The following is a 55951-nucleotide window of genomic DNA, read 5'->3' on the forward strand; positions in this document are numbered from 1 at the left end:
CGCGGCGTTCTCGCTCAAGGCCATCTTCGTCAAGCTCGCCTATGCCGCCTACCCGGTCGACGCGGTCACGCTGCTGCTGCTGCGCATGTCCATCGCGCTGCCGGCCTTCGTCTGGCTGGCCACCGCCGGCAGTCCGGCGGCGAAGCGGCAGCCGCTGACGCGGCGGCAATGGGGCGGGCTGATCGCGCTGGGCCTGCTCGGCTACTACCTGTCCAGCCTGTTCGACTTCATCGGCCTCATGACCATCTCGGCCGGGCTGGAACGGCTGATCCTGTTCACCTACCCGACCGTGGTGCTGCTGCTCGAGGCGAGCTGGCGCAAGCGGCCGGTGCCGCGCGGCGTCTGGCTCGGCATGGCGCTGACCTACCTCGGCCTGGTCGCCGCCTTCGGCCACGACCTGCGCCACCAGGGCGAGCTGGCCGCGGTGCTGGTCGGCGCCGGCTGGGTCTTCCTCAGCAGCCTCACCTACTCGGGCTACTACCTCGGCACCGCGGCGCTGATCGGCCGGGTCGGCTCGGCCCGGCTGGCCGGCATCGCCGGCGGCGCGGCCGCGCTGTTCGTGATCGCCCACTTCGCGCTCACCCACCCGTTCACCGCGCTGGCCGCGCTGCCGGCCGCGGTGTGGGCTGGTCGGCCGCCATGGCCATCGTCTCGACCGTGCTGCCGATCTGGCTGGCGGCGCGCGCCGTGGAGCGGCTCGGCGCCGGCCACACCGCCGCGATCGGCGCGCTGGGCCCGGCGCTGACCATCGTGTTCGGCTGGATCATCCTGGGCGAGGCCTTCTCGCTGATGCAGCTGGCCGGCATGGCGCTGGTGATCGGCGGCGTGTGGTGGGTGGGGCGCAGCAAGGCGGGCTGACGGAAAATCGCCCGGAAAGCGCGGCCCGATGCGGTCCCGGCCGCGAACGCGCGCGGAACCTGGGCTAGAATCATGCCAACCAGATTTTCCGCGGCGCCGACGTGACCCCAGATCAATATTGCGAAGACAAGGCCGCCCAGAGCGGCTCCAGCTTCTACTACAGCTTCCGCTTCCTTCCGCTGGAGACGCGCCGCGCCATCACCGCGCTGTACGCCTTCTGCCGCGAGGTCGACGACGTGGTCGACGAGACCCACGACGACAACGTCGCCCGCACCACGCTCAACTGGTGGCGCCAGGAAGTCGCCAACCTCTACGCCGGCCAGCCGCAGCACCCGGTCACCCGCGCGCTGCAGCCGCACGTGGCGCGGCTGGCGCTGCCGCAGCAGCAGCTGCTGCAGGTGATCGACGGCATGGAGATGGACCTGACCCAGGCGCGCTACAACCGCTTCGACGATCTCAAGCAGTACTGCTACCTGGTCGCCTCGGTGGTCGGCCTCTTGTCGGCGCGCATCTTCGGCGTCAGCGACGACAAGACCTACGTCTACGCCGAGAAGCTCGGCCTCGCCTTCCAGCTGACCAACATCATCCGCGACGTCGGCGAGGACGCGCGGCGCGGCCGCATCTACCTGCCGGTCGAGGAGCTGCAGCGCTTCGACGTGCCGGCCGCCGACATCCTGGCCTACCGCGAGACCGACAATTTCCGCAAGCTGATGGCCTTCCAGATCGAGCGCGCCGAGGCGCTCTACCGCGAGGCGCTGGAGGCGCTGCCGCGCGCCGACCGCCGGCCGCAGCGGGCCGGCCTGGTGATGGCCGCGATCTACCGCGCCACGCTCGACGAGATCAAGCGCGACGGGCCGCAAAAGGTGCTGAACCAGCGCCTGAGCCTGACGCCGATCCGTAAGCTCTGGCTGGCCTGGAAAACCTGGTGGCTTGCGTGAGGGCTACTTATAGTGGCCGCGGTGCGGGAACGACGGTCCGTGCAGGTTCCCGGCAAAGCCGGGAACTTAGCTTCGGTGATTCCCAACCGTGGGCCCTCACCCTGATTCACCCCAACTCCCCCGCCCTCGCCGCCGCGAGGGAGCCTCGCTGCGCTCGTTCGCATGTCGCTCGACCCTATGTGCATGCGCCGCCTGAGTCTTGCCGGCCTTTGGTACGGCCATCGCTAGCCCGCCCATGGACAAGCTGCCCTTCTCGCCCTGGTACCTGGTCTTCTCCGCGCTGGTGATCGTCGCCATCCTGGTGGCGGGCTGGTTCGAGATGCGCCACGCCGACCGCATCGCGGTGCGGCGGCGCAAGATGCGCGAGGCGCTCGAGCAGTTCCGCATCGTGCGCAGCTATGCGCGCGAGGATGCCGACCCGGAGCTGTTCCTCTACAGCGCCGACAATTCCAAGCGCCTGGTCGAGCTCGACAACCAGATCATCAAGTACGGCCACGGCTCGTCGAGCTGGCTCTACTTCATGCCCGAGCGGCGGCTGTTCTTCATCCTCGAGCTGGTCGCCATCGAGCCCGCGGGCGAGCTGCACTTCATCACCAACCTGCATCCGATCAAGCCGGAGCGCGCGCGCAAGGTGCTGACGCGCTACCCCGAGCTGTACAAAGAAATTTTCCGTGAAGAGATCTGAGCGCGTCGCCGTGATCGGCGCCGGCTATGCCGGCATGGCCGCCGCGACCACGCTGGCCGCGGCCGGCGTGGCGGTCGAAGTGTTCGAGGCCGGCCCGCTGCCCGGCGGCCGCGCCCGCCGCGTCGAACTCGACGGCCTGGCGCTGGACAACGGCCAGCACATGGCGATCGGCGCCTACCGCGCCCTGCTCGGCCTGGTCGCGCAGGTCGGCCTCCGCGAAACGGACGCCTTCGTCCGCCTGCCGCTCGAGCTCGACGTGCAAGCCGGCCCGGCACGCGCCTTCCGGCTGGCCTGCCCGCGCCTGCCGGCGCCCCTGCACACGCTGGCCGGCCTGCTGCGCGCCGAGGGCCTCGACTGGCCGGCGCGCTGGGCCGCGATCCGCATCATGGCCGCGGCGCGGCTGAGCGGCTGGACGCTGGCGCAGGACTGCAGCGTGGCCGACTGGCTGGCCGCCCATCGCCAGCCCGAGGTGCTGGTGCGCTGCCTGTGGGAGCCGCTGACGCTGGCCGCGCTCAATACCCCGATCGCCACGGCCAGCGCCCAGGTGCTGCTCAACGTGCTGCGCGACAGCATGGGCGCCGACCGCGCCGCCGGCGACTTCCTGCTGCCGCGGCTCGACCTGTCGGCGCTGTTCCCCGAGGCCGCCGCAACCTATCTGCAGGCACGCGGCGGCCGGCTGCACTGCGGCGCGCTGGTGAAGCGGCTGGCGCGCGAGGCCGGCGGCTGGCGGCTGGACCGCAGCGATGCAACCTTCGACGCCGTCGTCGTCGCCCTGCCGCCGCACCGGCTGGCGATGCTGGCCGAGCAGGCGCCGGCGCTGGCCGTACCGGCCGCGCTGATCGCCGATTGGCAGTGGCAGCCGATCTATACCGTCTACCTGCGCTATCCGGCCGGCACCCGGCTACCCAAGCCGATGCTGGGCCTGGTCGGCACCACCGCGCAGTGGCTGTTCGACCGCGGCGCGCTGTGCGGCCAGGACGGCCTGATCGCCGCCGTGGTCAGCGCCGAAGGGCCGCACGAGGCCTGGAGCCAGGCCGAGCTGGCCAGACGGGTCGCCGGCGAGATCGCCCGCGCGCTGCCGCAGCTGCCGGCGCCCGAGTGGCACAAGGTGATCGCCGAGAAGCGCGCCACCTTCGCCTGCGTGCCCGGCCTGGCGCGGCCGGCCAACGCCACCACCGACCGCACGCTCTGGCTGGCCGGCGACTACACTGCCGGCCCCTACCCCGCCACGCTCGAAGGCGCGGTCCGCAGCGGCCGCGCAGCGGCCGAGGGCGTGCTGGCCGGCACGGGGTCGTAGGAGCGGCTTCAGCCGCGAACGGGCATTCGTGTCGCGGCCGCCCTTCGCGGCCGACGCCGCTCCGACCGCGGGCTCGGCCCTGCAGGCTCCCCGGCAGAGACGCCGTTCGTCGCCTATACCGTCAGCTGACGTTACCACGACCGGATGTAGCTCCATGACCAGCCTCAGCCTCAAAGCCCGCCTGATCGCCATCGCCGTGTTCACCCTGATCGGCATGATGGTGCTGACCCTGATCCTGCTGCTGGCCCAGCGCGCCAGCCTGATCGACGCCCGCAAGCTGCAGTTGCAGTACCAGGTGAAGACGGTGGCGGCCCAGTTCGCCCAGCTCGAGCGCGAGGCCGCAGCCGGCAAGATCAGCCGCGAAGAGGCGCAGCGGCTGGCGCGCGAGACGGTCAACCACACCAGCTTCGGCGAAGGCGACAACTACTTCGTGTTCGACCGCAACATGATCGAGCTGGCCACCTCGATCACCCAGTTCATCGGTTCCGATCTCAACAAGGTCACCACCCCGAGCGGCCTCAACCTCGGCCGCGCCTGGACGAGCGCGCTGGCCTCGGGCCAGGGCTACCTGGATTACGCCTTCCCGCGCAAGCAGGGCGAGACGCCGGCGCCCAAGATCGGCTACGGCGAGCTGTTCGAGCCCTGGGGCTGGTACATCGCCACCGGCGTCTATGTCGACGACATCGAGAACCAGTTCTGGCGCAGCGTGCTGCAGGCGCTGCTGGGCCTCGCCGTGGTGATCGGCGTGATCGGCGGCGCCATGCTGGCGATGGGCGGCCGCATCCTGCGCCAGCTCGGCGGCGAGCCCGACTATGCGGCGCGCACCGTGCGCGAGATCGCCCAGGGCAACCTGACCGTGCCGGTCGCGGTCCGCGCCGGCGACCGCAGCAGCCTGTTGGCCAGCATCGCCGCCATGCAGGCCGACCTGCGCAACACCATCCACGACATCCACGGCAAGTCCGACACCGTGCGCGACGAGGCCGAACGCATCCGCCACGATGCCGGCCACGTCGCCGCGGGCTCGAGCCAGCAGTCGGACGCCGCCGCCTCGATGGCGGCCGCGATCGAGCAGCTCACCGTCAGCGTCAGCCACATCAGCCAGAGCGCGGCCGAGGCGCTGGCGCTGACCGAGGCGACCCGGCACGAGTCGCAGGCCGCCAACGCGGTGATCGAGCGCGCCGGCGACGAGATGGGCAAGATCGCCGAGGGCGTCGACGCCACCTCGCGCAGCCTGACCGAGCTGGACCGCCATGTCGCCGACATCTCGCGCGTGCTCGGCGTGATCAAGGACATCGCCGAGCAGACCAACCTGCTGGCGCTGAACGCCGCCATCGAGGCGGCGCGCGCCGGCGAGACCGGCCGTGGCTTCGCGGTGGTGGCCGACGAGGTACGCAAGCTGGCCGAGCGCACCGCGCAGTCGACGCGCGAGATCGCCGCCATGACCGACGGCATGCAGGCCAGCGCGCGCACCGCGATCGCCACCATGGAGACCGCGGTCAGCCGCGTCGGCGCCGGCGTCGAGCTGGCGCAGTCGTCGAGCCAGGCGATGCGCACCATCGAGCAGAACGCGCTGCGGGTGGTGACGGTGAACCAGGAGATCTCCAACGCGCTGCGCGAGCAGAGCCAGGCCAGCAACCAGATCGCCGGCCGGGTCGAGGTGATCGCCAACATGTCGGAAGAGAACGCGCAGTCGGTGCGCAAGGTGACCGACGCGACCCGCTCGATGGCCGAGCTGGCCAATGCGATGCAGGCGGCGGTGGCTCGGTTCCGGACCTAGCTGTCTGGATTGGCTGTGGTGTGTGGACGACGGCCGATGCAGGCACCCGGGAAACCCGGGTGCTCAGCGTCGGCTCGGGCTGACACAGCGGTCCGCCCTGTTTCAACCCGACTCCCCCGCCCTCGCCGCCGCGAGGGAGCCTCGCTGACGCTCGTCAGTGAATCTGCGAACCGACAGCTAGGCATATCGCTTCGCTGATGCCGGATCAGGTGCCGACGTTCGGCCGAGATCAGCATTTAAAGGGACTTACATAAGTCCCTAAGCGCGCTGAGAGTCGATTAGCCCCTCTCCCGTGCACGGGAGAGGTACCCGTTTCTGCCATGCAGAAACGGGGAGGGTGAGGGCTGGTTCTACGAAGAAACTTCCTTATCCGACCCTCCGTGCCACCTCCTCCCAAGACCGGGCAACCTGGATGCCGATCGCAGGAGCGGCTTCAGCCGCGAATGGCCGCCGTGCCCGTGCCGCCGATTCGCGGCTGAAGCCGCTCCTACGTGAACCCCTCCAGGCCGACGCCGCCTAGTCGGTCGTCAGCCCGGCCCGCTCCACCGCCTCATGGCGGTACTGCTCTTCCATCACCAGTTGCGCCAGTTCGCGCTTGAGCGCGTTGAACTCGGCCGAGCTCGAATCGCGCGGGCGCGGCATGTCGACCGCCACGTCGCGCTTGATGGTGCCGGGCCGGTAGGTCAGCACCACGATGCGGTCGGCCAGGTAGATCGATTCCTCGATCGAGTGGGTGACGAACAGGATGGTCTTGCCGAACTCGTCCCAGATGCGCAAGAGCTCGTCCTGCAGGCTGCGCCGGGTCAGCGCGTCGAGCGCGCCGAACGGCTCGTCCATCAGCATGATCGGCGAATCGAGCGCCAGCACGCGGGCGATCGCCACCCGCTGGCGCATGCCGCCCGACAGGTCCTTCGGGTAGCGGTCGCGGAATTCCTTGAGTTTGAGCTTCTCCAGCAGCGAGGCCACCTTGGCCTCGATCTCGGCCGCCGGCGCCTTCTTCACCTTGAGGCCGAAGGCGATGTTCTGCGCCACCGTCATCCACGGGAACAGCGCGTATTCCTGGAACACCATGCCGCGCTCGGGGCCCGGCTCGGTCACCCGCTTGCCCTGCACCACGATCTCGCCGGCGCTGGGCAGCGAGAAGCCGGCCACCGCGTTGAGCAGCGTCGACTTGCCGCAGCCCGAAGGACCCAGCAGGCAGACGAACTGGCCGGCCGGGATCTCGAGGTCGATGTCGCGCAAGGCGATCACGTCGTCGCCGGGCGTCTTGAAGACCTTCTGCACGTTCTTGATGCTGATCTGGCTCATGGTCGGCCCCTCACGATTCGATACCGCGGTGCCAGCGCAGCAGGTGGTTGTTGAGCCGGCTCATCGCCGTGTCGATCGCCAGCCCGATCAGGCCGATCGAAAACATGCCGGCGATGATCTTGTCGGACCAGAAGTACTCGCGCGCCTCGAGGATGCGGAAGCCCAGGCCGTTGTTGACCGCGATCATCTCCGACACGATCACCACGATGAAGGCGGTGCCCATGCCGATGCGCGCGCCCGACAGGATGTAGGGCGTGGCGGCCGGCAGCATCACCCGGGTGAACATGGTCGCCTGGTCGACGCCGAGATTGCGGGCGGCGCGGATGTAGATCGAATCGACCTGGCGGACGCCGGCGATGGTGTTCATCAGGATCGGGAAGAAGGCCCCGATGCTGATGAGGAAGATCGCCGGCGGGTTGCCCAGGCCGAACCACAGGATCGACAGCGGGATGTAGGCGATCGGCGGGATCGGCCGCAGCACCTGGATCAGCGGGTTGAACACCGCATAGACCCGCTTGCTGGCGCCCATCAGGAGGCCCAGCGGCAGCGCCAGGCCGCCGCCGATGGCGAAGCCGACCAGCACCCGGTAGAGGCTGCCGATCGAATCGGCGATCAGCTCGCCCGAGAAGATCCACTTGAGGTAGCTGCCCTGGTTCGGGTCGTAGGGCAGCAGCGGCGTGGCGTACTCGTACCACTTCTGCAGCACCGCCCAGGGCGAGGGCAGGATGTGCGGGTTGATCCAGGCCAGGCTCGCCGCCAGCTGCCACAGCAGCACGGCGGCGAGCGGGACCACGGCGCCGACGAGGCCGGCGCCCAGTTTCTTCAGGTTCATGTGCGTGGTCCCGTCGCGCTTACTTCATGCCCAACGACTTCTTGGCGTTGGTGAGCAGGTCGAGCTTGACCCAATCCTTGGCCACCGGCGGCTTGGCCATCTTGCCCACGCCGTACTTGACCATCAGGTCGGTGGTGATCTGGATGTGCTCGGTGCTCAGCTCGTAGGCGTAGGGGCTGTTGCCGATCGCGTCCTGGAAGTCGTCGGCGGTGATCTGGTTCTTGAACATGGTGAAGCGCACGTAGTTCTCGGCCAGCTTGGGGTCGTCCATGAAGGTCTTGGTCGCCTGCACGAAGCACTTGATGAACTTCTCGGCCAGCGGCTTGTTGGCGTACAGCTTCTCGGTCATCACCAGGGTGCGGATCGGCTCGCCCATCGGCGTGTCGTAGGGCTTCATCAGCTCGTCGCCCCAGCCCTTGTTCAGCGCCTGCGAGGCCTGCGGCTCGCTCTGCGCCATCGCGTCGATCTGCTTCTGCATCAGCGCCTGGTTGAGGTCGGCGAAGGGCATGTAGACGATCTGCACATCCTTGCCCGGCTGGTCGGACCAGGTCAGGTTGAACTTGGCCAGCTCGGCCAGCAGCAACAGTTCCTGCGCGCCGCCGCGGGCGACGCCGACCTTCTTGCCCTTCATCTGGGCGATCGACTTGATGCCCGAATCCTTGCCCACCACGATGCGCGCGCCGCCGCGGGCGAAGCCGGCCACCGCCACGATCGGCACGCCGGCGGCGCGGCCGGCGATCGCGGCATCGGCCGCGCTGGCCGCCACGTCGACCTCGCCGGCGATGATGGCCGGCATGATGTCGAGCCCCTTGGCGAACATCCGCTCCTCGACCTTGATGCCGCACTTGGGCCCCATCTCCTTGAGGTAGGACACCGCGCCGTAATGGGCGAAGCGCAGGTTGCCGAGCCGGATCACGTCGTCGTCGGCGCGCACGCAGGTCATGGACAGCGCGGCAGCGGCGGCCGCGAGGGTGGCGAGCAGTTTCATCGGGGGTGTCTCCTTGGTTGTTCGTATCGGGCCGGCCCGGGACGGCGCGGTGGCCAATCCATCTTATGCAATAGGCTTGCCAGGCGACACGAAGAATCCGAAAACTGCGCACAAGCACCTGATCCATAAACGAAAAACGCAGCCCCTGGGCTGCGTCTCATCGATCGGTGCGCGTTGCGGCGCGGCGGGAATCCGCACGGGCGCCGACCGGCGCTGGCGGAATTCCGCCGCGGCGGAGCGGGGCTACTCGGCGTCCGCCTGGCGCGCCGGCGCGGTATCGGCGAAGGCCGGCAGCGCCGCCAGGTGGGCGTCGATCGCGGCGATGCGCGGATAGGCGGCCAGGTCGACCTTGAAGCGGCGCGCGTTGAACACCTGCGGCACCAGGCAGACGTCGGCCAGCGTCACCGCGTCGCCGTAGCAATGGCGCGCGCTGCCCAGCCGCTCCAGCTCGGCCTCGATCGAGGCGAAGCCGACCTCGATCCAGTGGCGGTACCAGGCGTCGGCCTCGTCCTGGCCATGGCCCAGCGTGCCCTTGAGGTATTGCAGCACGCGCAGGTTGTTGATCGGGTGGATGTCGCAGGCCACCGCCAGCGCCAGCGCGCGCACCCGGGCGCGGCCGAGCGCATCGGCCGGCAGCAGCGCCGGCTCGGGATGGCGTTCGTCGAGGTATTCGCAGATGGCCAGCGACTGGGTCAGCGTCGCGCCGTCGTCGACCAGCGCCGGCACCAGGCCGGCCGGGTTCAGCGCACGGTAGTCGGCGCCGTGCTGCTGGCCGCCGTCGCGCAGCAGGTGGATCGGCACGGCGTCGTAGTCGAGGCCCTTGTGGGCCAGCACGATGCGCACGCGCCAGGCGGCGGAAGAGCGGAAGTAGGTGTAGAGGGTGCGGTTCATGGGGTTCGGGCCATGGAGTGGAATCGGTTGGGGATCAGTGGGCGTAGAGCCGGTACAGCCGCTCGAGTTCGCCTCGCTCCTGCAGCGCGCGCACCGCGGCGTCGAGCCGGTCGAACACCGCCTGCGGCACGTGGCGGCCGACCACCAGGTGCTGCGGCTCGACCGCGAACACCGTCGGCAGCAGCTTCACCCGGTCGGTCGCACCTTGCTCGCGGATCAGCTGCAGCAGCAAAAGTTCGTTGTGGTAGAAGAAGCGCCCGCGGCCGCCGAGCAGCTTGCGCAGGTTGATCGCGTTGTCGCTGGCGCCGTCGTCGAGCCGCACGCCGTGGCGCGACAGCAGCTCGACGAAGGACAGCCCGCTGGTGACGATGACCGGATCGGCGCGAGACAGCCGGGCCAGCGCATCGAGGTCGGCCACCGCCGCGTTGTCGCCGGCCACCACCGCCACACGGTGGCGGATCGGGTACAGCGGCGTCTCGACGAAGCGCAACGTCTTCTCGCGCCGCGGCAGGTGCACCAAAGCACAGAACACGTCGAGCTGGCCGGCCTCGAGCCGCCGCTCGACCTGCGGCACCGACAGACGCCGGGCCAGGCCGCTGAAGCGCAGCGCGCCGTCCTGCCGCTCGATGGCGGCCAGGATGTCCGGGCACAGGCCGGTCGGCGTCTCGCCCCGGTAGATGTACTTGGGGGCCACGCTGTCCTGGCCCGAGCTGCGCAGCACCACCTCATCCGCCATGGCGCAGCCGAACAGGCCGAGCGCCAGCCATGCGATCCATCTCATCCCTGCCCCGCTACGATCGTTACGACGCTACAGCGTAGCTGAGGAGAGCCAGATGAAATAGGTTACGCGGGAGATCGAGGTGCAGCGCGGGCGACCGGCAAAGCCGGACGCTATCGATTCACGAGAACTCGACCGATGGGCTCTCCCCTGATCGATTCCTACTCCCCCGCCCTCGCCGCCGCGAGGGAGCCTCGCTAGCGCTCGCTCGCATATCTTTCCATCCCAAACGCAACACACGTGCTGCCACAGGCGCAGCCCCGGCGAATTGCACGCAAGGTCGAAAACACAGCAAACGAGCGTCAGCGAGGCTCCCTCGCGGCGGCGAGGGCGGGGGAGTCGGGTGGAATCAGGACGAGCCGCTGCCCGAGCCCTCACGAACCTGGAGCGCCCGGCTCCGCCGGGCGCCTGCAACCAAGGCCGGCGCTCAGCGAAAGCCGATCAAACCTCTAGGCGAGCACCACGGTCTGCTCGATCGAACCGAAGATCGACTTGCCGTCGCTGTCCCACATGTCGATCTTCACGGTGTCGCCGGCCTTGAGGAAAGGCGTGGACGGCTTGCCCTGCTCGATGGTCTCGATCATGCGCACCTCGGCCAGGCAGCACGAACCGCGGGCGCGGTCCTTGTTGGAGATGGTGCCCGAGCCGACGATCGAACCGGCGCCGAGCCGGCGCGTCTGCGCCAGGTGGGCGATCAGGTCGGCGTGGCTGAAGGTCATCTCCTCGCCGGCGTTCGGCTCGCCGAACCATTCGCCGTTCAACCAGACGCGCAGCGGCAGGTGCAGGCGGTCGCCGTGCCAGTGGCCTTCGAGCTCGTCCGGCGTCACCGCCACCGGCGAGAAGGCACTGGCCGGCTTGGACAGCACGAAGCCGAAGCCCTTGGCCAGCTCGGTCGGGATCAGGTTGCGCAGGCTGACGTCGTTGACCAGCATCACCAGCCGCACGTGCTTGGCGGCGTCGGCGGCGCTGGTGCCGATGGCGACGTCGTCGGTGATCACCGCCACCTCGGCCTCGAGGTCGGTGCCCCAGGCCTCGTCGCGGATGGTGATCGGGTCGCGCGCGCCCAGGAGGTCGTCCGAACCGCCCTGGTACATCAGCGGATCGCTGTAGAACGACGGCGGCATCTCGGCGTTGCGCGCCTTGCGCACCAGCTCGACGTGGTTGAGGTAGGCCGAGCCGTCGACCCACTGGTAGGCGCGCGGCAGCGGCGCGGCGCATTCGGCCGGGTCGAAGGGCTTGGCGTCGTGGTCGCGGCGGCCGGCGTTCAGATCGTCGCTGACCTGGCGCAGGTGCAGCGCGGTATTGGCCCAGTCGTCGAGCGCGGCCTGCAGGGTGGCGGCGATCTCGGGCACTTCGACATAGCGGGCCAGATCGCGGCTGACCACCACCAGGCGGCCGTCGCGGCCGTGTTTGAGGCTGGCGAGTTTCATTGGGGTGTCCTGTGAGGCGTTAAGCGTCAGTGAAATGTAGGGTTGGTCGGCTTGGGGCCCGGTGAAACGTGAAAAGTGAAACGTGAGAACCCCATCCCCACCCCGGCCCTCCCCTTGAAGGGGAGGGAGTCGGCCGTGCCTGACTGGACGATCGCAGAACGTCGAGCCATCGCCGCACAGCCCCTTCCCCTTCAAGGGGAGGCTGAAGCGGCCGGCGTAGGCTGGGGGATGGGGTTACGTTTCACATTTCACGTTTCACCTTTCACGGCCTTCAAGCTTCGCTGCCATCGTGCATCCAGCGCGCATGCTGCGGCGCGCGCTTGGTTTCGGCCCACTCGTTGAGCATGGCCCATTTCACTTCGTCGAGCATCTTCGCCATCTTCGGCGTGCCGGTGTTCACGCACAGCTCCAGCCGGTGGCCGTTGGGATCGAAGAAGTAGATCGACTTGAAGATGGTGTGGTCGGTCGGCCCGATCACCTGGATGCCGTCGGCCTCCAGCCGCGCCTTGGCATCCAGCATCTGCTCCATCGAGCCCGCTTCCAGCGCCAGGTGCTGGGTCCAGGTCGGCGTGTTCTCGTCGCGGCCCATCGGCGGCCGCGTCGGCAGCTCGAAGAAGGCCAGCACGTTGCCGTTGCCGGCGTCGAGGAACACGTGCATGTACGGGTCCGGCTCGCCGGTCGAGGGCACCTTGTCCTCGGCGATGGCCAGGATGAAGCGCATGTCGAGGTACTTGCCGTACCACTCGACCGTCTGCTTGGCGTCCTTGCAACGGTAGGCGACGTGATGAATCCGTTTGATTTCGACCATGGGGTCCTCCTGTCTGCGACAGGTTACGAGTAAACCGGGTTCGAGGAACCCGTAGGAGCGGCTTTAGCCGCGAACGGCCGTCGCGGCCACGGCACCGATTCGCGGCTCAAGCCGCTCCTACGGGTGCCGTGCATCACTTGTCACGCCTTACGCCGCTTCCTTCTCGGCCGGGATCACGCCGCGGCGCACCTGATCGAGTTCGATCGATTCGAACAGCGCGCGGAAGTTGCCCTCGCCGAAGCCCTCGTCGCCCTTGCGCTGGATGATCTCGAAGAAGATCGGCCCGATGCAGGTCTCGGTGAAGATCTGCAGCAGGAGGCCGCCGCCGGGCGCGCCGTCGAGCAGGATGTTGTTCTTGTGCAGGCGGGCGACGTCCTCGCCGTGGCCCGGCAGGCGCTTGTCGAGCAGCTCGTAGTAGGTGTCCGGCGTCGACAGGAACTTCACACCGCGCAGCTTCAGCTTCTCGACCGTCTCGTAGATGTTGTCGGTGGTCAGCGCGATGTGCTGGATGCCCTCGCCCTTGTAGGCGCGCAGGTATTCCTCGATCTGGCTCTTGTCGTCGCTCGACTCGTTGATCGGGATGCGGATCTTGGCGCAGGGGCTGGTCAGCGCGCGGCTCTTGAGGCCGGTCAGCTTGCCCTCGATGTCGAAGTAGCGGATCTCGCGGAAGTTGAACAGCGTCTCGTAGAACGAGGCCCACTTGTCCATCGCGCCGCGGTGCACGTTGTGCGTCAGGTGGTCGATCACCTTGAGGCCGCAGTCGTTGCGCTTGAGCGCTTCCTCGGCGCCCTCGATCGGCACGAAGTCCATGTCGTAGATCGAGGCCTTGCTGTTGCCCTCGTAGCGGTCGACGAGATACAGCAGCGAATCGCCGATGCCCTTGATGGCGGGGATGTTGATCTCCATCGCGTTGGGCCGGCTCTCGACGCCCCAGGCGCCGAGCTCGAGCGCGCGCTCATAGGCCTTGGCGGCGTCCTTGACGCGGAAGGCCATGGCGCAGGCCGACGGGCCGTGCTGGGCGGCGAAGCGCGCGGCGAAGCTGTGCGGCTCGGCGTTGACGATGAAGTTGATGTCGCCCTGGCGGTACAGCGTGCAGTCCTTGGAGCGGTGGCGGGCGACGGCGGTGAAGCCCACCAGCTCGAACAGCTCGCCCAGCGCCTTGGTATCAGGTCCGGTGTACTCGACGAACTCGAAGCCGTCGGTGCCCATCGGGTTGATCGCGTCGGTCATTGCTCTCTCCATGATGATGTTAGGGGTGAGGGGTGAGGCGTGAGGGGTGAGGTGTAACCCCATCCCCACCCCCGGCCCTCCCCTTGAAGGGAGGGAGTCGTGTTGTGGCTTGTATGACGATCACTGCCAATCGGTTTGGCGCTTCCTGCCCTCCCCCTTCAAGGGGAGGCTGGGTGGGGGATGGGGTTACACCTCACCCCTCACTCCTCACGCCTCACAGCAATCCGTGCCCTTGCGCCCAGGCGTAGAAGCTCTCTTCGAGCTGGTCGAAGCTGTCGATCACGAACAGCTCCTCCTGCATGTGCCAGATGTCGTACGGCTTGTTGGCGATCACTTCGAGGTCGAACGGCAGCTTCTTCGGGCCGTCGGACAGGCTGTAGAGCACTTCCTTGGGCGAGGACAGGATGCCGGCGCCGTAGATGCGCAGACCGGCCGGATTGCGGATCAGGCCGTATTCGACGGTGAACCAGTAGATGCGCGGCAGCCAGTCGCGCGCGGCCGGGTCGATCTCGGGATTCTCGAAGGCGGCCACGCCGGCGCGGCCGAATTCCTCGAAGAAGGTGCAGAAGCGCGGATTGACCAGCAGCGGCGAATGGCCGAGCAGGTCGTGGAACATGTCCGGGCTCGGCGTGTATTCGATCTCGTCGGGCCGGCGGATGAAGTCGGTCGACGGGAAGATACGCTCGCTCAAGAGCTTGAAGAACTCGTAGTTCGGCACCAGGCCGTCGACCCGCATGATGGTCCAGCCGGTCTGCCGCTCGATGGTATCGCTGATGTCGGCCAGCCGCGGGATGTGGTCGGGCGGGAAACCGACGGCGTCGAGCCCGGCCAGGAACTCGTCGCAGGCCCGGCCCGGCAGCACCTTCTGCTGGTTGGCATACAGCTGCGCCCAGGTGTGGTGCTCGATGTCGGTATAGGCCGGGACCTCGACCTCGTGGATATTGCGGTAATCGGGGATGCAGTCCTGCATGCCGCGAGGGGCGACGGCGCTGTCCATCTCGAATGTCTCCATGTCGTGCCGGACCGCATTGGCAGCCCCGTCGGCAGTGCGATGCGGGGCGGCGATCCAGGCTGATTCTGATGCCGCAAGGATACGAATTAGTCCACGCAATGTGCTTGCAAATTCCGTGCGCGAGCAGCGCAGCATTGGCATAAAATGCCAAATATCCATCAAAGTGCGCACGAAAATGATCGAGCTGGACAAGACCGACCTCAAACTGCTCGCCGCGCTGCAGGCCAACGGCCGGCTGACCAACCTCGAGCTGGCCGAAATGATCAACCTGTCGCCCTCGCCCACGCTGCGCCGGCTCAAGCGGCTGGAGCAGGAAGGCGTGGTCGCCGGCTATGTCGCCCTGCTCGACCCGGCCCGCATCGGCCTCGGGCTCGAGGCCTTCGTGCGGGTGATGCTGGACAAGCGCGAACGCCAGTTCGCCGCCTTCGCCCAGGCGGTGCAGCAGTGGCCCGAGGTGGTCAGCTGCCATGCGATGGCGGGCGAGATGGACTATCTATTGCGCGTGGTGTTCGAAGATCTGGCGCACTTCTCGCGCTTCGTGATGGATACCTTGCTGCAGCATCCGGGGGTGGTCGACGTGAAGTCGAGCTTCGTGCTGGAGGCGATCAAGCAGACGACGGCGCTGCCGCTCGATCATCTGGCGCGCTCGCGCGGATGAACGGAACGGCCGAACCGGGATCGGAGCCGACATGAGCCATGCACCTGCGCTTTCCGCCAGCTTCGTCATCTATGCGAAAGATGTCGCAAGAGTGGCGGCGTTCTACGAACTCACGCTCGCCTTGCCGCTGCTGGAGACAGGGCCGGGATTCATCCTGCTGGGCAGCGGCGCCATCGAGCTCGCGGTGGTCCAGATTCCCGATGCGATCGCAACCGAGATCGACATCTCGACGCCGCCCTACCTTAGGGAAGAAACGCCGCTGAAGTTCTCGTTCCTGGTGCGCGATCTCGAGCAGGTTCAGCGCCTGGCCATGGCCGCGGGCGGCGGCACCCAGCCGCTCGGCGCGGCCTGGCATTGGCGCGGCCAGTTGCATCTCGACGGACACGATCCCGAGGGAAACATCGTTCAATTCCGGCAGATCGCCGGCTGACTTCCGAAGACTCATGAAAATCACCCTTCGCCCGGTCACCAAAGAAAATTTCGACGCAATCGCCTGCCTGAATCTGCTCGATCATCAACGCGACTATGTCGCGAGCAATTCCTATTCGATCGCGGAAGCCAGCTTCAACCCGTTCCTGACGACCCGCGCCGTTTACGCCGGTGAATTGCCCGTCGGCTTCATGATGTATCTCAATCCGGAACAGGATGACGAAGAAGCGGGCGCGTACGGCATCTGGCGATTCATGATCGATTCGGCGCACCAGGGCAAAGGCTATGGCCGCCAGGCGCTCGCTGCCTTGCTGGACGAGATTCGGGCGAACGCCGATGTGCGTAGTATTTACATCTCGTACATACCGGGAAATGAACTCGCCAAGCGCTTTTATGCGAGCTTTGGGTTTCGGGAGGTGGGGATCGATGAGGAGGGGGAGATGGTGGCGGTGCTGTCTTGCCAATCGAATGATTCGGTCTTTGCGAACTAGCTTAGCTAGCTAAAGCAGTGGGCACGCTTTATCGTGCCCACGCTGTTGCATCCGCGATAGCGGGAAGATCGATTCGGATCGTCAATACGAATCGGCCGTTTGCATCCTCTGTCGATCACGCTGGTGAGCCGAAGTGAAAACATCCAGCACGGCTCCGGACAGGATGGCCGCTGCGCTTAGCAAACCTGCGCGCAAATCCGGATCGAGCGGCTGGCCGCCTTCTTCGTGGCTGGCGGCATCATCCTGCGCTTCGCGATCGAAACAAAGCAGACGCGAAATGGCACTGAGTCCTTGCGCGGCTTGGTAGCAAGCCGTGGCATCCAGCCAGCTCAAGCGAGCTTCGTGCTGGAATTGCGTGTAGAGCGGTGCGGGGGATAGAGCGTAGACGAGTGTGATGCGGAACGGCGCGTTTCTTGAGCAGCCATGATGGCCTCCTAGCGGTTTCGTTCAAGTCGCACCCCGTGTTCAAGCGGGGTGGCCGGGTACTTGAACACCGCCGCTAGACGGCCCGCAGTTTTCCCCTTACGGGTCTTGTATGGCTGCGCGCTACCCGGCCATGAAAGAAATCATGGACGCAAAAAATCCCCGGTGTCGGATGCTTGGGGAGACCGCTAGCGGAAGGTGTGTTCAGCACCTAGACAGGAATCTATCCGTTTACCCAGGCAAGGTCAATTACCCGGGAAGCCTATAGGCTATAATTAAGCAAAAAATCCTTAAGGCACTCTCAGTGGGCTTCGCGCCGTACCGCCTAACTGACCCGCCTGGCAATTTTCGACACATTAAATATCCGGGTCAGCTACCATAAACCGACGCATTTCCTTTGGCTTAAAGACTTCTTGAATTTGGTTGCTATCCTCAAGCAATCCGATGGCATCCATCCATGTCAGAATTGGACAGTACCGATATTTATAAAAATCAACAACCATTTCACTTCCCCCGCTGCAGCATACCGACCCAAAGTCCAAGCCAGTGCTTCCAGCTCCAAACCAATAGTTGTAAGTTCTCCGTGAACAGCCTGTCGTTGCCGACCCATGTTTTCATCGATTACAACCCAACGGCCATAGCCAGCGACATCAGGAGAAGGGCGAGGATTATTTAAGGCCCAAGTACCTAAAGCAGAGATGATTTCAAACATCGACTTAAGAGCCGACTCAGGCTTATGCTGTTCTGTAGACGTAGTAGGGGCCAAGGCCAGTAGCCCATCGATTCTCGATGAGATATTTGATAGTACACGTTGAATCTCTTCGAAATTCGCTTGCTCACGAACAAGATCAAGCTGCCTGGATTGCAGAATGACAGTAATTATTACACCGATAAAGGCCAGAAAAGAAAAAAGGGGATTTAGAAGTCCACCAACATAGTCACCAAGCCCCCCCAATCGCCTGGATCACCAGAGAGCCTGAACCATTGACCAGGGCCAAAGTTACAAGCATAGAGGCCAAAGACAATTAATGCAGCCAACGCACCAACCCACATTAGCCGCATAAGACCCAGGCCTATATCATTTGTAATAGACATCTTCATTTGCATTTTCCTATTTCTCAGGCATTACGTTACAAACACAAATCACTCGCCGGATCCGACTATACCTAGTTTCAACTTCGGCATATGCTAGAAATTCACCCCCATATGAGCCTGAGACTATCGTCGACACTCCGAACAAGGCCGCATAAGCGGCCAAATTCTCGCTCACCTCTGATTTATCGCACAAATCAGCACCAGATTCATCTGGATCATCGTCACCAGTATGTCGCGCAACAATCCGATCGAATCCACGATACATTCACGCTAACCACCTATAGGAGTCTTCAATGATCAAGGTTACCGTCGCCGACCCCGAATCACCCGAAGCTCATCAACTCCTGACCGACCTATCCGAAACCCTCCAGCAAATCACCGGCAGCAGCGGCACCGCCTCGTTCGACGTCAGCGACGTCAAGGTCGACCAAGCCTGTTTCGTCATCGCTCGCTCGGCCGACGGCGCCGTGCTTGGCTGCGGCGCGCTCCGCCCGCACGAACCCGGCATCGCCGAACTCAAGCGCATGTTCGCCGTGCCGGGCTCCAAAGGCGTAGGCAGCGCAGTCCTCTCCTTCCTCGAACGCCAAGCAAGCGAGTTCGGCTATGCCCAGCTCTGGCTCGAAACCCGGCGAGTCAATCAACGCGCCGTGTCGTTCTACGAGCGTCATGGCTATCGCCCCATCGCCAATTATGGCCGCTATGTCGGCAGGCCCGAGGCCATCTGCCTTGGCAAACATCTGCCTTTGCATGAGGCCGACACCACGGAAATGCATATAGCGCAGGCAATGTGAAATCGAATGTGCAGTCGATGTAGAACAAGATCCACGATACCGGCATCAACCGCATTGCGAATCCATACGCCAGCGGCCACTTGCACGAAAATCCATACAAATCACCATCGATTTCGCACCGAATCTTGCTAGAATTCTGTGCAAATGGACAACACATGCACACTTCAGCTCCACGCCGCCGGCGCTTGGCACGATGTGGCGAGCATCAGCCTGCTCGGGGCTGAAGAAGCAGGCTGGAAGGCCAGCACCTATTCCGGTTATGCCGTCGACTGGGCCTTCGCGCATCCGGGCTCGACCGACGCCCATGCAATGTGCGCTCGCTGGCCGGTCGGTCTGGCGCCGTTGGAACAGGAACACTGGCCGGTCTTCCTCATCGACCTGCTTCCCCAGGGATTCGGCCGGCAGGAACTGCTGCGCCGCATCGATCTGGCGCCGACGGCGGGAACCGTTGCGGACTGGAAGCTGCTGCTGGTCGGCGCCGGCAATCCGATCGGCAATCTGCGCGTCAAGGAGGCCGCCGATTGGCTCGCGGCCCATGCCGGGCCGCTGCGTGGATTCACCGATGCCGAGGTCGCCAAGCGAGGCGACGAGTTCATGGAATACCTGGCCTCGCATGGGCTCTTCGTCGCAGGGTCGTCGGGAATTCAGGGCGAGTGGCCGAAGATTCTCCTGACGCGAGCCGATGACGGGCTGCTGTACCTCGACCACTCCCTGCCGGACGAGCGGGCCGTAGCGCACTACATCGTCAAGTTCGGCCGCGGTACCGACCCACAACTCGAGCGCATCCTGCAGCACGAGGCACCCTACATGGGCATCGCCGGCCGACTTGGCCTGGCGGTCCATGCGCCGCTGGTGCCGTACCGGCGAGCGCTCTTCATTCCGAGATTCGACCGCTTGGCCCAAGGCGGAGCGGTGACGCGGCTTGCCCAGGAGAGCATCGCCACTCTCACGGGCATGCCGGGATTCGAAGCGGTGCCGAGTCACGACCAGGTCTGCGAAGCATTGATTCGGCATTGCACGGATCCGCAGGCCGATCTGCTCGAGTACATCAAGCGGGACATCGCCAACCTCGCTTTCCTCAACAAGGACAACCATGCGCGCAATACGGCCGTGCAGCGCGACTTCGACGGCCGCATCGCGCTCACCCCGCTGTACGACTTCGCGCCGATGTACCTGCATCCGGATGGCATCGCGCGGCGCATCCGGTGGGAGGACAACGATGGGGCAAGCCGGACTGGCGTCGCGTCGTCGATCGCGTGTGCGAACTCGGCACGCAGGTCCGGAAGCCGCGCCGGAAGAATGCCCCTCCGCCGATCGCGCGCGCACCGCTCGTCGCCGGCATCAAGGCGATGGAACCCGCGCTGCGGCGGATTGCGGCGGAAGGGGAAGCGATGGGACTGGAGCCCGATGTCATCAACCACCTGCGCCCGCACATCCTGACCCAGGCCGATGAGCTGGCCGCGCTCGCCTGAACGACCATGGACAAACGCTTCAACACCCTGTCGATCCCGGAACAGCTGGCGCTGCGCAAGCAGGCCGTCGAGGATGTCCTCGCGCATCCGGAGTGGTCGCTTGCTCAGTCGGTGCGTCATCTCAAGAAGACGATGCGCCTGACGACCGCCGAAATGGCCAAGCTCTCCGGGGTGTCCTACCGGACCATGCAGGACATCGAGCAGGAGCGCAGCGAAGGCACCGTTCAGACCATGAACCGCGTCTTCGGCATGCTGGGCCTCAAGCTGGGCGTGACGCGCGCGGACTCGTCCGAGGAATGAAGTCCCGGCGCATCATTCGGGGCAATGCGTTGCCTCTCACAACCACCCCGCCCGTTTGAACCGCCACCAAAGCACCAAATCCAGCCCCAGCATCGTCGCCAGCGCCAGCGGATACCCCGCCACCGCTTTCAACTCCGGCATGTGCTCGAAATTCATCCCGTACACGCCCGCGATCATGGTCGGCACCGCGAATAAGGCCGCATAAGCCGCCAGCTTCTTGCTCACCGCCGATTCATCGAGCGAAATCAGCGCCAGGTTCACCTGGATCGCCGTCGCCAGCATGTCGCGCACCGATTCGACCGACTTCACGATGCGTTCGAGGTGGTCGTACACGTCGCGGTAGTACTCGCGCATATTGGCGCAGATGGCCGGCACCCGGCCGCCGTGCAGGTGGGCGATCGCTTCCAGCAGCGGCACCGCGGCGTGGCTCACCGTCACCAGCTTGCGCTTGAGGTCGTACAGGTCCTCGATGTTGGCGCGCGCCGAGCCGGCGTGGGCGAACAGCCGTTCCTCGATCGTTTCGAGCTCGCCCTCGAGCCGGTGCACAACGTCGAAATAGCGGTCCACCACCGCGTCCATCAGCGCGTAGAAGACGAAGCCGGAACCGTGCCGCAACAGCTGCGGCTCGCGCTCGCAACGCTCGCGCACGTTGAGGAAACCGCTGTTGGAATGGCTCCGCATCGACAGCACGAAGTTGGCGCCGACGAAGATGTCGACCTCGCCGACGTTGATCTCGCCCTGCGCGTCCATCTCCAGCATGTGCAGCACGCAGAACAGCGTCTGGCCGTATTCCTCGATCTTGGGCCGCTGGTGGCCGTGGCGCGCGTCCTCGACCGCCAGTTCGTGCAGGCCGAACGCCTCCTGCATGCGGTCGATCTCGGCCGGCTCGGGGTCGCGCAGCGCCACCCAGACGAAGCTGCCCGGCTGGTGCAGGTTCTCGCTGATGGCCTCGATCGGCAGATCGGCCAGCTTGCAGCCGTCGTGGTAGGCCGCGCAATTGATCAACATGGCGATGTCTCCGCTCGCTGCCGCCGCGGCATCGTGGCCGCTGCGGTCCTGGGTCTTATCCAAGCCCGGCACGGGCCGGAATGCAAGTTCCATGCACCGTCATGACAACGTCTTGGCATTGACCGAAAATGCCGCCCATCATTCCCGCCGCGCCCAACGCCATGCGCCATCTGCCCGCTCTCGCCGCCGTCCTGCTGCTCGCCGCCTGCGCCACCGCGCCGAAGCCCAGCGGCCCGGTCGAACTCAGGATCCTCGCCTTCAACGATTTCCACGGCCATCTCGAGACCCCGGCCGGCGGCGTGCCGGTGCCCGATCCGGCGCGGCCGGGCCAGCTGGTGACGGTGCCGGCCGGCGGCTCGCCCTATCTCGCGACCTGGCTCGATACGCTGCGCGCCGGCGCGCGCCACAGCATCACCGTCTCGGCCGGCGACCTGATCGGCGCCAGCCCCTTGCTGTCGGCGCTGTTCCACGACGAGCCGACCATCCGCGCGATGAATCAAATGGGGCTGGACCTGAACGCGGTCGGCAACCACGAGTTCGACGAGGGCCGCGCCGAGCTGTTGCGCATGCAGGCCGGCGGCTGCCATCCGGTCGACGGCTGCCGCTTCGATACGCGTTTCGAGGGCGCGCGCTTTCGCTTCCTGGCCGCCAACGTGGTCGACGCGGCCAGCGGCGAGACGCTGTTCCCGGCCTACGCGGTGCGCGAGTACGAGGGGATCAAGGTGGCCTTCATCGGCATGACGCTGAAGGGCACGCCGAGCATCGTCACGCCGGCCGGGGTGGCCGGCCTGCGCTTCGACGACGAGGTCGACACGGTGAACCGGCTGGTGCCGCGGCTGCGCGCCGAGGGCATCGAGGCCATCGTGGTGCTGCTGCACGAGGGCGGCAAGCAGCGCGGCCGCTACGACCAGTGCGAGGGTATCTCGGGGCCGATCGTCGATATCGTCAAACGGCTCGACCGCGCGGTCGACCTGGTGATCAGCGGCCATACCCACCAGGCCTACACCTGCCTGATCGACGGCCGGCCGGTCAGCAGCGCGCGCCAGTATGGCCAGGTGGTGAGCGAGATCGACCTGCGGCTCGACCGCGCCAGCCGCGACGTCGCCGCGGTGCGGCTGAACAATGTGGTGGTGCGCACCGACGTGGCGCCGAAGGCGGACCAGCTGGCGCTGATCGCGCAGGCCAAGGCGCAGGTCGCGCCGCTGGCCGAGCGGGTGGTCGGCCGCATCGCGGCGCCGATCACGCGCCAGCTCTCGCCCGGCGGCGACGCCGCGCTCGGCAGCCTGGTGGCCGACGCCCAGCTGCAGGCCACCCGCGGCGCCGGCGCGCAGATCGCCTTCGCCAACGGCGGCGGCCTGCGCGCCGACCTGGCCAGCCAGGATGGCGTATTGCGCTATGTGCAGTTGTTCACCGTGCAGCCGTTCGGCAACCGGCTGATCACGCTGACGCTGAGCGGCGCCCAGATCGTGGCGCTGCTGGAGTCGCAATGGCAGGGCGAGCGCTTCAATCCGCTGCAGGTCTCGGCCGGCTTCCGCTATGCCTGGCACGCCGGCCGGCCGCCGGGCCGCCGCATCGATCCGGCCGAGGTGACGCTCGACGGCGTGCCGCTGCGGCTCGACGGCCGCTACCGGGTGACGGTGAACGATTTCCTGGCCAGCGGCGGCGACGGCTTCACCGTGCTGCGCGAGGGCCGCGAGCCGGTGGCCGGCTTGCTCGACATCGAGGCGCTGGAGGCTCATGTGCAAGCGCAGGACACGCTGCGGCCGCCGGCGCTGGGGCGGATCGAGCGGCGCGAGGATTGAGGGAAAGTGGCTTCGTACCGCGCGGTCGTCCATAGAAGCCTGTAGGAACGGCTTCAGCCGCGAATGGTCGCGTCATCCGCCACCGCGACAAGCACCGCCATTCGCGGCTAAAGCCGCTCCTACGGAAACCACCACGGCTTTCGCCTCATGGCAATGCGGCACCAGGTCGGCGTAGGCCGAGCACGGATCGATGTAGGTCGGACTTCAGTCCGCCAGCGCCACCCATCAAGATCGCAGTCGGACCGAAGTCCGACCTACGACGACCTGTCACCGCCAGCGTCGATCCAAGCGACGGCGCAGAACCGCCGTCAGATCACATACTCCGGCCCCTGCTCCGCCTTCAGCGCCGTCATCGCCGCATGGGTCGACAGGTGCACCGCGCCCGACAGCTCGTCGAGGAAGCCGCTGCGCTTGAGCTGGTCCATCACCGGCCCCTTCACCACCGCCAGGTGCAGTTGCACGCCCTGCTCGGCCAGGCCGCGGTTGAGCTCGCGCAGGCCGGCCAGCGCCGAGACGTCGATCGAATTGACCGCCGACAGCACCAGAAGCAGCGAGCGCGCCTGGGGCCGGCGGCCGAGCAGGTGGACGATGGCGGCGCGGACGAAACGGATGTTGGCGAAATACAGGCTCTCGTCGACGCGCAGCACCAGAATCTGCGGGTCGGTCTCGGCTTCGTAGCGCAGGATGTTGCGGTAGTGCTCGGTGCCCGGCACCCGGCCCAGCTCGGCCAGGTGCGGCTGGCTGGTGCGCCAGACGAACAGCGCCAGCGACAGCCCCACGCCGAGCAGGATCGCATCGACCACGCCCAGCAGCAGCACGCCGGCGAAGGTGGCCAGGTAGACCGCCGCGTCGCGCCGGTCGTAGCGCCAGGCCAGCTTGAGCACCGACAGGTCGACCATCTGCGCCACCGCGGTGACGATGGTGGCGGCCAGCACCGCCAGCGGCAGGCTGGCGAACAGATCGGTGAAGGCGATCAGCAGCAGCGCCATCCACAGCGCCGACAGCACGCCGGCCAGTTGGCTGCGCGCGCCGGCCAGCTCGTTGGCGGCCGAGCGGCCGAAGCTGGCCGACACCGGGAAGCCGCCAGTCAGCCCGGCCGCGGCATTGGCGGCGCCGAGCGCCAGCAGCTCGCGGTCGGGATCGACCGATTCGCGCCGCTTGAGCGCCAGCGTCTGGGCGATCGAAAAGCTGTCGACGAAGCCGACCAGCGCGATCGCCGCCACCGTCGGCAGCGCGGCGCGAATGGTGGCCAGGTCGACCGCCGGCCAGGCCAGCGGCGGCAGGCCGGCCGGCAGCTTGCCGATCACCGCGACCGGCAGCGCGAGCCAGGCCACCGCGCCGCCGCCGGCGGCCACCACCACGATCGGGAAGGCCTTGGCCAGCAGATCGGCCTGCGCAGGCGCAAGGCCCGTGCGCACCAGCAGCGGCTTCGCCCAGCGCCGGCCGGCCAGCAGCAGGGCCAGGGCAGCGGCGGACAGCAGCACGGCCGGCGCCTGCGCCGACGGCAGCGCCGCCGCCAGCGAAGCCAGCAGCGCCGGCGCGGTGGCGCCATGGGCGGCCACGCCGAACAGGTGCGGCAGCTGGCTCAGCACGATCAGCACGGCCGAGCCGGAGACGAAGCCGCCGACCACCGACTGCGACAGGAAATTGGCGACGAAGCCGAAGCGCAGCGCCGCCAGCGCCAGCCGCAGCACGCCCGACAGCAGCGCCACCATGGCCGCCAGCGCCGCCCAGCCCGGCGTGCCGGGCAGCGCGAGGCCGGCCAATGCGGTGGCGGTCATCAGCGAAGGCAAGGCGGCCGGCCCGACCGAAAGCGTGGCGCTTGAACCGAGCCAGGCATAGACCAGCACCGGCACGATGCTGGCGTAGAGCCCGGCCTGCGGCGGCAGGCCGGCCAGCAGCGCATAGGCCAGGCCCTGCGGGATCAGCAGCACCAGCAGGGTGGCGCTGGCCACCAGGTCGTGCGGCAGGTCGGCGCGGCGGTAGTGTTTGAGCCAGGGGGAAGCATGGAAAGCGGCAGGCGCGAGGCGGCGGAGACGCGAATGATAGGCGCTGGGCGCAATATATGGACGGTAGCCGGCGCGGCGCAGGGGCCGGCTCGGCTATGCTGGCGGCCGGTTTTCGACTCGCCCCTTTGACTACCCGTCATGTGAATTGCAGCCACTCAATTCTTCCTGGCGCGGGAGAGGTGGTCCGCAGGACCGGATGGGCAGATATGGCAAAAGCAACATACATAGGCTGCTCTTCGTAGAACCAACCCTCACCCTCCCCGTTTCTGCCATGCAGAAACGGGTGCCTCTCCCGTGCACGGGAGAGGGGCTTAACGAGCGCTATTTCCCAGAAGATAAGTCCCCCAAATTCCGGTCCATAGAAACCTCGCCATGCCCCGCCAGCCCCAGGTCGAAGCATTCTTCGACCCCGCCACCTCCACCGTCAGCTACGTGGTCTACGACCGGCCGGGCGGCCATGCCGCCATCGTCGACCCGGTGCTCGACTACGAGCCGCGTGCCGCCCGCATCGGCCACGCGAGCGCCGAGCGGCTGATCGGCTTCGTCCGGCAGCACGGGCTCACGCTCGACTGGATCCTCGAAACCCACGCCCACGCCGATCACCTGTCGGCCGCCGCCCATATCCAGCGGCAACTCGGCGGCCGGATCGCGATCGGCGAGCGGATCCGCGAGGTGCAGGCCACCTTCGGACCGCTGTTCGGCCTCGGCGCCGACTTCGCCAGCGACGGCCGCCCGTTCGACCACCTGTTCGCCGACGGCGAGGCCTTCCGCATCGGTGCGCTCGAAGCGCAGGCGCTGTCCGTACCCGGCCATACGCCGGCCGATCTCGCCTACCGCATCGGCGACGCGGTCTTCGTCGGCGACACGCTGTTCATGCCCGACCTCGGCACCGCGCGCTGCGACTTCCCCGGCGGCGACGCCGCCACGCTGTACCGCTCGATCGGCCGGCTGCTGGCGCTGCCGCCCGAGACCCGGCTCTACCTGTGCCACGACTACCCGCCGGCCGGCCGCGCCGCCTGCTGGCAGACCACGGTGGCCGAACAGCGCCGCACCAACGTCCACGTCCGCGACGGCATCGACGAGGCCCGGTTCGTCGCACTGCGCCAGGCGCGCGACCGCGGGCTGGAGCTGCCGGCGCTGATGCTGCCGGCGGTCCAGGTCAATATCCGCGCCGGCCGATTGCCGCCGCTCGAGGCCGATGGCCGCCGCTACCTGCGCATTCCGCTCGGCGCCTTCTGAACGCCCTGCGGCATATCGCCGGCGACCGCCTGTGGAAAACCCTTATATCGCACTGCAACATGAATCGGCGCGATGCCCGCCGCGGCTTTTCCGCCAGACGGTCCGATCCGTCCTTCAGCCGCATGGCTGAATACCGCGAACGTAAATCACCCCGCCCCGGCCGTTCGGCCAGCCACTTGGCGAATTGCAATTCACGTTGCATAAATGTTGCAACTGCACAGAAAACGGCCGCCATTCGGCGCCAATAGGGGATTTCCAGGTTGCGGATTTATGACAGCAGCAGCCAGACTGCCTACTGCCTGAGTCCCGGACAGGCTTCCCTTCATAAAATCCAAGTGGAGACTCACATGCGCAATACCCTGATCGCTGCCGCCGTGCTGGGCGCCCTCGCCGCCCCGTCATGGCCGACGGCAACGTCACCCTCTACGGTCAAGTCAACGTCGTCGGCGCCTACGTCGACGACGGCACCACCAAGACCATCAAGGTCGACAACGCCTACACCTCGTCCCGCCTGGGCTTCCGCGGCGAGGAAGACCTCGGCGACGGCCTGAAGGCCTACTTCCAGATCGAACAGGGCATCCGCCCGGACGACGGCACCAGCGGCAACTTCGCCTCGCGCGAAGGCTGGGTCGGCCTGCAAGGCTCGTTCGGCAAGCTCGGCCTGGGCCGCGGCAAGACGCCGTACACCAACATGGCCGACTGGTTCGACGGCTACTCGGACAGCGGCAAGGGCCTGCCGATCTACGACAACAAGCTGGTCGGCGCCACCGCCGTGCTGGACAGCCGCTTCAACAACACCGTCCGCTACGACAGCCCCTCGATGAGCGGCTTCGGCGCCAGCGTCGCCTACAGCGCCGGCGAGAACAAGGACGATTCGGTCACCCGGCCAAGAAGTCCTCGGACGGCCTGTCGGCCCTGCTGAAGTACGGCAGCGGCCCGCTGAACCTGGGCCTGGCCTACGCCCAGCAGAAGAACAAGGCCGGCGTGAACGACGTCGACAACAGCGCCTGGATGATCGGCGGCACCTACGCCATCGACGCCCTGAGCTTCGGCCTGGCCTTCCAGGCCGCCGAGCAGGACGCGGCGGTCGACTCCAAGCGCAACAGCTGGCTCGGCGCGGTGGCCTACAAGTTCGGCGCCACCACCCTGCGCGGCGGCGTGATCGTGCACGACAAGATCGAGCGCGGCGGCAGCGACGTGGCCGATTCCGAATTCGTGCGCTACTCGGTGGGCATCAAGCAGGCGCTGAGCAAGCGCACCGCTGTGCTGGCCGAATTCACCGGCGACGACAACAAGGGTGCCACCAAGGATCTGAACGCCTTCAGCGTCGGCGTGCTGCACACCTTCTGATCGACGCGAACAGCGGTCGCATCAGTCAAACGGGCATGCTCAGGCATGCCCGTTTTTCGTATGGGGCCGATATGCAGTCTCCATGCACTGGATCGCCCCCCCCTCCGTCCTTTCGTTCGGAATGCCGCAACGCCCGGTTTTCCGTTCTGCGCCGGCCTCGGTTAAGCTCGGGGCTCGTTTCCGAGCCCGGTTCCCCATGCGCCGCACCCTCCCTGCCCTCCTGCTGCTGGCCCTCCTGGCCGGCTGCGCCAGCCAGGTCGCTCCGACCACGCCCTCCACCCCCAAGCCCGCCGACTGCAACTGCGGCGAGACGCCGGCCAAGCCGGCGCCGGTCACCGCGCGCTACCAGCCGGCCGACTGGTCCGCCCTGCCCGGCTGGCCCGGCGAGCAGTCGCTGGCGGGCTGGCCGGCCTGGCTCGCCTCGTGCAAGCGGCTGGCCAGCCGTCCGGCCTGGAAGGAAGCCTGCAGCGAAGCGCAGGCGCTCAACCCGCGCGACGACAGCGCGGTGCGCGGCTATTTCGAGCGGCGCTTCCAGCCCTGGCGCATCGAGGCCAGCGACGGCGCGCAGAGCGGCCTGATCACCGGCTACTACGAACCCCTGCTGCGCGGCAGCCGCGAGACCGGCCCCGGCCGCGTGCCGATCTACGCCGTGCCGGACGACCTCCTGACCATCGACCTCGGCGAGCTCTACCCCGAGCTGAAGAACCAGCGCGTGCGCGGCCGGCTCGACGGCCGCAAGGTGGTGCCCTACTGGAGCCGCGCCGACATCGACGCCGGCCGCGCGCCGACCGCCGGCCTGGCGCTGGCCTGGGCCGACGACGCGATCGAGGCCTTCTTCCTGCAGATCCAGGGCTCGGGCCGCATCCAGCTCGAGGACGGCAGCCTGCTGCGCGTCGGCTACGCCGACCAGAACGGCCACCCGTACAAGTCGATCGGCAAATGGCTGATCGACCAGGGCGAGCTGAAATCGGGCGAAGCCTCGATGCAGGGCATCCAGGCCTGGGCCCGCGCCCATCCCGAGCGGCTCAAGGAGCTGCTCGACGCCAATCCGAGCTTCGTGTTCTTCCGCGTGCTGCCGAGCGCGACCGGCGGCCCGATCGGCGCCCTCAACGTGCCGCTGACCGACGGCGCCAGCGTGGCGGTCGATCCGCGCTTCGTACCGCTGGGCAGCCCGCTCTACCTCGCCACCACCCGGCCCAACGACAGCCGCCCGCTGAACCGGCTGGTGCACGCCCAGGACACCGGCGGCGCCATCCGCGGCCCGATCCGCGCCGACTACTTCTGGGGCTTCGGCGCCGAGGCCGGCCAGCTGGCCGGCCGCATGAAGCAGCAGGGCCAGATCTGGCTGCTGTGGCCCAAGGGGCAGCCGCTGCCGGCGGGGCAGTAGCGGTAGCCGGATGGCTGGCGGCGATGCCATGAAGTTGACCGAGCCGCCGCCTCACCCGTGGGTCGGGCTTTACGCCCGGCGGCGCCATTGATAATGATCGCTGTCGGGCATAAAGCCCGAGCTACGGAGCAGCCTGCGCCATTCCCTTGTTGGAAAACCCAGCGCCCCCCGTCCGCGCCGCTGCCGGCAAATCGCGCCGCCATTGCCGTACACGTCAGCTTTCCCGCCCGCCGGGCCTGCGGCTACACTCGCAGGTCCCGTTGCACTGCAACAATCGCCCGCCGACGCCCATGGAACACCTCGATCTCGCCCCCTGCGCTGCCACCCAAGGTACGGTCCGCCTGCCCGGTTCCAAGAGCATCTCCAACCGCACCCTGCTGCTGGCCGCGTTGAGCGAGGGCGTCACCGAGGTGCGCGGCCTGCTCGACTCGGACGACACCCGCCGCATGCTCGAAGCGCTCGACGCGCTCGGCGTGCGGGTCGAACGGCTCGAAGACCCGCTCGACTACCGCGTGCACGGCGTCGGCGGCGCCTTCCCGGTCAAGTCGGCCGAGCTGTTCCTCGGCAACGCCGGCACCGCCTTCCGCCCGCTGACCGCCGCGCTGGCGCTGATGGACGGCCACTACACGCTGAGCGGCGTGCCGCGCATGCACGAGCGGCCGATCGGCGACCTGGTCGACGCGCTGCGCGAGCTCGGCGCCCAGATCGACTACCTCGGCAATCCCGGCTATCCGCCGCTGGCGATCAAGCCCTGGCAGAACCGCCACGACGAGACGCCCGGCCTGCGCACCCGCGTGCGCGGCGACGTCTCCAGCCAGTTCCTCACCGCCCTGCTGATGGCGCTGCCGCTGTCGGGCGAGGACGTGCGCATCGAGGTGGTCGGCGAGCTGATCTCCAAGCCCTATATCGAGATCACGCTGAACCTGCTGCGCCGCTTCGGCCTGCAGGTCGAACGCCACGGCTGGAGCGAATTCCGCCTGCCGGCGCGCCAGCGCTACCACGCGCCGGCCGTGGTCCACGTCGAGGGCGACGCCAGCTCGGCCTCCTACTTCCTCGCCGCCGGCGCGCTCGGCGGCGGCCCGGTGCGGGTCGAGGGCGTCGGCCGCGATTCGATCCAGGGCGACGTGAAGTTCGCCGAGACGCTGGCCCAGATGGGCGCGCTGATCGCCATGGGCGACGACTGGATCGAGGCCACCGGCCCGGTGGCGGCGCGCGGCGGCAAGCTGCGCGCGATCGACGCCGACCTCAACCACATCCCCGACGCCGCCATGACCATCGCCGTGCTGGCGCTGTTCGCCGACGGCCCGAGCACCATCCGCAACGTGGCGAGCTGGCGCGTCAAGGAAACCGACCGGCTGGCCGCGATGGCGACCGAGCTGCGCAAGGTCGGCGCCGAGGTCGAGGAAGGCGCCGACTACCTGCGCATTGTCCCGCCGGCCGCGCTGACGCCGAATGCCGTGATCGACACCTACGACGACCATCGCATGGCGATGTGCTTCTCGCTGGTGGCGGTCGGCGGCACGCCGGTGCGCATCAACGATCCGAAGTGCGTGGGCAAGACCTTCCCCGAGTATTTCGAGGTGCTCGGCACCATCGCCCGCTGATCCGCACGGCCGCCGGCCTCGCCCCGGCGGGCCGCGCTCCAGGCCGCGGCGCCTCGACCGGCCGTGCCGATTTGCCGGCCCAGCGGCCGGCCCCGTAAAATCAGGCCCATCGCCCTTCCGGCCAGCCCCTCCGCATCGAGGGGCTCGTCTTTTCAGGAATTCCCCATGTCGCTCTTGCCCCTGCTCACCCAACGCTTCGCCGCCGCGCTCGCCGCCGTCGGCGCCCCCGACGCCCAGCCGCTGGTCCAGGTCGCCGGCCGGCCCGAGTTCGGCGACTACCAGATGAACGGCGTGATGGGCGCCGCCAAGGCGCTCAAGCGCAATCCGCGCGAGCTGGCGCAGCAGGTGATCGGCGCGGTCGACCTGGCCGGCGTGGCGGCCTCGCTCGAGATCGCCGGCCCCGGCTTCATCAACATCCGGCTCGACGACGGCTTCCTGGCGCGCCGGGTCGAGACCGCGCTGGCCGACGGCCATCTCGGCGTCGAACGGCTGCCGAAGCAGCAAGTGATGGTCGAGTATTCCTCGGTCAACCTGGCCAAGGAGATGCACGTCGGCCACCTGCGCTCGACCATCATCGGCGACGCGCTGGCCCGCGTGCAGGCCTTCGTCGGCATGGACGTGACGCGGCAGAACCACGTCGGCGACTGGGGCACCCAGTTCGGCATGCTGGTGGCCTACCTGGTCGAGACCCAGCGCGAAGGCCACGCCGACCTCGAGCTGACCGACCTCGAAGGCTTCTACCGCAAGGCCAAGGGCCGCTTCGACGAGGACGCCGCCTTCGCCGACCGCGCGCGCGACTACGTGGTCAAGCTGCAAGGCGGCGACGCCGAGGTGAACGCGCTGTGGCGCCAGTTCGTCGAGACCTCGCTGTCGCACTGCGACGCGGTCTACCGCAAGCTCGGCGTGCTGCTGGACCACGGCGACGTGCGCGGCGAGAGCTTCTACAACGCCGACCTGCCGGTGATCGTCGACGAGCTGCGCGCGCAAGGCCTCCTGACCGAGGACCAGGGCGCCCAGGTGGTCTTCCTCGACGAGTTCAAGAACAAGGAAGGCGAGCCGGCCGCCTACATCATCCAGAAGAAGGACGGCGGCTACCTGTATGCCACCACCGACCTCGGCGCGATCCGCTTCCGCGTGCGCACGCTGGGGCTGGACCGCTGCCTCTACGTGGTCGACGCGCGCCAGGCGCTGCACTTCCAGCAGCTGTTCACGCTGGCGCGCAAGGCCGGCTTCGCGCCGGCCGGCGTGGCGCTCGAGCACATCGCCTTCGGCACCATGATGGGCGAGGACGGCAAGCCGTTCAAAACCCGCTCGGGCGATACCGTGAAGCTGATCGAACTGCTGGAGGAGGCCGAGGAACGCGCCTTCGCGCTGGTCAGCGAGAAGAACCCGACGCTCGACGAGGCGACCCGGCGCGAGATCGCTAACGCGGTCGGCATCGGCGCGGTGAAGTACGCCGACCTGTCGAAGAACCGCACCAGCGACTACATCTTCAACTGGGACACCATGCTGGCCTTCGAGGGCAATACGGCGCCCTATCTGCAGTACGCCTACACGCGGGTGAAGAGCATCTTCCGCAAGGTCGGCGAGTGGGACCGCAGCGCGCCGGTGACGATCGCCGAGCCGGCCGAGCATGCGCTGGCGCTGGAACTGGCCCGCCTGGCCGACGTGGTGCACCAGCTCGCGCGCGACAGCCAGCCGCACTTCCTGTGCGCCTACCTGTACGGCGTCGCCACTGCCTTCTCGCGCTTCTACGAGGCCTGCCCGGTGATCCAGGACGGCCAGGCCGACGCCTCGCGCCTGCAGCTGTGCGACCTGACCGCGCGCACCATGGCGACCGGGCTCGACCTGCTCGGCATCAAGGTGCTGGAGGCGATGTAGGCGCGGCCCGACGCCGTATCGGTGCACAGAACACGCAGGAGCGGCTTCGGCCGCGATTGGCCGAGCTCGGCGATTCGCGGCTGAAGCCGCTCCTACGGGCGCGCTGCGGTCTACCGTAGGTCGGGCTTGATGCCCGACAGCGCGCCGGATTCAGGTCGCTGTCGGGCATCAAGCCCGACCTACGAAACCCGGGCCCGCTGCGATGTGGTGCCCCTCGTCTTCCGGCGAGGGCCTTTTTTCCGACCGACTTGCTACTGCATTCAAGGTGCTTGACCCAGCCAGGCCGCCGCCCCGCGACCTCCCTGTAGGAGCGGCTTCAGCCGCGAATGATCGAAGCTCCACGATTCGCGGCCGAAGCCGCGCCTACAGAACCTTCCGCTCACGATACGGCTGAACCGGCCAACAAAAAGCCCTCGTCGGAAGACGAGGGCTTTTGCCTACTAGTTACTGCCGCGATCGAATCGCTGCGCCGATCAAACCCGCTCGACGCACAGCGCCACGCCCATGCCGCCGCCGATGCACAGCGTGGCCAGGCCGCGCTTGGCATCGCGGCGGGCCAGTTCGTGCAGCAGGGTGACCAGCACGCGGCAGCCCGAGGCGCCGATCGGGTGACCCAGCGCGATCGCGCCGCCGTTGACGTTGACCTTGTTCCAGTCCCACTTCAGCTCGCGCGCCACGCCCAGCGCCTGGGCGGCGAATGCTTCGTTGGCTTCGATCAGGTCGACCTGGTCCAGCGTCCAGCCGGCACGCGCCAGCGCGCGCTGGGTGGCCGGCACCGGGCCCATGCCCATGATGCTCGGCTCGACGCCGGCCGAGGCGTAGCCGGCGATGCGGGCCAGCGGCTTGAGGCCGAGCTCGGCGGCCTTGGCCGCGCTCATCAGCAGCACCGCGGCGGCGCCGTCGTTGATGCCCGAGGCGTTGCCGGCGGTCACGCTGCCTTCCTTGTTGAAGGCCGGGCGCAGCTTGGCCAGGCCGTCCATGGTGGCGCCGAGCTTGATGAACTCGTCGTTGGCGAAGGCGATCGGATCGCCCTTCTTCTGCGGGATGTGCACCGGCACGATCTCGTCGGCGAAGCGGCCGGCCTTCTGGGCGGCCTCGGCCTTGTTCTGCGAGGCCAGCGCCAGCTCGTCCTGCTCCTGCCGGCTGATGCCGTACTTGGCGGCGATGTTCTCGGCGGTGATGCCCATGTGGTACTGGTTGTACACGTCGGTCAGGCCGTCGTAGACCATGCTGTCGACCAGGGTGCCGTTGCCCATGCGGATGCCGTCGCGGCTGTTCTGCAGCAGGTGCGGCGCCAGCGACATGTTCTCCTGGCCGCCGGCGATCACGATCTCGTTGTCGCCGGCCAGGATCGACTGCACCGCCAGGTGGGTGGCCTTGAGGCCCGAGCCGCACACCTGGTTGATCGTCAGCGCCGGCACGTGGACCGGGATGCCGGCCTTGATCAGCGCCTGGCGGGCCGGGTTCTGGCCCAGGCCGGCGGTCAGCACGTTGCCGAGGATGACTTCGCTGACCTGGTCGGCGGCGACGCCGGACTTCTCGAGCAGCGCCTTGATCACGGTGGCGCCGAGATCGGGCGCCCCCACCTTGGCCAGGCTGCCGCCGAAGGAACCGATGGCGGTACGTTGCGCGGCGACGATGACGACTTCGGACATGACTTTATCTCCTGCTTGGGGCGTCCTTGATAAGGACGGTTGGTATCGGGGCCGGCCGGCCCTCGTTGAATCCTGAAATTATGCGCGCGGCGGCTTCCTAGCGGGCTTTGACGTAGCTGCCCGGCGCCGGTTCGATCGCCTTGTGCTTGCGGTTGCCGGCCGCCTTGGGCGCCGCGATGCGCTTGCCCGAGCGCGGCGCGAGCCACTGGTCCCAGTCTTGCCACCAGCTGCCGGGACGGCTCTCGGCGCCGGCCAGCCACTCGTCGGCCGATTCAGGTTGCGCCTCGCCGACCCAGTAGTTGCGCTTGTTGGCGGTCACCGGATTGATCGAGCCAGCGATATGGCCCGAGGCGCCGAGCACGAAGCGCACCTGCGCGTTCTTCAGCAGCTGGGTGCCGCGGTAGGCCGAGGTCCACGGCACGATATGGTCCTCGCGCGCGGCAAAGATATAGATCGGCCAGTCGTACTCCGCCACGTCGACCGGCACGCCGCAGACCTTCATCGCGCCCGGCTTGGCCAGGTTGTTCTCCAGGTACATCTGGCGCAGGAAGAAGGTGTGCATCGGCAGCGGCAGGTTGGCCGAGTCGTTGTTCCAGTACAGGAGATCGAACGGCGGCGGGGTCTTGCCCTTGAGGTAGTTGTTGACCACGTAGTTCCAGATCAGGTCGTTGGCGCGCAGCATCGAGAACGCGCGCGCCAGCTCCTTGCCGCTGATCACGCCGCCCTCGGCCAGCTTGGCCTCGCGTGCGCGCACCAGTTCGGCGTCGACGAACTGCTTGATCTCGCCTGGTTCGGTATGGTCGATCAGCGAAGTCATGAAGGTCACGCTCTCGAACCAGTCGAGTTCGCGCGCCTTCATCACCGCCAGCGCGGTCGACAGGATCACGCCGCCGATGCAGAAGCCGAGCACGTTGACCTTGTCCTGCTTGCCGATCTCGCGCACCACCTCGGCCGCCTTGATCACGCCGTGCTCGACGTAGTCGTCCCAGCCGAGCTTGCCCAGTTCGGGCGTGATGCTGCGCCAGGAGATCATGAACACCGTGTAGCCCTGGGCCACGAAGTGGCGAACCATCGAGTTCTCGGGCTGCAGGTCCATCAGGTAGTACTTGTTCACCGCCGGCGGCACGATCAAGAGCGGCCGCTCGTAGACCTGCTCGGTGGTCGGGGTGTACTGGATCAGTTGGAACAGCTCGCTCTGGAACACCACCGTGCCGGGCGTCACCGCCAGGTTCTCGCCGACCGCGAATTTCGATTCGTCGGTCATCGAGATATGGCCCTTCTCCATGTCGGCCGCCAGCTTCTTCATGCCCTCGGCCAGGCTCTCGCCCTTGCTGTCGATCGCCAGCTTGATCACCTCGGGGTTCAGCATGGCGAAGTTGGCCGGCGACATCGCGTCGATGAACTGCTGGGTATAGAAGCCGACCTTCTCGCGCGTCGGCTCGTCCATCGGCACGCCGTCGACCAGCTCGGTCAGCCACTTGGAGGTCAGCAGGTAGTGCTGCTTCACGTAATCGAAGAACGGGTATTCGGCCCACTCGGGCGCGACGAAGCGGCGATCGGGCTTGGCCGCGGCCTGCTGGCCGCCGCCCAGGAGGCCCATCCACAGGTCCATCTGCTGCTTGTAATAGGCGCCTTGCACGCCCATCAGCTGGTGCGCGTTGCCCACCAGGCCCTGCATCAGCTGCTCGAACGCGCCGTAGGCGCCGGCCGGCGCCGCGGCAGAACTTCCGCCCACCAGGTTTTCGAACAACTTACGGTTGGCCTCGGTAAGCGACTTCAGGAAATCCTCGGAACGCGTCGCGTCGAATGGGCGCGCGCTGGAATGCTGGCTCAATGCTGTCTCCGTCTCGTTCTTGGTCGGTCGGTTGCTTTGCTGCATCGCAGCAAAATCAAGCGCGTCAGCATTTTAGGCACGGGTATGCGCCCCACACAAGCGCCGCTCGATGCAACGCAACATGGCTTGGAAAGGCCGGTTGGGCCAAGGGTTTTGGGTAATATTTGCGAAACATCGGCGTATACGGCTGAGCTTGCTTGTACTCACGGATTGCACCCAAATCATCGGGCCGTGGTGCGGCATGCTCAGGCAGTACTTGATCAAGCCGGACTTAATCACTGATTTGCTTGGATTTTCACCTAACGCTTATGTATTATCGCAATATTCCCTTAGCACCTCCCACCGGAGACGCCTCATGAGGTTCCGCCTCTCCGCGCTGCTCGGCCTGTTCACCTCGATCGCGCTGGTGGCCCTGCCGATGCAGGCCGAAGCCGCCAAATCCGGCAAGAAGGCCACGGCCAGCCAGTCCACCAAGGCGCAGAAGCGCGCCCGCACGGTCCGCGTCGCCAAGGTCGTCAAGATCAAGCGCAGCAAGCTCGTCCAGCAGAAGATCAAGCGCAGCCAGCAGCTGGCCTACGCCAAGCGCGGCGTCTCGCGCGGCGCGCACGTCACGCGCGTGTCCGCCCTGTCCTCGACGCTCGACCAGCCGGCGCTCTACTCGAGCGCCGCGGTGGTGGTGAACGCCCTGTCCGGCGAGCGCATCTACGAGAAGAACGCCCGTTCGATCGCGCCGATCGCCTCGATCACCAAGCTGATGACGGCCATCGTGGTGCTCGACATGCACCTGCCGCTCGACGAGCCGATCACGGTGACCGAGGAAGACGTCGACACGCTGAAGAATTCGAGCTCGCGTCTCCTGGTCGGCACCACGCTGAGCCGCGGCGAGATGATGCACCTGGCGCTGATGTCGTCCGAGAACCGTGCGGCCCACGCGCTGGGCCGCACCGCGCCGGGCGGGCTGGCCAACTTCGTCGCGCGCATGAACCGCACCGCCCAGGCGCTCGGCATGCAGCGTTCGAACTTCGCCGACCCGACCGGGCTCAACAGCGCCAACGTGTCGACCGCCGACGATCTGATCCGGCTGGTGCAATCGGCCCACCATTACCCGGAAATCCGTTCGTTCTCGACCAGCGAGTCGTACACCTTCGTTTCCAGCGTCAACGGCCGCGAGTACCAGTTCCGCAATACCAATCCGCTGGTGAAGAACCAGGATTGGGAGATCGGCGTCTCCAAGACCGGCTACATCAACGAAGCCGGCAAATGCCTGGTGATGCAGGCCACCATCAACGACACGCCGGTCGTCATCGTGCTGCTCGACTCGGCCGGCCGGATGACCCGCATCGGCGACGCCAACCGCATCAAGCGCTGGCTCGAATCGAGCCCGGGCGCGATGTTGCGCGCCGGCTGAAGTCCGCGACAGCCCCATGCAACGCCCACCCTTCGCGGTGGGCGTTCTGCTTTCCGGGCCGGCTTCCGGATTCTTTTTACGTGCCAGTGCAAACAAATACTTGCGTATCAAAATGAGAATCCATATCATTCTTTACGGATTCTCATTGCCCTTTGCCCGCCATGTACGTTTGCATCTGCAACGCCGTCACCGACAAGCAAATCCGCCATGCCGTACATGACGGCTGCGACAGCATGCGCGAGCTGCGCATGGAGCTCGGCGTCGCCGGCTGCTGCGGCAAGTGCGCGCCCGATGCGCGTGCGCTGCTGCTGCAAAGCAAGGCCGAACGGGGCAGCCTGAAGACTGGAGCCTGCATTACGCTGATGCCCGCCTGAACCGCGCCCTGCCGCGATTTCGCTTGCCGTCCCCGACCACTCTGGCTACGCTAGGTTGGTTAAGGGCGGCTTTAGTCGCTTCTAGTCTTTGGCATCGAATACCGGCAAGCAAGGAGGCGAATCATGAAGGGCGACAAGAAGGTCATCAGCTATCTCAACGCCGCGCTCAAGAACGAGCTCAGCGCGATCAACCAGTACTTCCTGCATGCGCGCATGTTCAAGAACTGGGGCTTCAAGGAACTCAACGAGCACGAGTACCACGAGTCGATCGACGAGATGAAGCATGCCGACCGGCTGATCGAGCGCATCCTGTTCCTCGAAGGCCTGCCCAACCTGCAGGAGCTCGGCAAGATCTACATCGGCGAGAACGTGAAGGAAGCGTTCGAGTGCGACCTGAAGCTCGAGATGGAAGCCGTGCCGCTGCTCAAGGAAGCGATCGCCTACGCCGAGAAGGTGCACGATTACATCAGCCGCGAACTGCTCGAGGACATCCTCGAAAGCGAAGAGGAACACATCGACTGGCTCGAGACCAATCTCGGCCTGATCGAGCAGATCGGCTACCAGAACTACCTGCAGGCGCAGCTGTGCGGCAATACCTGAACCCGTAACAGCCCCGCCTCGCACGCAATACAGCCGCCGGCTCCCACCGGCGGCTGTTTGCATTCAAGGACCGGCGATCAGACGAAGGCGATGACGTGGTCGATCTCGAGCCGGATGCCGATGGCCTCGCCGATCGCATGGTCGTGATGGCTCGGCACCAGGCTCAGCACCGTCGCGCCCGAGGGCAGCGCCAGCGTGTAGAGGAACTGGGCGCCGCGGAAGGCCTTCTTGACCACCCGCGCACGCAGGCCGCTGGCATCGTCGTGCAGGATGTCGTCGGGCCGCAGCAGCACCTGCATCGCCCGGCCCGGCGCATGTTCCCGCGCGCCATGGCAACTGCGTCGGCCCAGTTCGAATTCGAGCTCGCCCGGCGCCACCACGCGTGCATCGAGAAAGGCGCCCTCGCCGACGAAATCGGCGACGAAGCGGCTGGCCGGCTCGTGGTAGAGCGCATAGGCGCGGTCCCACTGGCACAGCCGGCCGCCTTGCATCACGCCGATGCGGTCGGCCAGCGCGAAGGCCTCGTGCTGGTCGTGGGTGACCAGCAGCGCGGTGGTGCCGCGCGCCTTGAGGATGTCGCGCACCTCGTGCGACAGCCGCTCGCGCAATTCCACGTCGAGATTCGAGAACGGCTCGTCGAGCAGCAGCAGCCGCGGCGACGGCGCCAGCGCGCGCGCCAGCGCCACGCGCTGCTGCTGGCCGCCCGACAAGGCATGGGTGTAGTCGTCGGCATGGCCGGCCAGGCCGACCACGTCGAGCAGCTCGGCGACGCGGCGCTCGCGCTCGGCGCGCGGCAGCTTGCCCAGGCCGAAGGCGACGTTGCCGCGCACCGTCAGGTGCGGGAACAGCGCGTAGTCCTGGAACACCATGCCGATGCCGCGCCGCTGCGGCGGCCACTGCGCCTCCGCGCTGGCGACCAGGTCGGCGCCGAGGCGGATGCGGCCGGCGCGGATCGGCTCGAAGCCGGCGATCGCGCGCAGCGCCGTGGTCTTGCCGCAGCCGGACGGGCCGAGCAGGCAGCCGATCTCGCCGGCGGCAAGGCCGAAGGACAGCGACTCGAGCACCGTGCGCTCGCCATAGGCGACGCCGACCTGGTCGAGCGCCAGCAGAATCTCGCTCACGAACGTTTCTCCGTTTCCCGTGCCAGCAGGATCACCGGGACCAGGCCGGCCAGCACGATGGCCAGCGAGGGCAGCGCAGCCATTTCCCACTGCCCCTCGCTGGTCATCTCGAATACCCGTACCGCCAGCGTGTCCCAGCCGAACGGCCGGGTCATCAGCGTGATCGGCATTTCCTTCATCACATCGACGAACACCATCAGCGCCGCGGTGAACAGGCCGCCGCGCAGCATCGGCAGGTGGATGCGGCGCAGGATCGCACGACGGCCCAGGCCCATCGAGGCAGCCGCTTCCTCCTGGCTCGCGGTGATGCGCTGCATGGCCGACTGGGTGGGCTCGAAGGCCACCGCCAGGAAGCGCGCCGAGTAGGCCAGCAGCATCACCGCCAGCGTGCCCTGCAGGATCTGCGTCGGCTGGCCCAGGCCGAGCGCGCGCACTGCATCCATCAGCCGGTTGTCGAGCCAGGCGATCGGGATGAACACGCCGACCGCCAGCACCGTGCCCGGCACCGCGTAGCCCAGCGTGGCCAGCCGCGCCGCCAGCCGGCTGGCCAGGTCGCCGCGCCGACGCACCGCGTAGGCCAGGCCGACGGCCAGCAATACCAGGCCCAGCGCCGCGCTGGCCGACAGCAGCAACGAGCGGCCGACGAAGCCGAGGTAGCGCAGATCGAGCTGCTCGGCCGCCACGCTGCGCGCCCATAGCAGCAACTGCAGCAGCGGCACGAAGAATGCCAGCGCCAGCACCAGCAGGCAGGCGACGACCGCCAGCGCGCTGCGCCAGCCGGCCAGCCGATCGGGCCGCGCCTGGCCGCCGCGGCCGGCGGCGGTATAGCGCTTGTCGCCGCGCACGCGCTGCTCGAACAGCGCCAGCGCCAGCACCGCCAGCACCAGCAGCGAAGCGAGCTGCGAAGCGGCCTTGAGGTTGAACAGCGCGAACCAGGCCTTGTAGATGGCGGTGGTGAATGTGTCGTAGTTGAAGGTGGCCACCGTGCCGAAATCGGCCAGGCATTCCATCAGCGCCAGCGTCAGGCCGCCGACCAGCCAGGGCCGCGCCATCGGCAGCGCCACCCGCCAGAATCCCTGCCGCCGGCTCAGGCCGAGCGACTGCGCCGCCTCGAGCGCGCGATGGCCCTGGGTCAGGAAGGCGTTGCGCGCCAGCAGGTAGACGTAGGGATAGAGCGCGAAGGTCAGCGTCAGGATCACGCCGCCGCGCGCGCGGATGTCGGGGAACCAGCGCGAATCGCCGAACCAGTCGCGCAGCAGCGTCTGCAGCGGGCCGGTGAAGTCGTACAGGCCGATCTGCACGAAGGCCAGCACATAGGCCGGCATGGCCAGCGGCAGCGCCAGCATCCAGGCGAAATGGCGGCGGCCGGGGAAGTCGTAGACGGCGGTCAGCCAGGCCAGCGACACGCCGAGCACCAGCGTGCCGACCGCCACGCCGGCGATCAGCCAGGCGGTGTTGGCCAAGAGGCGCGGCAGCACGTACTCGCCGAGGTGGGCCCAGATGTCGGTCTGCGGCTCGAGCAGGCTCAGCAGCACCACCGCCAGCGGCACCAGCGTGATGGCCGCGATCGCCCAGGCCAGCGCCGGCTCGCCCAGGTGCAGGCGGCCGCGCCGCCAGGCCGGCGGCGATTTCGGGGTGGTCAGCGAAGAGGCGATGTCGGAGGGCATATGAACGGCAAGGCCGACGAACGCGCGCAGCGCTCGTCGGCTTGGATGAGTTCGACCTGTCAGTAGCTCAAGGATGTGATCCGCATGCGGTTGAAAGCACCACTCTGGGGCGAAGCGAGGCTCCCCCTGGACCACCCCACAAAGTCTTCGACTTTGCGGGGATCCCAGCGGCGGCGAGGGCGGGGGAGTCGGAGTGAATCAAGGGAGCGCCAGCGATCGAGCGCTTACTTCCCTTGAGCGCCCGGCTCCGCCGATCGATCCCCGCAAATGCACGGACAACAGGCACTCAACGGTAGCCGGCGCGATCCATCAACTTGACCGCGGCGGCCTGCAGTTCACCGGCCTTGGCCACGTTGATGTAGTCGTGCTTGAAATCGCCCCAGGCGGCGACCTTCGGGTCGGGCTGGACGCGCGGGTTGACCGGGTATTCCATGTTCTGGTCGGCGTACAGGCGCTGCGCCTTCTCGCTTGACAGCCATTCGAGCAGCTTGACCGCTCCCTTCTCGTTCTTGGCATGGCGCGTCACGCCGGCGCCCGAGATGTTGACGTGCACGCCGCTGGTCTGCTGGTTGGGCCAGAACACGCCGATCGGCAGCTTCGGGTCCTTGTCGACCAGCCGACCGAAGTAATAGGTGTTGGCGATGCCGACGTCGCACTGCCCGGCCGCCATGGCCTTGAGCATCATGGTGTCGTCGGAGAACGGATCGGCCGCCAGGTTGGCGACCCAGCCGCGCACGACCTGCTCGGTCTTGGCCTCGCCCAGACGCACGATCATGGTGCCGACCAGCGACTGGTTGTAGACCTTCTTCGAGGTGCGCAGGCACAGCCGGTTCTTCCACTTCGGGCTGGCCAGGTCCTCGTAGGTCGACAATTCGCCCGGCTTGACCCGGTTCTTGTTGAAGAACACGGTGCGGGCACGCACCGACAGGCCGTACCAGGCGCCGGCCGGATCGCGCAGGTGCGGCGGCACGTTGGCGTCGAGCAGCGCCGACTTGATCGGCTTGAGCAGGCCCTGCTGCTCGGCCTGCCACAGGTTGCCGGCGTCGACCGTCAGCAGGATGTCGGCCGGCGTATTGGCGCCCTCGGCCTTGAGCCGCTCCATCAGCGGGCCTTCCTGGCCGGTGACGAAGCGCACCTGCACCCCGGTATCGCGCGTGAAGGCGTCGAACAGCGGCTTGATCAGGGCTTCGATACGGGCCGAATAGACGGTCACTTCCTCGGCCAGGGCCGGCAGCGCGGCGGCCAGCACGGTGGCGAGCAGAAGGGGGCGGAACTTCATCGGGACGACTCCGGCAGTGGCGAAACGAAGCCTTGATTGTCGCATGAATGAGAATCCCTATCAAAGACGCCGGCGTCGCGGCGCAACCGGCCGCGCCGGACCGGCGACGGATCGACTACAATCCGCGCCCATTCCCCCGCTTCACCGGAACACCCGCCATGTGGTTCAAGAATCTCCAGCCCTATCGCATCACCGACCTCGCCAAGATCGACCTCGCCACGCTCGACGCCGAGCTGAAGAAGCGCAGCTTCGTGCCGGCCGGCTCGCTCGACCGGCTGACGGCCGGCTGGATCGCGCCGGCGGCGCACGCGCCCGACATCTTCGCCTACGCCAATTCGGGCGCCGTGCTGATCGCCCTCAAGACCGAGGAAAAGCTGCTGCCCTCGAGCGTGGTCAAGGAAGCCGCCGAGGAGCGCATCGCCGACATCGAGTCCAAGGAATTGCGCAAGGTCGGCAAGAAGGAAGCCAAGGAGATCCGCGAGCGCATCGCCGAGGAATTGCTGCCGCGCGCCTTCTCGCGCTCGCGCGTGCTGCGCGCGCTGATCGATCCCGAGGCCGGCTGGATCTGGGTCGACAGCGCCACGCCGGCCAAGGCCGAGCTGCTGGTGCAGTTCCTGCGCGAGACGCTGGGTTCGCTGCCGACCAAGCTGGCGCAGACCCAGCTCGATCCGGTCACCGCCATGAGCACCTGGCTCGACCACAATGCGCCGAGCAATTTCACCATCGACGCCGACTGCGTGCTGAAGGCGCCCGGCGAAGGCGGCGCCCAGGTCACCTGCCGCCGCCACGACCTGAATTCCGACGAGGTGAAGCTGCACCTCAAGAGCGGCAAGATGGTGGTGCAGCTGGCGCTGTCGTGGGACGACCGCATCGCCTTCGTGCTGACCGAGAAGCTGCAGATCAAGCGCCTGCAATTCCTCGACCTGCTGCAGGACCAGCTGAAGGAATCGGACGCCGAGGACGCCGCCGCGCTGTTCGACACCAGCCTGACGCTGCTGGTGCTCGAAGGCCGTGGCCTGCTGGCCGCGGTGATCGAGGCGCTCGGCGGAGAAATGGGCGAAGTCGGCGCCCCGGTCGCAGCCCCCGCGCCGGCCCCGCAGGCCAAGCCCGAAGCGAGCGAAGGCAAGGTCGACGTACCCTGGTGAGCGCAAGGCCGCGATCCTGACGGACGCGGCCTTTTTGCCGGCACTTGAATTACGTTTACGTTAGCGTCACATATGAACTGCCGACTATGCTTGAGGTCGGCATCGCAACCACCGCGACGGGCATTCCGGCCCAGCGCATCCGAACCCCAGGCAGGAGACAGGCAATGGCATTCCCCACCCAGGTCAAGATCGTCGAAGTCGGCCCGCGCGACGGCCTGCAGAACGAGAAGACGCCGGTCGGCACCGAGGTCAAGCTGGCCTTCATCGACCAGCTCGCCGACGCCGGCCTGCAGGTGATCGAGGCCACGGCTTTCGTCTCGCCCAAGTGGGTGCCGCAGATGGCCGACCATGCCGAGGTGATGCGCGGGCTGCGGCGCCGCGCCGGCGTGCGCTACCCGGTGCTGGTGCCGAACATGAAGGGCTACGAGGCCGCGCGCGCGGCCGGCGCCGACGAGATCGCGGTGTTCGCCGCCGCCTCCGAGGCGTTCTCGCAGAAGAACATCAATTGCTCGATCGCCGAGAGCCTCGAGCGCTTCGAGCCGGTGCTGGCCGCCGCCCGCGCCGACGGCGTGGCCGTGCGCGGCTACGTTTCCTGCGTGCTGGGCTGCCCCTACCAGGGCGAGGTGCCGCTGGCCGACGTGGTGCGGGTCGCCAAGGCGCTGTACGAGATGGGCTGCTACGAGGTTTCGCTCGGCGACACCATCGGCGTCGGCACGCCGGCCAAGGCGCGCGCGATGATCGAGGCGGTGGCGCAGGCGGTGCCGGTCGAGCGGCTGGCGGCGCACTTCCACGACACCTGGGGCCAGGCGCTGGCGAATCTCTACGCGGTGCTGGAGATGGGTGTGGCGACGGTCGACAGCTCGGCGGCCGGACTGGGCGGCTGCCCGTATGCCAAGGGCGCCAGCGGCAATGTCGCGACGGAAGACGTGGTGTATCTGCTGAACGGTCTCGGCATCGAGACCGGGGTGGATCTGGAAAAACTGGCCGCAGCCGGGCGTTACATCAACGCCCAGCTGGGCCGGGCGCCGGCGTCGAAGGCGGCGACGGCGCTGGCGGCCAAGCTAGCCTAAGCGAGCCCTTTCCTCGCGCAGCGCTTCGTCGACGGTCAACAGGCGAAGCGCCACTTCGCGCCGCGGTGCTTCGTGCTGCGGCTGCGCTTGCTCTGCCGGTTCCTGCCAGGCGATGTCCTGCTCGCCCGAGGCCATGTCAAAGACGGTGATCATCCCACTACCCTCCTGTGCCCGAGGCACACACTGATCAATCGGCCTTGACTCGAATATCGGTACATTCGGATAAAACTTCAATAGCCGGCCGCTCCGGCACGACAAAAAGTCGGACCGGCGCGACAGGAGGTCAGGCCGGGAAGCGCTGGCGCAGCCGGTAGTCCGGGCCGGCCGGCCCCGGCATCGACTCGATCAGCTCGAAGCCGTCGGCGCTCCAGTCGAGCGACGGCGCCGGCGGCAGCTGCAAGGGGCGGCCGGCCTGGCGCAGCAGCGTGAGGTGCGGCCGGAACGGCCGGCGGTCGTAGGCGATGCCGGCGCGGTCGAGCCGGCTGCGGATCTCGGCCACCAGCGCCGCCAGCCCGGCCGGCGTGCCGTGCGGACCGATCCAGCCGATGCCCGGCGCCCAGTGGCCGAAGCGCGTCAGGCGCAGCCGCAGATCGGGCATGGCGATCGACTCGAGCGCATGGCAGATGTCCGGCACGCGCTCGAGCGGCGTATCGCCGAGGAAGCACAGCGTCAGATGCAGCGTGGCCGGCTTCAGCCGGCGGCCGCCGCAGGCCGCGTGCAGCGTCTGCGAGGCATCGGCCAGTCGCGCGCGCAGCGCCTCGTCGGGCCAGAGCGCCAGGAAGAGTCGCAGTCCGTCCATCGCCCGCCCTCCTGTGGATAAGTCCATTGATCGATCGGACACCGCGCCGGCATCCACAGATCCCATCATCCGCAAACCGCCCAGATTCAACGCCGATAAAGGGTCATGCCGACCGGCGAGGCGACGGACGGCATGACAACAGATTTGCAATCAGCATAAATCGCGCTATAACTGGCATCAGTTCGAACCGAACACGCTCTCCCTCGAAGGCGGCTCCGCGCCGCCTGACTTACAGGCCGACGCCACCCCTTTGCGTCGGCCTCATTTTTTGTGCCGGGCGGCTGCAAGCACTTATAATCGCGGGCTTTTTTCCCCGATCGCCTGGCCGCCATGACCGAACCCCGCCGCAATCCCGTCGCCATCATCGAATCGCTCGACTTCGAGGGCCACGGCGTCGCCCACGTCGACGGCAAGACCGTGTTCATCGACGGCGCCCTGCCCTTCGAGCGCGTCGAATATTCGAGCTACCGCAAGAAGCCCGGCTTCGAGAACGCCCAGGCGGTCGCGATCCTGCGCGAAAGCTTCATGCGCGTGCGGCCCAAGTGCCAGCACTTCGGCGTGTGCGGCGGCTGCTCGATGCAGCACGTCGACGCCAGCGCCCAGGTGGCGGCCAAGCAACGCGTGCTCGAGGACAACCTGAACCGCATCGGCAACGTGCGCGCCCAGACGCTGCTGGCGCCGATCTACGGCCCGACCTGGGGCTACCGCCACCGCGCCCGGCTGTCGGCGCGCTACGTGGCCAAGAAGGGCACGGTGCTGGTCGGTTTCCACGAGAAGCGCTCGAGCTTCATCGCCGACATGCAGTCGTGCGAGATCCTGCCGAAGAAGATTTCCGACCTCCTGCTGCCGCTGCGCGAGCTGGTGATGAACCTGTCGATCCGCGAGCGCATGCCGCAGGTCGAGCTGGCGGTCGGCGACGCGGTCGACGTGCTGGTGCTGCGCGTGATGGAACCCCTGACGCCGGCCGACGAGGAGCTGGTGCGCGCCTTCGCCGACCGTCACGCGGTGCAGTTCTGGCTGCAGCCCAAGGGCCGGAGACCGCCTACCCCTTCCACCCGCTCGACGCGCCGGCGCTGACCTACAGCCTGCCGGAATTCGACGTGGTGATGCCGTACAAGCCGACCGAATTCACCCAGGTGAACCCGCACATCAACCGCGTGCTGGTCGGCCGGGCGCTGCGGCTGCTCGATCCGCAGCCGGGCGAGCGGGTGGCCGACCTGTTCTGCGGCCTCGGCAACTTCACGCTGCCGATCGCCCGCCTGGGCGCCAGCGTGCTCGGCATCGAGGGCAGCAAGCAGCTGGTCGAGCGCGCGCGCGAAGGCGCGCTGAAGAACGGCCTGGCCGAGCGTACCGAATTCCAGGTCGCCAACCTGTTCGAGATGACCGAGGAGATCATGGCCGGCCTCGGCCACTTCGACCGCATGCTGATCGACCCGCCGCGCGACGGCGCGATGGAGGTGTGCAAGTCGATCTCGGCCGAGCACGGCCCCAGGCGCATCGTCTACGTCAGCTGCAACCCGGCCACGCTGGCGCGCGACGCCAACGTGCTGGTGCACGTGAAGGGCTACACGCTGAAGGCGGCCGGGGTGGTGAACATGTTCCCGCATACCGGCCACGTCGAATCGATGGCCTGGTTCGAGAAGGAATGACGGTGCGGCCGGCATGGCCGCACCGCCATGCCGGACCGGAAATGAAAAACGCTCGCTTTCCAGCGAGCGTTTTTTCGTTCGGGCGGCCCTGCGGCCGGGACGGTTCAGCCGCCGCGATGGCCGCGTTCGACCGTGACGCCGACGCGGCCGACCTCGTGCAGGATGCCGAGCTTGGTCACCGAGACGCGGATCCACGGCGCGCCGAAGGCGCCCATCAGGTCCTGCGCGATATGCTCGGCCAGCCGCTCCAGCAGCAGGAAGTGCTGCTCGGCCAGCACCCCGCGCAGGCGGTCGACCACTTCGGCGTAGTTGATGGTGTCGGCCAGGTCGTCGGTCTGGCAGGCGCGGGCGCTGGGAATGCCCAGCTCAAGGTCGATCTCGACCACTTGCGGCGCGACGCGCTCCCAGTCGTACACGCCGATCAGCGTGCGGGCCTTCACGCCATGTAGGTAGATGATGTCCATGCGGGCGGGGGATTTCGATGCGCCCCGGTGCTCCAGCGCTTGCTTGCTAGAGCCGGGAGCCGCATACGGCTTAGAATTCGAGGCTGTCCATTGTAGTGGAAATCGCCGCATGCCGTCCTACACCCTGCCGCTGGCCCTCACGATCGCCGCCTACCTGGTCGGATCGCTGTCCTTCGCCGTGATCGTGAGCCGTGCCCTGAAGATGGCCGATCCGCGCTCCTACGGCTCGGGCAATCCCGGCGCCACCAACGTGCTGCGCTCCGGCAAGAAGAAGGCCGCCGTGATGACCCTGCTCGGCGACACGCTCAAGGGCGTGCTGATCGTGGCGCTGGCGCGGCTGGCCGGGCTCGACGACGTCTGGCTGGCGGCGGTGGCGCTGGCGGTGGTGGTCGGCCATATGTGGCCGCTGTTCTTCGGCTTCAAGGGCGGCAAGGGCGTGGCGACCGCCGCCGGCGTGCTGTTCGTGCTCGACTGGCGGCTCGGCCTCGCCGTGCTGGCGGCCTGGCTGCTGGTGGCGGCTGCCACCCGCATCTCCTCGCTGGCGGCGATCCTGGCGGCGGTCGCCGCGCCGATCGCCTGCCACCTGCTCAATCCCGACCGGCCGGCGCTGTTCGGCGCGGTACTGGCGATCGCGGCGCTGCTGATCCAGCGCCACAAGCGCAATCTGGTGAACCTGCTCAGCGGGCGCGAAGGCAAGATCGGAGAGCGGGCGGGGAAACAGCCGCAGGAATGAATCCCAGCACAAAGCCCGGCCGAAGCCGGGCTTTGTCGCATTCGCCGTCCGGCGGCTCCCGCCCGGCTCAATCGCCTTCGGCCAGCGACAGTCCGATGCCGAGGTAATTGCCGCGGTGGTTGTAGTCGATCAGGCTCTCGCCGTAGCCGCTGAACCACTGCAGATGCGCACGCAGCTTGCCGTTCTCGGGCAGCAGCGGGAAGGCCCAGTCGGCCCGCAGCGAGCCGTGCGAACGCTCGCCGCCGCGCAGCGAATGGCGCACGGCCAGCGACAGCCACTGCCGGTCGAAGCGCCGCACCAGCGCCAGTTCGCCGCGGCCGACGTAGTCGGAGATGTCCGGGTTGTCGTCCGAATGCCCCTCGCTGGCGCGCCACCACGGCCGCAGCATCAGCGTCCAGTCGCCCTTCTCCAGCCCCACGCCCATGGTCAGCCGGTTCCAGCTGCGCGACAGCGGCAGCGAGCGGCCGTTGGACTGGTGGTTGAAACCGAACGACAGCAGCCGGCCCTGCCAGCCCAGCAGGTCGTAGTCGGTGCGGAACACCAGCATGCCCTCGGGCTCGTAGTTGGTCTCGCGGAACGGCCGCGAGGTCTGGCCGTCGTAGAGCTGCCAGCGCGAGTTCTGGGTGTAGGCCAGCCACAGGTCGCCGTTGCCGTCGAACAGGCCGTCGATCACCTTGGTCTTGAGGCTGATCTGGAACTTGGCGTCGGTGCGCTGCAGCGACAGGCCGTCGCTGACCGTGCGGTCCGGCGCCGGGCTGCCCGGGTGGCCGTTGGGCCGCGTGGTGTAGAACAGCGGCAGCAGGTAGTTGGAGCGGTAGGCGTGCATCGAGAAGGTGTCGCTGCGGTCGGCCGTGCCCATCTCCCAGCTGCGGTCGAGCCAGCCCGGCTTGATGGTCACCGCGTCGGGCCGCGCCGCCACCACCTGGACCGGCGGCGGCGGTTCGGCCACCACCGCCGGCTCGCCGGCGCGGGCCACCGCCTGGGTCGCCAGCGCGTCGTAGCAGGCGAGCCGCGCCGCGGCGGCCTCGATGGCGCGGCATTGCGCCAGGTCCGGCGGCCCGGCCGCCATCGCGCCGGCGCTCAGCAGCGCCAGCACACCCATTTTCTTGTCCAAATTCTTGCCCTCCAACGCATGCGGCCGGCTTGGAGCCGGCCGCGTACCGCGCAGTTCATGCCGCGGCGGAAAATCGACGCGCCGCTAACCGCGGTCGCGATCCTTGTTGAGCTTGCCCGACAGCTTGTCGAGCACGCCGGGCACCAGCCGCTCGGCGAAGCCGAACACGAAGCACCACACCGCCAGCTTGACCAGCTCGCGCTCGCCGGCCGGCTGCGGCCAGCCGAGCTCGAGGCCGGCCGTGCCGAGGCCGACGATCGAGAACTGCGGCAACAGCGCGCTGTTGAGGCCACCGTCGAGCAGGTGGCCGAGCAGGCCGCTGGCCAGGAGGCCATAGCCGATCCAGGCGAACACGCCGCCGAACAGCATGGCCTGCACCAGCGTGTCCTGGCCGACGTCGAGCGCGCACAGGTTGCCGAAGGCGGTGCCGCGGCTGCTCTCGCCGGGCCGGGTGGCGCTGCCCGACTGGATGCGGCGGGCGATGCTGACGTAGGCGCCGGTGACGCCGAGCCAGCCGGCCAGCGCCAGCACGCCGACGCCGCCCCAGCCCAGCAGCACCGTGACCCATCCCAGCAGCAGCGCGGCCACGCTGACCGCCAGCCAGGTCTCGACCAGGCGGCGGCGCAGGCGCCAGCCCTCCTGCTCGAGCAGCAGGTTCTTGCGGAACACCCACTGCCGTTCCGATTGCAGATTGAGCGCCCAGGCGCGCAGGCGTTCCGCGTAATCGTCCTCGTCCGGCAGCGGCCGCGGCGACGGCGGCCTGGCGAAGATCTCGCCGAGCACCGCCGCGCGCTGCTCGAGCTGGTACAGCGGCATCAGCTGCAGCACCCACAGTTCGAGCGTGAACAGCTGGCGCCAGTCGAGCTCGTCGCACTGCTCGGCCAGCGCGCGCGCCTCCTGGTAGCGCGGCTGGGCGGCGACCTCGGGCGGCAGCGCGCGGAAGTCGGCCACCACCTGGTCGACGTAGGGGCCGCCCACGGCGCGCACCTGGGCGAGCGGGCGGTAGGGACGCACGGCTGACATGTCTGCTCCTCGTCTGTTCTGGTCTTTTGCCGGGCCGGGCAGGCGCCGGGTGCGCAAGCATCGCGGCTGCCGCCGGCGTTTGCAAGCCGGCCGGCACGGCGGCGACAATCCGGGCTTCCCCTTTTGCCGGAGCACCGCCATGAGCCCTTCCCTGCCCTTGCTGCTGGCCGCCGCCCTCGCCCTGCCCGCCCGCGCGACGGTGGAAGAGGAGCGCCTGCCGCGCGCCGCGGCCGCCATGCCGGCGGTGATCGACGCCTTCGCCGGCCTGGTCGGCGACTTCGGCCACGACTGGTCGAAGGCGCGCGACGCCCGCGAGGCGCAGGCGCTGGCGCGCGAATACGGCCGCCGGCTATGGCTCGGCGCCAAGGCCGGCATCCGCCAGCGCGGCGACTTCGACGACCGGCCGCTGTACTGGGCCGGCTGGCGCTGACCCGCACGCTGCGCGAGCAGCCGCCCGGCTTCCCGATCTTCGCCGCCGACCGCGCCGCCGCGCTCGATGCGCTCGAGCAGGCCAGCCGCGGCATGGACGAGGTCGATTTCGGCGCCGACCGCAAGACCCTGCGCATCCTGGTCACCGGCTTCGACCCTTTCCTGCTCGACCGCAACCTCGACCAGAGCAATCCCTCGGGCGTGAACGCGCTGCTGCTCGACGGCGAGGAGATCGAGTTCGACGGCCGCCGCGCCCGCATCGAGACAGCGATGTTCCCGGTGCGCTACGCCGACTTCGACGCCGGCATGGTCGAGCGCCTGCTCTCGCCCTGGATGCGCGGCAAGAACGGCAAGCCGCAGGTCGACCTGGTGGCCACCGTCAGCATGGGCCGCACCGGGTTCGACCTCGAACGCTTCCCCGGCCGGCGCCGCTCGACCGAAGCGCGCGTGCCGGACAATCTGAACGTGCCGTCCGGCGCCAGCCGCGACGACCCGCGGCCGCCGCTGCTCGACGGCCGACCGATCGACGGGCCCGAATTCGTCGAATTCTCGCTGCCGGCGGCCGCCATGCTGGCGGTGCAGGCGCCCTACCGGGTCAACGACAACCGCCAGGTAACGGTCGTGCCCGATACCCAGCTCAGCGCCGACAGCCTGGCCGCGCTGCGCGGCAAGATCGCGGTCGAGGGCAGCGGCGGCGGCTACCTCAGCAACGAGATCTCCTACCGCAGCGTGCGCCTGCGCGATGCGCTCGGCGTCGCCAGGCTGCCGGTCGGCCATATCCATACGCCGGCGATCAAGGCGTTCGAGCCGGACAAGACCGCCAGGATCGTGGACCAGCTGCGCGCGCTGCTCGGCGCAGCCGCGGCGACGCTGCCGCAGCGCTGACCCGCTTATCCACACCCGGCGGCAGGCGCCGCCGCCCGCCATGGCCGAGCCGGATCGCGGCCGAGCTCCCGACCGCCCATCGTCTGGCCGACCTTGGGCAGCCCGGAAATATGACCACAGCATTCATGCAATGCTAATATTCGCCGCCCGCGACGGCCCAGCCGGTGCCCGCCGCGGCCGAGGCCCGTGCGGACGGGCCCGACAACAAGGGATAAGAAAACATGCGGCAACACCTGCTCACCGCGCTGCTGGTCGCGGCGCTGGCCGGCTGCGGCGGCGGTGGCGGAGACAGCGGCGGCTCGACGCCCGGCTCCGGCACCACCCCGACGCCCACCCCGCGGCCCAGCCCCACTCCGACGCCAACCCCGACACCGACCCCGACGCCCACGCCGACCCCGACGCCGGCCGACCCGATCGCCGCCGCGCTGATCAGCGGCGATCCGGCCGGCCTCAGCGACCCGGCCGCCATCGCGATCCGCGCGCAGAGCCACGCCCAGAGCCTCGAAACCAGCCAGCAGACGCGGCTGGGCAAGCTCGCCAGCGGCGTGGTGCTCGATTACCAGCCGACACGCAACAGCCAGTGGATCTCGCCCGCCAACGCCGAGACCGCCCAGCCCTTCATCGTCGGCGACAAGGGCCGCCAGCTGGCCAGCATCAGCATCGCCGAGGGCGGCCGCGCGGCCGGCTACGGCGTCAACGTGATCGATCAGTTCCGCAGCGGCAGCAACACCGCCCACATGCCGGCCTTCAAGCGCCTGGTGGGCTGGCTGGCGCTCGGCGACCGGCTCGACGAGGCGCTGCCCTCGCCGCTGGCGGTAGCCTGGGCCGGCTTCGACAAGGCGCGCGCCGCCGAGGGCATGGCCCGCGCCGGCATCGCGGTGAACAGCCTGGGCTGCGACCCGGTGGCCAGCCTCGATTGCGGCATGGGCGCGCAACTGGTGGTGGTGAACAGCGAAGTGGCGATGTCGGCCCAGCTGGGCGGCACCATCCGCAGCTATCTGCGCGCCGGCAAGCCGGTGCTCTACCTGCACACCAATACGTGGGGCGACAGCGACTCGGGCCGCGCCATGCTGGGCGCCATGGGCCTGGAGCTCGGCCCCTACGCCGGCAACTACTTCGACCAGGATGCCGTCGGCGCCGGCCGCGGCGCAGCCGCCAACCTGGCCGCCGGCTCGCAGCTCGGCGCGGTGCTGCCGCTGCTGAACCGGATCGCCAAGGGCACGCTGCGCAGCGACTACGACTGGAGCCGCTGCACCAGCAACGTCGGCTCGACCAACTGCGACGCGGTGCCCGGCCTGCAGGCCGAGCTGATCAAGCCGGTCGAGGCGCTGCGCCAGCAGTTCGACAGCTACAACCGCGCCGGCCGCGACCTGTTCGCCAGCCCCGATACCACGCTGCTGCGCCTCTTGGCGCTGTGGGCCGACGTCACCCGCCGCAAGCTGCACTACCCGCTCGACAAGACCACCGCGCCGGTCGCCTTCCAGCAGGCCGCCGCGGCCGATGCCTGGGTCGGCTACGTGCGCAAGATCGGCGGCAGCCAGCCCGACCTCGGCAGCTTCCAGGGCACCGGCGCCCAGTCGCTGACGACCAGCACGGCGGACGAAAGCCTGACCGTCACGCTGCCGGCCGCCAGCGGCTTCACCGCGCTGGGCCGCTTCGCCGTACCGGGCAAGCCGCTGCGCGTCGAGCTGACTTCGGGCAGCGCCAGCGTCGCGCTGCGCTTCAATACCCAGCGCGGCGGCTCGACCCGGCTGTGGAACCCGTCGCAGTACGACCGGCCGCGCTACCTGGCCAGCCCGGCCGTGACGCTGACCAAGGGCAGCGCGATCGACCTGGTCACGCCCTACGGCGGCACGCTGCAGCTGGAGTACAGCGGCGCCAACGCCGGCGACAAGGTGACGCTGAAGATCCGCGGCGTGGCGCGCCATCCCTTCCTCGACCTGACCAACGGCGGCGACAAGGCGGCCTTCGTGCAGGCGCTGAACGCCGGCGGCTTCGACTGGGCCGAGATTAAGACCGCCGGGGCCGAGATCCACAGCCGCGTCGACCTGATGAAGAAGGTGCTCAAGGACGACTACGACAACGACCTGGACCGCTACTTCGCCGAGCTCAAGGAGCTGTTCTTCGAGGACGCCTACCAGTTCGCCGGCTTCCCGGTGGCCGGCAAGAGCCTCGGCGCCGGCGTGCAGGCGGTCTGCGCCAGCGAGCAGTGGAACTGCACCGACGCCGCGATCCACCGCGCGCCGGGCGTGCAGCACATCAACGTCGACCGCTACGCCGCCTGCGGCGCCGGCTGCTCGGGCAATCCCTACGACCAGACCTGGGGCCTGTCGCCGCGCGGCTGGGGCGAGAGCCACGAGCTGGGCCACAACCTGCAGGCCTTCCGCGTCTATGACGACCGCAGCGGCGAGGTGTCGAACAATATGTTCCCGCTGCACAAGAACTGGCGGATCTTCCGCAGCGAAGGCGTCAAGCTGTCGGACGACCGGGTGCGCTACCAGTCGGCCTTCAACCTGATCAAGCAGGGCCGCGCCAAGGCCGACCCGATCGGCGGCGTCTACGACACGCTGTGGGCCGACGGCGGCTACGCGGTGCAGAACGGCGAGCGCATGGCCTTCTACACCCAGTGGGCGCACTACTGGCAGGAGCGCACCGGCAAGCCCGAGCAGGCCTGGGACATCGTCACCCTGCTCTACCTGCACAAGCGGCTGTTCGACAACGGCGACTGGGCGACCTACAAGGCGCGGCTCGGCTACGGCAGCTACGCCGAGAAGCCGTCGATGAGCAGCAACGACGCGCTGCTGGTGGCGCTGTCGTGGATCACCAAGCGCGACCAGCGGGCGATGTTCGACCTGTGGGGCGTGCGCTACGGCGCGGCGGCCGCGAACCAGGTTGCGGCCTTCGGCTTCGCGGCGCAGCCGGCGGTGTTCTATGCCAATACCGGCACCAATGATTACAGCAGCGTGCGCAAGGTGGACATGACGGTGGCCAGTCCGGCCTGGCCGTTCTGAGGGCCGGGTTGCGCTTCACGCCTCCGCGTGGAGTGAGAAGGTAGTGCGGGCGCCCGGCAAAGCCGGGCGCTTGCCATTGTGTGAGTACTCGGCCACCGACCCTCCCCTGTTTCATCCCACCGCCCCGCCCTCGCCGCCCCGGGGTCCCGCCAAGTCGGGGACTTTGCGGGGTGGGCCAGAGGGAGCCTCGCTGACGCGCGTCAGCATGAGGCGGGACGTGCAGCATCTACTCGGCCATCGGCCCGATTGCCCACCAGTGAACAATTGCGGCCTGAGCCCCTTCCTTGAATGATGCGGGCGCCGATAAGCCGCTCTCCCGCGCGCGGGAGAGCGGTTGGGGTGAGGGCCGGCGGATCAAACCATTGCCCTCACCGGCCCTGCAGCCGTCAAGCCTGCCGTTCGATAAGCTCTGCACGCCGCAGCCACCCTCAATCAGGCTCGCAGGAATCTCTACAATCAAAGCGACGCAACCGCCGGAATCTTGCCGCTCCCAGCCCGGTCGTACCTCGAAAGCGCCCGGAAGACCCGCCATGGAACACACGCTCAAGATCGCCACCTACAACATCCACAAGGGCATGTCGGCCTTCAACCGCCGCCACGTGCTGCCCGCGCTCAAGCAGGCGCTGGGCGGGCTCACCGCCGACCTGGTATTCCTGCAGGAGGTGCAGGGCGAGCACCGCCACCGCGCCGGCCGCCATGCCGACTGGCCGTCCCAGCCGCAGCACGCCTTCCTCGCCGGCGACCACCACCACGTCTACGGCCGCAACGCCGACTACCGCAGCGGCCACCACGGCAATGCGCTGCTGAGCCGCTATCCGATCGAGCACTGGCACAACCACGACCTGAGCCTCAACCCGTTCGAGCGGCGCGGCCTCCTGCACGGCCGGATCGCGCTACCCGAGCGCGACACACCGCTGCAT

The 55951-nt window shown here is 67.9% G+C and carries 54 protein-coding genes (2 of these 54 cut by a window edge); 31 read left to right on the plus strand and 23 right to left on the minus strand.

The window, feature by feature from the left end:
- The 6 genes from H9L41_RS14915 to H9L41_RS14935 form a co-directional block, all read left to right on the plus strand.
- A protein-coding gene (locus H9L41_RS14915; protein WP_265583800.1) for a DMT family transporter crosses the window boundary here: on the plus strand, positions 1-745 show its 3' portion. The gene continues 86 nt to the left of window position 1, outside the view; the window shows 745 of its 831 coding nt (coding positions 87-831); the start codon falls outside the window, past its left edge; it ends in the stop codon at positions 743-745.
- Positions 640-858: an EamA family transporter gene (locus tag H9L41_RS24960; RefSeq protein WP_265583801.1), complete on the plus strand. Its 219-nt coding sequence runs from the start codon at positions 640-642 to the stop codon at positions 856-858. The genes H9L41_RS14915 and H9L41_RS24960 overlap by 106 nt, the downstream gene beginning before the upstream one ends.
- A 101-nt stretch (positions 859-959) precedes the next feature.
- Positions 960-1796, plus strand: coding sequence for a presqualene diphosphate synthase HpnD (gene hpnD / locus H9L41_RS14920; RefSeq protein WP_028444496.1), 837 nt, complete (start codon positions 960-962; stop codon positions 1794-1796).
- Between the two features lie 235 nt (positions 1797-2031).
- On the plus strand, positions 2032-2481 hold the full coding sequence (locus tag H9L41_RS14925) for a hypothetical protein (protein ID WP_028444497.1): 450 nt from the start codon (positions 2032-2034) through the stop codon (positions 2479-2481).
- The gene (hpnE, locus tag H9L41_RS14930) at positions 2468-3778 is read left to right on the plus strand and encodes a hydroxysqualene dehydroxylase HpnE (RefSeq protein WP_028444498.1); all 1311 of its coding nucleotides are present in this window, start codon (positions 2468-2470) and stop codon (positions 3776-3778) included. The genes H9L41_RS14925 and hpnE overlap by 14 nt, the downstream gene beginning before the upstream one ends.
- 154 nt (positions 3779-3932) lie before the next feature.
- Complete coding sequence (locus tag H9L41_RS14935) at positions 3933-5555, plus strand: methyl-accepting chemotaxis protein (RefSeq protein WP_028444499.1); 1623 nt, start codon at positions 3933-3935, stop codon at positions 5553-5555.
- Between the two features lie 516 nt (positions 5556-6071).
- Here H9L41_RS14935 and H9L41_RS14940 read toward each other — a convergent pair.
- The 9 genes from H9L41_RS14940 to H9L41_RS14980 all read right to left on the minus strand — a co-directional run bounded on the left by H9L41_RS14940 (position 6072) and on the right by H9L41_RS14980 (position 14817).
- Positions 6072-6863: an ABC transporter ATP-binding protein gene (locus H9L41_RS14940; protein WP_028444500.1), complete on the minus strand. Its 792-nt coding sequence runs from the start codon at positions 6861-6863 to the stop codon at positions 6072-6074.
- A gap of 10 nt (positions 6864-6873) precedes the next feature.
- A complete protein-coding gene (locus H9L41_RS14945) occupies positions 6874-7695 on the minus strand; it encodes an ABC transporter permease (RefSeq protein WP_028444501.1) in 822 nt (273 codons plus the stop codon).
- A gap of 19 nt (positions 7696-7714) precedes the next feature.
- Positions 7715-8683: an ABC transporter substrate-binding protein gene (locus H9L41_RS14950; RefSeq protein WP_028444502.1), complete on the minus strand. Its 969-nt coding sequence runs from the start codon at positions 8681-8683 to the stop codon at positions 7715-7717.
- A 243-nt stretch (positions 8684-8926) separates the two neighbouring features.
- Positions 8927-9574, minus strand: coding sequence for a maleylacetoacetate isomerase (gene maiA / locus H9L41_RS14955; RefSeq protein WP_028444503.1), 648 nt, complete (start codon positions 9572-9574; stop codon positions 8927-8929).
- Positions 9575-9608: 34 nt separating this feature from the next.
- Entirely contained in the window at positions 9609-10355 is a 747-nt protein-coding gene (locus tag H9L41_RS14960; RefSeq protein WP_028444504.1) for a substrate-binding periplasmic protein, read from the minus strand.
- 446 nt (positions 10356-10801) lie between these two features.
- Positions 10802-11782: a fumarylacetoacetate hydrolase family protein gene (locus H9L41_RS14965; RefSeq protein WP_028444505.1), complete on the minus strand. Its 981-nt coding sequence runs from the start codon at positions 11780-11782 to the stop codon at positions 10802-10804.
- A gap of 271 nt (positions 11783-12053) precedes the next feature.
- The gene (locus H9L41_RS14970) at positions 12054-12590 is read right to left on the minus strand and encodes a VOC family protein (protein ID WP_028444506.1); all 537 of its coding nucleotides are present in this window, start codon (positions 12588-12590) and stop codon (positions 12054-12056) included.
- Between the two features lie 147 nt (positions 12591-12737).
- Positions 12738-13820, minus strand: a complete 1083-nt coding sequence (gene hppD, locus H9L41_RS14975; RefSeq protein WP_245589154.1) for a 4-hydroxyphenylpyruvate dioxygenase — start codon at positions 13818-13820, stop codon at positions 12738-12740.
- 214 nt (positions 13821-14034) lie between these two features.
- Positions 14035-14817, minus strand: a complete 783-nt coding sequence (locus tag H9L41_RS14980; protein ID WP_034605862.1) for a phenylalanine 4-monooxygenase — start codon at positions 14815-14817, stop codon at positions 14035-14037.
- A gap of 190 nt (positions 14818-15007) precedes the next feature.
- On the opposite strand from H9L41_RS14980, the gene H9L41_RS14985 reads away from it, so the two are divergent.
- From H9L41_RS14985 to H9L41_RS14995, 3 genes are read left to right on the plus strand one after another with little or no spacing between them, the layout of a single operon-like run.
- Positions 15008-15490 (plus strand): Lrp/AsnC family transcriptional regulator, encoded by a 483-nt coding sequence (locus tag H9L41_RS14985; RefSeq protein WP_034605863.1) that lies wholly within the window; start codon positions 15008-15010, stop codon positions 15488-15490.
- A gap of 31 nt (positions 15491-15521) precedes the next feature.
- Positions 15522-15920 (plus strand): VOC family protein, encoded by a 399-nt coding sequence (locus H9L41_RS14990; RefSeq protein ID WP_028444510.1) that lies wholly within the window; start codon positions 15522-15524, stop codon positions 15918-15920.
- A gap of 13 nt (positions 15921-15933) precedes the next feature.
- Positions 15934-16410, plus strand: a complete 477-nt coding sequence (locus H9L41_RS14995) for a GNAT family N-acetyltransferase (RefSeq protein WP_028444511.1) — start codon at positions 15934-15936, stop codon at positions 16408-16410.
- A gap of 81 nt (positions 16411-16491) precedes the next feature.
- Here H9L41_RS14995 and H9L41_RS15000 read toward each other — a convergent pair whose 3' ends face one another.
- Both H9L41_RS15000 and H9L41_RS15005 read right to left on the minus strand, forming a co-directional pair.
- On the minus strand, positions 16492-16743 hold the full coding sequence (locus H9L41_RS15000; RefSeq protein ID WP_187523439.1) for a hypothetical protein: 252 nt from the start codon (positions 16741-16743) through the stop codon (positions 16492-16494).
- 550 nt (positions 16744-17293) lie between these two features.
- The gene (locus H9L41_RS15005) at positions 17294-17545 is read right to left on the minus strand and encodes a hypothetical protein (protein WP_187523440.1); all 252 of its coding nucleotides are present in this window, start codon (positions 17543-17545) and stop codon (positions 17294-17296) included.
- A 676-nt stretch (positions 17546-18221) separates the two neighbouring features.
- Here H9L41_RS15005 and H9L41_RS15010 point away from each other — a divergent pair.
- The 3 genes from H9L41_RS15010 to H9L41_RS15020 all read left to right on the plus strand — a co-directional run bounded on the left by H9L41_RS15010 (position 18222) and on the right by H9L41_RS15020 (position 20491).
- Entirely contained in the window at positions 18222-18719 is a 498-nt protein-coding gene (locus H9L41_RS15010; RefSeq protein WP_051318634.1) for a GNAT family N-acetyltransferase, read from the plus strand.
- Positions 18720-18863: 144 nt separating this feature from the next.
- Positions 18864-20159, plus strand: a complete 1296-nt coding sequence (locus H9L41_RS15015; protein WP_265583802.1) for a type II toxin-antitoxin system HipA family toxin — start codon at positions 18864-18866, stop codon at positions 20157-20159.
- Positions 20160-20197: 38 nt separating this feature from the next.
- The gene (locus tag H9L41_RS15020) at positions 20198-20491 is read left to right on the plus strand and encodes a helix-turn-helix domain-containing protein (protein ID WP_028444513.1); all 294 of its coding nucleotides are present in this window, start codon (positions 20198-20200) and stop codon (positions 20489-20491) included.
- Between the two features lie 36 nt (positions 20492-20527).
- Here the strand turns inward: H9L41_RS15020 and corA are convergent, their stop codons facing one another.
- Complete coding sequence (gene corA / locus H9L41_RS15025; RefSeq protein ID WP_028444514.1) at positions 20528-21499, minus strand: magnesium/cobalt transporter CorA; 972 nt, start codon at positions 21497-21499, stop codon at positions 20528-20530.
- A gap of 128 nt (positions 21500-21627) precedes the next feature.
- Here corA and H9L41_RS15030 point away from each other — a divergent pair, with 128 nt between their 5' ends.
- Positions 21628-23301 carry a bifunctional metallophosphatase/5'-nucleotidase gene (locus H9L41_RS15030; RefSeq protein ID WP_245589155.1) on the plus strand — a complete coding sequence of 558 codons (1674 nt, stop codon included), beginning with the start codon at positions 21628-21630 and terminating at the stop codon, positions 23299-23301.
- A 308-nt stretch (positions 23302-23609) separates the two neighbouring features.
- Here the strand turns inward: H9L41_RS15030 and H9L41_RS15035 are convergent, their stop codons facing one another.
- Positions 23610-25256 carry a SulP family inorganic anion transporter gene (locus H9L41_RS15035; RefSeq protein WP_265583803.1) on the minus strand — a complete coding sequence of 549 codons (1647 nt, stop codon included), beginning with the start codon at positions 25254-25256 and terminating at the stop codon, positions 23610-23612.
- A 426-nt stretch (positions 25257-25682) separates the two neighbouring features.
- Here H9L41_RS15035 and H9L41_RS15040 point away from each other — a divergent pair, with 426 nt between their 5' ends.
- From H9L41_RS15040 to argS, 6 genes are all read left to right on the plus strand, one after another.
- Positions 25683-26549, plus strand: coding sequence for an MBL fold metallo-hydrolase (locus H9L41_RS15040; RefSeq protein ID WP_028444517.1), 867 nt, complete (start codon positions 25683-25685; stop codon positions 26547-26549).
- Between the two features lie 400 nt (positions 26550-26949).
- On the plus strand, positions 26950-27471 hold the full coding sequence (locus H9L41_RS15045) for a porin (protein WP_187523441.1): 522 nt from the start codon (positions 26950-26952) through the stop codon (positions 27469-27471).
- Between the two features lie 29 nt (positions 27472-27500).
- The gene (locus H9L41_RS15050) at positions 27501-27899 is read left to right on the plus strand and encodes a porin (RefSeq protein ID WP_373282123.1); all 399 of its coding nucleotides are present in this window, start codon (positions 27501-27503) and stop codon (positions 27897-27899) included.
- A 196-nt stretch (positions 27900-28095) separates the two neighbouring features.
- A complete protein-coding gene (gene mltA, locus H9L41_RS15055; protein ID WP_028444519.1) occupies positions 28096-29286 on the plus strand; it encodes a murein transglycosylase A in 1191 nt (396 codons plus the stop codon).
- A 290-nt stretch (positions 29287-29576) separates the two neighbouring features.
- Positions 29577-30890: a 3-phosphoshikimate 1-carboxyvinyltransferase gene (gene aroA, locus H9L41_RS15060; RefSeq protein ID WP_028444520.1), complete on the plus strand. Its 1314-nt coding sequence runs from the start codon at positions 29577-29579 to the stop codon at positions 30888-30890.
- Positions 30891-31055: 165 nt separating this feature from the next.
- Complete coding sequence (gene argS / locus H9L41_RS15065; RefSeq protein ID WP_028444521.1) at positions 31056-32771, plus strand: arginine--tRNA ligase; 1716 nt, start codon at positions 31056-31058, stop codon at positions 32769-32771.
- A 473-nt stretch (positions 32772-33244) separates the two neighbouring features.
- Here the strand turns inward: argS and H9L41_RS15070 are convergent, their stop codons facing one another.
- Both H9L41_RS15070 and H9L41_RS15075 read right to left on the minus strand, forming a co-directional pair.
- Positions 33245-34426, minus strand: coding sequence for an acetyl-CoA C-acetyltransferase (locus H9L41_RS15070; RefSeq protein WP_028444522.1), 1182 nt, complete (start codon positions 34424-34426; stop codon positions 33245-33247).
- Positions 34427-34523: 97 nt separating this feature from the next.
- Positions 34524-36260: a PHA/PHB synthase family protein gene (locus H9L41_RS15075; protein ID WP_051318635.1), complete on the minus strand. Its 1737-nt coding sequence runs from the start codon at positions 36258-36260 to the stop codon at positions 34524-34526.
- A gap of 355 nt (positions 36261-36615) precedes the next feature.
- Here H9L41_RS15075 and H9L41_RS15080 point away from each other — a divergent pair, with 355 nt between their 5' ends.
- The 3 genes from H9L41_RS15080 to bfr all read left to right on the plus strand — a co-directional run bounded on the left by H9L41_RS15080 (position 36616) and on the right by bfr (position 38642).
- A complete protein-coding gene (locus H9L41_RS15080; RefSeq protein WP_034605865.1) occupies positions 36616-37668 on the plus strand; it encodes a D-alanyl-D-alanine carboxypeptidase family protein in 1053 nt (350 codons plus the stop codon).
- 161 nt (positions 37669-37829) lie between these two features.
- Entirely contained in the window at positions 37830-38042 is a 213-nt protein-coding gene (locus tag H9L41_RS15085) for a bacterioferritin-associated ferredoxin (RefSeq protein ID WP_034605866.1), read from the plus strand.
- A gap of 123 nt (positions 38043-38165) precedes the next feature.
- Entirely contained in the window at positions 38166-38642 is a 477-nt protein-coding gene (bfr, locus tag H9L41_RS15090; protein ID WP_028444525.1) for a bacterioferritin, read from the plus strand.
- Positions 38643-38719: 77 nt separating this feature from the next.
- On the opposite strand, the gene H9L41_RS15095 is transcribed toward bfr, so the two are convergent.
- From H9L41_RS15095 to H9L41_RS15105, 3 genes are all read right to left on the minus strand, one after another.
- Complete coding sequence (locus tag H9L41_RS15095; protein ID WP_187523442.1) at positions 38720-39763, minus strand: ABC transporter ATP-binding protein; 1044 nt, start codon at positions 39761-39763, stop codon at positions 38720-38722.
- Positions 39760-41430, minus strand: a complete 1671-nt coding sequence (locus tag H9L41_RS15100; RefSeq protein WP_084299693.1) for an ABC transporter permease — start codon at positions 41428-41430, stop codon at positions 39760-39762. The genes H9L41_RS15095 and H9L41_RS15100 overlap by 4 nt, the downstream gene beginning before the upstream one ends.
- A 286-nt stretch (positions 41431-41716) precedes the next feature.
- The gene (locus tag H9L41_RS15105) at positions 41717-42709 is read right to left on the minus strand and encodes a Fe(3+) ABC transporter substrate-binding protein (protein ID WP_028444527.1); all 993 of its coding nucleotides are present in this window, start codon (positions 42707-42709) and stop codon (positions 41717-41719) included.
- Between the two features lie 158 nt (positions 42710-42867).
- Here H9L41_RS15105 and H9L41_RS15110 point away from each other — a divergent pair, with 158 nt between their 5' ends.
- Together H9L41_RS15110 and H9L41_RS15115 are read left to right on the plus strand one after the other, a co-directional pair.
- Positions 42868-43854 carry a recombination-associated protein RdgC gene (locus H9L41_RS15110; protein ID WP_187523443.1) on the plus strand — a complete coding sequence of 329 codons (987 nt, stop codon included), beginning with the start codon at positions 42868-42870 and terminating at the stop codon, positions 43852-43854.
- 164 nt (positions 43855-44018) lie between these two features.
- On the plus strand, positions 44019-44924 hold the full coding sequence (locus H9L41_RS15115; protein ID WP_028444529.1) for a hydroxymethylglutaryl-CoA lyase: 906 nt from the start codon (positions 44019-44021) through the stop codon (positions 44922-44924).
- Here the strand turns inward: H9L41_RS15115 and H9L41_RS15120 are convergent.
- Positions 44916-45077: a hypothetical protein gene (locus tag H9L41_RS15120; protein ID WP_157461783.1), complete on the minus strand. Its 162-nt coding sequence runs from the start codon at positions 45075-45077 to the stop codon at positions 44916-44918. The two genes, H9L41_RS15115 and H9L41_RS15120, sit on opposite strands and share 9 nt — an antisense overlap.
- A gap of 130 nt (positions 45078-45207) precedes the next feature.
- Positions 45208-45723 (minus strand): RNA 2',3'-cyclic phosphodiesterase, encoded by a 516-nt coding sequence (gene thpR / locus H9L41_RS15125; protein ID WP_051318637.1) that lies wholly within the window; start codon positions 45721-45723, stop codon positions 45208-45210.
- Positions 45724-46053: 330 nt separating this feature from the next.
- On the opposite strand from thpR, the gene H9L41_RS25815 reads away from it, so the two are divergent.
- Both H9L41_RS25815 and H9L41_RS25820 read left to right on the plus strand, forming a co-directional pair.
- Positions 46054-46800, plus strand: coding sequence for a TRAM domain-containing protein (locus H9L41_RS25815; protein ID WP_308419523.1), 747 nt, complete (start codon positions 46054-46056; stop codon positions 46798-46800).
- A 29-nt stretch (positions 46801-46829) separates the two neighbouring features.
- Positions 46830-47372 (plus strand): methyltransferase domain-containing protein, encoded by a 543-nt coding sequence (locus H9L41_RS25820; protein WP_308419670.1) that lies wholly within the window; start codon positions 46830-46832, stop codon positions 47370-47372.
- Positions 47373-47476: 104 nt separating this feature from the next.
- Here the strand turns inward: H9L41_RS25820 and folB are convergent, their stop codons facing one another.
- Complete coding sequence (gene folB / locus H9L41_RS15135) at positions 47477-47836, minus strand: dihydroneopterin aldolase (RefSeq protein ID WP_028444531.1); 360 nt, start codon at positions 47834-47836, stop codon at positions 47477-47479.
- Between the two features lie 109 nt (positions 47837-47945).
- On the opposite strand from folB, the gene plsY reads away from it, so the two are divergent.
- The gene (gene plsY / locus H9L41_RS15140) at positions 47946-48569 is read left to right on the plus strand and encodes a glycerol-3-phosphate 1-O-acyltransferase PlsY (RefSeq protein ID WP_034605867.1); all 624 of its coding nucleotides are present in this window, start codon (positions 47946-47948) and stop codon (positions 48567-48569) included.
- Positions 48570-48636: 67 nt separating this feature from the next.
- On the opposite strand, the gene H9L41_RS15145 is transcribed toward plsY, so the two are convergent.
- Both H9L41_RS15145 and H9L41_RS15150 read right to left on the minus strand, forming a co-directional pair.
- Positions 48637-49683: a phospholipase A gene (locus H9L41_RS15145; protein ID WP_028444533.1), complete on the minus strand. Its 1047-nt coding sequence runs from the start codon at positions 49681-49683 to the stop codon at positions 48637-48639.
- Between the two features lie 84 nt (positions 49684-49767).
- Positions 49768-50706 (minus strand): hypothetical protein, encoded by a 939-nt coding sequence (locus H9L41_RS15150; RefSeq protein ID WP_028444534.1) that lies wholly within the window; start codon positions 50704-50706, stop codon positions 49768-49770.
- Positions 50707-50845: 139 nt separating this feature from the next.
- Between H9L41_RS15150 and H9L41_RS15155 the strand changes: the two genes are divergently transcribed.
- The 4 genes from H9L41_RS15155 to H9L41_RS15170 form a co-directional block, all read left to right on the plus strand.
- Positions 50846-51136 (plus strand): PA0049 family protein, encoded by a 291-nt coding sequence (locus H9L41_RS15155; protein WP_187523444.1) that lies wholly within the window; start codon positions 50846-50848, stop codon positions 51134-51136.
- Positions 51058-52020, plus strand: coding sequence for a PA0049 C-terminal domain-containing protein (locus H9L41_RS15160; protein WP_187523445.1), 963 nt, complete (start codon positions 51058-51060; stop codon positions 52018-52020). Before H9L41_RS15155 ends, H9L41_RS15160 begins: the two co-directional genes overlap by 79 nt.
- A 221-nt stretch (positions 52021-52241) precedes the next feature.
- Positions 52242-55031: an ImpA family metalloprotease gene (locus H9L41_RS15165; protein WP_051318638.1), complete on the plus strand. Its 2790-nt coding sequence runs from the start codon at positions 52242-52244 to the stop codon at positions 55029-55031.
- A 530-nt stretch (positions 55032-55561) separates the two neighbouring features.
- Positions 55562-55951: the 5' portion of an endonuclease/exonuclease/phosphatase family protein gene (locus H9L41_RS15170; protein WP_028444537.1), read on the plus strand. The gene runs 357 nt beyond the window's last position; 390 of the gene's 747 nt are visible here — the first part of the coding sequence; its start codon is at positions 55562-55564; the stop codon falls past the right edge of the window.

It is taken from the genome of Chitinimonas koreensis (assembly GCF_014353015.1).
GTDB lineage: Bacteria > Pseudomonadota > Gammaproteobacteria > Burkholderiales > Chitinimonadaceae > Chitinimonas > Chitinimonas koreensis.

Coding starts and splice junctions, on each gene's coding strand:
- H9L41_RS24960 (WP_265583801.1), top strand. CDS start 640: ATGGCCATCGTCTCGACCGTGCTGCCGATCTGGCTGGCGGCGCGCGCC.
- H9L41_RS15085 (WP_034605866.1), top strand. CDS start 37,830: ATGTACGTTTGCATCTGCAACGCCGTCACCGACAAGCAAATCCGCCAT.
- aroA (WP_028444520.1), top strand. CDS start 29,577: ATGGAACACCTCGATCTCGCCCCCTGCGCTGCCACCCAAGGTACGGTC.
- thpR (WP_051318637.1), bottom strand. CDS start 45,723: ATGGACGGACTGCGACTCTTCCTGGCGCTCTGGCCCGACGAGGCGCTG.
- H9L41_RS14960 (WP_028444504.1), bottom strand. CDS start 10,355: ATGAGATGGATCGCATGGCTGGCGCTCGGCCTGTTCGGCTGCGCCATG.
- H9L41_RS15030 (WP_245589155.1), top strand. CDS start 21,628: ATGCCGCCCATCATTCCCGCCGCGCCCAACGCCATGCGCCATCTGCCC.
- H9L41_RS15155 (WP_187523444.1), top strand. CDS start 50,846: ATGAGCCCTTCCCTGCCCTTGCTGCTGGCCGCCGCCCTCGCCCTGCCC.
- H9L41_RS15080 (WP_034605865.1), top strand. CDS start 36,616: ATGAGGTTCCGCCTCTCCGCGCTGCTCGGCCTGTTCACCTCGATCGCG.
- H9L41_RS14985 (WP_034605863.1), top strand. CDS start 15,008: ATGATCGAGCTGGACAAGACCGACCTCAAACTGCTCGCCGCGCTGCAG.
- H9L41_RS14940 (WP_028444500.1), bottom strand. CDS start 6,863: ATGAGCCAGATCAGCATCAAGAACGTGCAGAAGGTCTTCAAGACGCCC.
- H9L41_RS15110 (WP_187523443.1), top strand. CDS start 42,868: ATGTGGTTCAAGAATCTCCAGCCCTATCGCATCACCGACCTCGCCAAG.
- H9L41_RS14925 (WP_028444497.1), top strand. CDS start 2,032: ATGGACAAGCTGCCCTTCTCGCCCTGGTACCTGGTCTTCTCCGCGCTG.
- H9L41_RS25820 (WP_308419670.1), top strand. CDS start 46,830: ATGCCGTACAAGCCGACCGAATTCACCCAGGTGAACCCGCACATCAAC.
- H9L41_RS14945 (WP_028444501.1), bottom strand. CDS start 7,695: ATGAACCTGAAGAAACTGGGCGCCGGCCTCGTCGGCGCCGTGGTCCCG.
- H9L41_RS15120 (WP_157461783.1), bottom strand. CDS start 45,077: ATGATCACCGTCTTTGACATGGCCTCGGGCGAGCAGGACATCGCCTGG.
- argS (WP_028444521.1), top strand. CDS start 31,056: ATGTCGCTCTTGCCCCTGCTCACCCAACGCTTCGCCGCCGCGCTCGCC.
- H9L41_RS14950 (WP_028444502.1), bottom strand. CDS start 8,683: ATGAAACTGCTCGCCACCCTCGCGGCCGCCGCTGCCGCGCTGTCCATG.
- H9L41_RS15100 (WP_084299693.1), bottom strand. CDS start 41,430: ATGCCCTCCGACATCGCCTCTTCGCTGACCACCCCGAAATCGCCGCCG.
- H9L41_RS15070 (WP_028444522.1), bottom strand. CDS start 34,426: ATGTCCGAAGTCGTCATCGTCGCCGCGCAACGTACCGCCATCGGTTCC.
- H9L41_RS15045 (WP_187523441.1), top strand. CDS start 26,950: ATGGCCGACGGCAACGTCACCCTCTACGGTCAAGTCAACGTCGTCGGC.
- H9L41_RS15015 (WP_265583802.1), top strand. CDS start 18,864: ATGGACAACACATGCACACTTCAGCTCCACGCCGCCGGCGCTTGGCAC.
- H9L41_RS14995 (WP_028444511.1), top strand. CDS start 15,934: ATGAAAATCACCCTTCGCCCGGTCACCAAAGAAAATTTCGACGCAATC.
- bfr (WP_028444525.1), top strand. CDS start 38,166: ATGAAGGGCGACAAGAAGGTCATCAGCTATCTCAACGCCGCGCTCAAG.
- H9L41_RS15160 (WP_187523445.1), top strand. CDS start 51,058: ATGGCTCGGCGCCAAGGCCGGCATCCGCCAGCGCGGCGACTTCGACGA.
- H9L41_RS15040 (WP_028444517.1), top strand. CDS start 25,683: ATGCCCCGCCAGCCCCAGGTCGAAGCATTCTTCGACCCCGCCACCTCC.
- H9L41_RS15115 (WP_028444529.1), top strand. CDS start 44,019: ATGGCATTCCCCACCCAGGTCAAGATCGTCGAAGTCGGCCCGCGCGAC.
- folB (WP_028444531.1), bottom strand. CDS start 47,836: ATGGACATCATCTACCTACATGGCGTGAAGGCCCGCACGCTGATCGGC.
- mltA (WP_028444519.1), top strand. CDS start 28,096: ATGCGCCGCACCCTCCCTGCCCTCCTGCTGCTGGCCCTCCTGGCCGGC.
- H9L41_RS14990 (WP_028444510.1), top strand. CDS start 15,522: ATGAGCCATGCACCTGCGCTTTCCGCCAGCTTCGTCATCTATGCGAAA.
- H9L41_RS15010 (WP_051318634.1), top strand. CDS start 18,222: ATGATCAAGGTTACCGTCGCCGACCCCGAATCACCCGAAGCTCATCAA.
- H9L41_RS15005 (WP_187523440.1), bottom strand. CDS start 17,545: ATGTTTGAAATCATCTCTGCTTTAGGTACTTGGGCCTTAAATAATCCT.
- H9L41_RS15150 (WP_028444534.1), bottom strand. CDS start 50,706: ATGTCAGCCGTGCGTCCCTACCGCCCGCTCGCCCAGGTGCGCGCCGTG.
- H9L41_RS25815 (WP_308419523.1), top strand. CDS start 46,054: ATGACCGAACCCCGCCGCAATCCCGTCGCCATCATCGAATCGCTCGAC.
- H9L41_RS15165 (WP_051318638.1), top strand. CDS start 52,242: ATGCGGCAACACCTGCTCACCGCGCTGCTGGTCGCGGCGCTGGCCGGC.
- H9L41_RS14970 (WP_028444506.1), bottom strand. CDS start 12,590: ATGGTCGAAATCAAACGGATTCATCACGTCGCCTACCGTTGCAAGGAC.
- corA (WP_028444514.1), bottom strand. CDS start 21,499: ATGTTGATCAATTGCGCGGCCTACCACGACGGCTGCAAGCTGGCCGAT.
- plsY (WP_034605867.1), top strand. CDS start 47,946: ATGCCGTCCTACACCCTGCCGCTGGCCCTCACGATCGCCGCCTACCTG.
- H9L41_RS15020 (WP_028444513.1), top strand. CDS start 20,198: ATGGACAAACGCTTCAACACCCTGTCGATCCCGGAACAGCTGGCGCTG.
- hppD (WP_245589154.1), bottom strand. CDS start 13,820: ATGACCGACGCGATCAACCCGATGGGCACCGACGGCTTCGAGTTCGTC.
- H9L41_RS14935 (WP_028444499.1), top strand. CDS start 3,933: ATGACCAGCCTCAGCCTCAAAGCCCGCCTGATCGCCATCGCCGTGTTC.
- H9L41_RS14980 (WP_034605862.1), bottom strand. CDS start 14,817: ATGGACAGCGCCGTCGCCCCTCGCGGCATGCAGGACTGCATCCCCGAT.
- maiA (WP_028444503.1), bottom strand. CDS start 9,574: ATGAACCGCACCCTCTACACCTACTTCCGCTCTTCCGCCGCCTGGCGC.
- H9L41_RS14965 (WP_028444505.1), bottom strand. CDS start 11,782: ATGAAACTCGCCAGCCTCAAACACGGCCGCGACGGCCGCCTGGTGGTG.
- H9L41_RS15105 (WP_028444527.1), bottom strand. CDS start 42,709: ATGAAGTTCCGCCCCCTTCTGCTCGCCACCGTGCTGGCCGCCGCGCTG.